59 protein-coding genes (2 of these 59 only partly in view) are annotated in these 55,609 nt (G+C 58.8%); 28 read left to right on the top strand and 31 right to left on the bottom strand.

Features of this window, described 5'->3' with window-relative positions:
• Positions 1 to 1,076, top strand: partial view of a winged helix-turn-helix domain-containing tetratricopeptide repeat protein gene (locus LC334_RS08825; protein ID WP_085800136.1) — the 3' portion only. It extends 484 nt beyond the left edge of the window; the window shows 1,076 of its 1,560 coding nt (coding positions 485-1,560); its start codon lies beyond the left edge, outside the window; it ends in the stop codon at positions 1,074 to 1,076.
• 211 nt (positions 1,077 to 1,287) lie between these two features.
• On the opposite strand, the gene LC334_RS08820 is transcribed toward LC334_RS08825, so the two are convergent.
• Complete coding sequence (locus LC334_RS08820) at positions 1,288 to 2,241, bottom strand: radical SAM protein (protein WP_085800137.1); 954 nt, start codon at positions 2,239 to 2,241, stop codon at positions 1,288 to 1,290.
• Positions 2,242 to 2,422: 181 nt separating this feature from the next.
• Here LC334_RS08820 and zwf point away from each other — a divergent pair, with 181 nt between their 5' ends.
• The 3 genes from zwf to pgi are packed head-to-tail and all read left to right on the top strand — an operon-like array spanning position 2,423 to position 6,158.
• On the top strand, positions 2,423 to 3,877 hold the full coding sequence (gene zwf, locus LC334_RS08815) for a glucose-6-phosphate dehydrogenase (RefSeq protein WP_085800138.1): 1,455 nt from the start codon (positions 2,423 to 2,425) through the stop codon (positions 3,875 to 3,877).
• The gene (pgl, locus tag LC334_RS08810; RefSeq protein WP_085800139.1) at positions 3,874 to 4,545 is read left to right on the top strand and encodes a 6-phosphogluconolactonase; all 672 of its coding nucleotides are present in this window, start codon (positions 3,874 to 3,876) and stop codon (positions 4,543 to 4,545) included. Before zwf ends, pgl begins: the two co-directional genes overlap by 4 nt.
• A gap of 8 nt (positions 4,546 to 4,553) precedes the next feature.
• A complete protein-coding gene (gene pgi / locus LC334_RS08805) occupies positions 4,554 to 6,158 on the top strand; it encodes a glucose-6-phosphate isomerase (protein WP_085800140.1) in 1,605 nt (534 codons plus the stop codon).
• A gap of 139 nt (positions 6,159 to 6,297) precedes the next feature.
• Here the strand turns inward: pgi and LC334_RS08800 are convergent, their stop codons facing one another.
• Together LC334_RS08800 and LC334_RS08795 are read right to left on the bottom strand one after the other, a co-directional pair.
• Positions 6,298 to 6,789, bottom strand: a complete 492-nt coding sequence (locus LC334_RS08800; protein WP_085800235.1) for a fasciclin domain-containing protein — start codon at positions 6,787 to 6,789, stop codon at positions 6,298 to 6,300.
• Between the two features lie 160 nt (positions 6,790 to 6,949).
• On the bottom strand, positions 6,950 to 7,381 hold the full coding sequence (locus LC334_RS08795; RefSeq protein WP_085800141.1) for a cupin domain-containing protein: 432 nt from the start codon (positions 7,379 to 7,381) through the stop codon (positions 6,950 to 6,952).
• A gap of 40 nt (positions 7,382 to 7,421) precedes the next feature.
• On the opposite strand from LC334_RS08795, the gene LC334_RS08790 reads away from it, so the two are divergent.
• Together LC334_RS08790 and LC334_RS08785 are read left to right on the top strand one after the other, a co-directional pair.
• On the top strand, positions 7,422 to 8,504 hold the full coding sequence (locus LC334_RS08790) for an NAD(P)/FAD-dependent oxidoreductase (protein ID WP_176237674.1): 1,083 nt from the start codon (positions 7,422 to 7,424) through the stop codon (positions 8,502 to 8,504).
• A gap of 146 nt (positions 8,505 to 8,650) precedes the next feature.
• The gene (locus tag LC334_RS08785) at positions 8,651 to 8,926 is read left to right on the top strand and encodes a glycine zipper 2TM domain-containing protein (protein WP_085800143.1); all 276 of its coding nucleotides are present in this window, start codon (positions 8,651 to 8,653) and stop codon (positions 8,924 to 8,926) included.
• A 75-nt stretch (positions 8,927 to 9,001) separates the two neighbouring features.
• Here the strand turns inward: LC334_RS08785 and LC334_RS08780 are convergent, their stop codons facing one another.
• The 5 genes from LC334_RS08780 to LC334_RS08760 all read right to left on the bottom strand — a co-directional run bounded on the left by LC334_RS08780 (position 9,002) and on the right by LC334_RS08760 (position 13,338).
• Complete coding sequence (locus LC334_RS08780; RefSeq protein ID WP_176237675.1) at positions 9,002 to 9,163, bottom strand: hypothetical protein; 162 nt, start codon at positions 9,161 to 9,163, stop codon at positions 9,002 to 9,004.
• 114 nt (positions 9,164 to 9,277) lie between these two features.
• Positions 9,278 to 10,552 carry a phosphopyruvate hydratase gene (gene eno / locus LC334_RS08775; RefSeq protein WP_085800144.1) on the bottom strand — a complete coding sequence of 425 codons (1,275 nt, stop codon included), beginning with the start codon at positions 10,550 to 10,552 and terminating at the stop codon, positions 9,278 to 9,280.
• A gap of 95 nt (positions 10,553 to 10,647) precedes the next feature.
• Positions 10,648 to 11,517 (bottom strand): DMT family transporter, encoded by an 870-nt coding sequence (locus LC334_RS08770; protein WP_085800236.1) that lies wholly within the window; start codon positions 11,515 to 11,517, stop codon positions 10,648 to 10,650.
• Positions 11,518 to 11,602: 85 nt separating this feature from the next.
• Positions 11,603 to 12,835, bottom strand: coding sequence for a hypothetical protein (locus LC334_RS08765; protein WP_085800145.1), 1,233 nt, complete (start codon positions 12,833 to 12,835; stop codon positions 11,603 to 11,605).
• Between the two features lie 83 nt (positions 12,836 to 12,918).
• Positions 12,919 to 13,338: a Fur family transcriptional regulator gene (locus LC334_RS08760; protein ID WP_085800146.1), complete on the bottom strand. Its 420-nt coding sequence runs from the start codon at positions 13,336 to 13,338 to the stop codon at positions 12,919 to 12,921.
• Positions 13,339 to 13,716: 378 nt separating this feature from the next.
• Here LC334_RS08760 and LC334_RS08755 point away from each other — a divergent pair, with 378 nt between their 5' ends.
• Complete coding sequence (locus tag LC334_RS08755; protein WP_085800147.1) at positions 13,717 to 15,000, top strand: DEAD/DEAH box helicase; 1,284 nt, start codon at positions 13,717 to 13,719, stop codon at positions 14,998 to 15,000.
• A gap of 58 nt (positions 15,001 to 15,058) precedes the next feature.
• Here LC334_RS08755 and LC334_RS08750 read toward each other — a convergent pair whose 3' ends face one another.
• The 3 genes from LC334_RS08750 to LC334_RS08740 form a co-directional block, all read right to left on the bottom strand.
• Positions 15,059 to 15,907, bottom strand: a complete 849-nt coding sequence (locus LC334_RS08750) for a DUF533 domain-containing protein (protein ID WP_085800148.1) — start codon at positions 15,905 to 15,907, stop codon at positions 15,059 to 15,061.
• Between the two features lie 111 nt (positions 15,908 to 16,018).
• Entirely contained in the window at positions 16,019 to 17,266 is a 1,248-nt protein-coding gene (locus LC334_RS08745) for a cation:proton antiporter (protein ID WP_085800149.1), read from the bottom strand.
• A 39-nt stretch (positions 17,267 to 17,305) separates the two neighbouring features.
• Positions 17,306 to 18,025 (bottom strand): endonuclease/exonuclease/phosphatase family protein, encoded by a 720-nt coding sequence (locus LC334_RS08740; RefSeq protein ID WP_085800150.1) that lies wholly within the window; start codon positions 18,023 to 18,025, stop codon positions 17,306 to 17,308.
• Positions 18,026 to 18,065: 40 nt separating this feature from the next.
• Here LC334_RS08740 and LC334_RS08735 point away from each other — a divergent pair, with 40 nt between their 5' ends.
• Positions 18,066 to 18,701, top strand: a complete 636-nt coding sequence (locus tag LC334_RS08735; protein ID WP_085800151.1) for a hypothetical protein — start codon at positions 18,066 to 18,068, stop codon at positions 18,699 to 18,701.
• An 11-nt stretch (positions 18,702 to 18,712) separates the two neighbouring features.
• Here the strand turns inward: LC334_RS08735 and LC334_RS08730 are convergent, their stop codons facing one another.
• From LC334_RS08730 to LC334_RS08720, 3 genes are read right to left on the bottom strand one after another with little or no spacing between them, the layout of a single operon-like run.
• Positions 18,713 to 20,134 (bottom strand): protein adenylyltransferase SelO, encoded by a 1,422-nt coding sequence (locus tag LC334_RS08730; protein WP_085800152.1) that lies wholly within the window; start codon positions 20,132 to 20,134, stop codon positions 18,713 to 18,715.
• A gap of 7 nt (positions 20,135 to 20,141) precedes the next feature.
• Positions 20,142 to 20,591 carry a GNAT family N-acetyltransferase gene (locus tag LC334_RS08725; protein WP_139836359.1) on the bottom strand — a complete coding sequence of 150 codons (450 nt, stop codon included), beginning with the start codon at positions 20,589 to 20,591 and terminating at the stop codon, positions 20,142 to 20,144.
• Positions 20,585 to 21,526: a nucleoside hydrolase gene (locus LC334_RS08720; protein ID WP_085800238.1), complete on the bottom strand. Its 942-nt coding sequence runs from the start codon at positions 21,524 to 21,526 to the stop codon at positions 20,585 to 20,587. The genes LC334_RS08725 and LC334_RS08720 overlap by 7 nt, the downstream gene beginning before the upstream one ends.
• Before the next feature lie 169 nt (positions 21,527 to 21,695).
• On the opposite strand from LC334_RS08720, the gene LC334_RS08715 reads away from it, so the two are divergent.
• Together LC334_RS08715 and LC334_RS08710 are read left to right on the top strand one after the other, a co-directional pair.
• On the top strand, positions 21,696 to 22,730 hold the full coding sequence (locus LC334_RS08715) for a D-cysteine desulfhydrase family protein (protein ID WP_223412924.1): 1,035 nt from the start codon (positions 21,696 to 21,698) through the stop codon (positions 22,728 to 22,730).
• Between the two features lie 69 nt (positions 22,731 to 22,799).
• Complete coding sequence (locus tag LC334_RS08710; RefSeq protein ID WP_139836360.1) at positions 22,800 to 23,300, top strand: hypothetical protein; 501 nt, start codon at positions 22,800 to 22,802, stop codon at positions 23,298 to 23,300.
• 51 nt (positions 23,301 to 23,351) lie between these two features.
• Here the strand turns inward: LC334_RS08710 and LC334_RS08705 are convergent, their stop codons facing one another.
• Both LC334_RS08705 and LC334_RS08700 read right to left on the bottom strand, forming a co-directional pair.
• Entirely contained in the window at positions 23,352 to 23,615 is a 264-nt protein-coding gene (locus LC334_RS08705; protein ID WP_085800154.1) for a succinate dehydrogenase assembly factor 2, read from the bottom strand.
• Complete coding sequence (locus LC334_RS08700) at positions 23,608 to 24,012, bottom strand: helix-turn-helix domain-containing protein (RefSeq protein WP_085800155.1); 405 nt, start codon at positions 24,010 to 24,012, stop codon at positions 23,608 to 23,610. Before LC334_RS08700 ends, LC334_RS08705 begins: the two co-directional genes overlap by 8 nt.
• An 87-nt stretch (positions 24,013 to 24,099) precedes the next feature.
• Here LC334_RS08700 and LC334_RS08695 point away from each other — a divergent pair, with 87 nt between their 5' ends.
• Positions 24,100 to 25,302, top strand: a complete 1,203-nt coding sequence (locus LC334_RS08695) for a pyridoxal phosphate-dependent aminotransferase (RefSeq protein ID WP_085800156.1) — start codon at positions 24,100 to 24,102, stop codon at positions 25,300 to 25,302.
• Between the two features lie 10 nt (positions 25,303 to 25,312).
• Positions 25,313 to 25,720 carry a hypothetical protein gene (locus LC334_RS08690; protein ID WP_085800157.1) on the top strand — a complete coding sequence of 136 codons (408 nt, stop codon included), beginning with the start codon at positions 25,313 to 25,315 and terminating at the stop codon, positions 25,718 to 25,720.
• A 28-nt stretch (positions 25,721 to 25,748) separates the two neighbouring features.
• Here the strand turns inward: LC334_RS08690 and LC334_RS08685 are convergent, their stop codons facing one another.
• On the bottom strand, positions 25,749 to 26,327 hold the full coding sequence (locus LC334_RS08685; protein WP_085800158.1) for a retropepsin-like aspartic protease family protein: 579 nt from the start codon (positions 26,325 to 26,327) through the stop codon (positions 25,749 to 25,751).
• A gap of 57 nt (positions 26,328 to 26,384) precedes the next feature.
• The gene (locus LC334_RS08680) at positions 26,385 to 27,002 is read right to left on the bottom strand and encodes a MarC family protein (protein ID WP_176237677.1); all 618 of its coding nucleotides are present in this window, start codon (positions 27,000 to 27,002) and stop codon (positions 26,385 to 26,387) included.
• A 138-nt stretch (positions 27,003 to 27,140) separates the two neighbouring features.
• On the opposite strand from LC334_RS08680, the gene LC334_RS08675 reads away from it, so the two are divergent.
• Positions 27,141 to 27,914 (top strand): metallophosphoesterase, encoded by a 774-nt coding sequence (locus LC334_RS08675; RefSeq protein ID WP_085800160.1) that lies wholly within the window; start codon positions 27,141 to 27,143, stop codon positions 27,912 to 27,914.
• A gap of 89 nt (positions 27,915 to 28,003) precedes the next feature.
• Here LC334_RS08675 and LC334_RS08670 read toward each other — a convergent pair whose 3' ends face one another.
• The 3 genes from LC334_RS08670 to LC334_RS08660 form a co-directional block, all read right to left on the bottom strand.
• The gene (locus LC334_RS08670) at positions 28,004 to 28,393 is read right to left on the bottom strand and encodes a cupin domain-containing protein (protein ID WP_223412923.1); all 390 of its coding nucleotides are present in this window, start codon (positions 28,391 to 28,393) and stop codon (positions 28,004 to 28,006) included.
• Positions 28,394 to 28,513: 120 nt separating this feature from the next.
• Positions 28,514 to 29,047, bottom strand: a complete 534-nt coding sequence (locus tag LC334_RS08665) for an OmpH family outer membrane protein (protein WP_085800161.1) — start codon at positions 29,045 to 29,047, stop codon at positions 28,514 to 28,516.
• A gap of 57 nt (positions 29,048 to 29,104) precedes the next feature.
• Positions 29,105 to 30,958, bottom strand: coding sequence for an ABC-F family ATP-binding cassette domain-containing protein (locus LC334_RS08660; RefSeq protein WP_085800162.1), 1,854 nt, complete (start codon positions 30,956 to 30,958; stop codon positions 29,105 to 29,107).
• A gap of 133 nt (positions 30,959 to 31,091) precedes the next feature.
• On the opposite strand from LC334_RS08660, the gene ndk reads away from it, so the two are divergent.
• Positions 31,092 to 31,514, top strand: a complete 423-nt coding sequence (ndk, locus tag LC334_RS08655; RefSeq protein ID WP_085800163.1) for a nucleoside-diphosphate kinase — start codon at positions 31,092 to 31,094, stop codon at positions 31,512 to 31,514.
• 52 nt (positions 31,515 to 31,566) lie between these two features.
• Here the strand turns inward: ndk and LC334_RS08650 are convergent, their stop codons facing one another.
• From LC334_RS08650 to LC334_RS08625, 7 genes are all read right to left on the bottom strand, one after another.
• Positions 31,567 to 31,965 (bottom strand): DUF4112 domain-containing protein, encoded by a 399-nt coding sequence (locus LC334_RS08650; RefSeq protein ID WP_085800164.1) that lies wholly within the window; start codon positions 31,963 to 31,965, stop codon positions 31,567 to 31,569.
• 227 nt (positions 31,966 to 32,192) lie between these two features.
• A complete protein-coding gene (locus LC334_RS23030; protein WP_263286398.1) occupies positions 32,193 to 32,327 on the bottom strand; it encodes a hypothetical protein in 135 nt (44 codons plus the stop codon).
• 225 nt (positions 32,328 to 32,552) lie between these two features.
• A complete protein-coding gene (locus LC334_RS08645; RefSeq protein ID WP_085800165.1) occupies positions 32,553 to 33,548 on the bottom strand; it encodes an arginase family protein in 996 nt (331 codons plus the stop codon).
• A 97-nt stretch (positions 33,549 to 33,645) separates the two neighbouring features.
• On the bottom strand, positions 33,646 to 35,235 hold the full coding sequence (locus tag LC334_RS08640) for an ABC transporter permease (RefSeq protein WP_085800166.1): 1,590 nt from the start codon (positions 35,233 to 35,235) through the stop codon (positions 33,646 to 33,648).
• Complete coding sequence (locus LC334_RS08635; protein WP_085800167.1) at positions 35,228 to 36,265, bottom strand: quaternary amine ABC transporter ATP-binding protein; 1,038 nt, start codon at positions 36,263 to 36,265, stop codon at positions 35,228 to 35,230. Before LC334_RS08635 ends, LC334_RS08640 begins: the two co-directional genes overlap by 8 nt.
• Positions 36,266 to 36,344: 79 nt before the next feature.
• On the bottom strand, positions 36,345 to 37,295 hold the full coding sequence (locus LC334_RS08630; RefSeq protein ID WP_085800168.1) for an ABC transporter substrate-binding protein: 951 nt from the start codon (positions 37,293 to 37,295) through the stop codon (positions 36,345 to 36,347).
• 427 nt (positions 37,296 to 37,722) lie between these two features.
• A complete protein-coding gene (locus LC334_RS08625) occupies positions 37,723 to 38,619 on the bottom strand; it encodes a LysR family transcriptional regulator (RefSeq protein ID WP_085800169.1) in 897 nt (298 codons plus the stop codon).
• Positions 38,620 to 38,745: 126 nt separating this feature from the next.
• On the opposite strand from LC334_RS08625, the gene LC334_RS08620 reads away from it, so the two are divergent.
• The 13 genes from LC334_RS08620 (at position 38,746) to glnT (ending at position 51,293) form a co-directional block, all read left to right on the top strand.
• The gene (locus tag LC334_RS08620; RefSeq protein WP_223412922.1) at positions 38,746 to 39,255 is read left to right on the top strand and encodes a flavin reductase family protein; all 510 of its coding nucleotides are present in this window, start codon (positions 38,746 to 38,748) and stop codon (positions 39,253 to 39,255) included.
• 15 nt (positions 39,256 to 39,270) lie between these two features.
• Positions 39,271 to 40,746: an aldehyde dehydrogenase gene (locus tag LC334_RS08615; RefSeq protein ID WP_085800170.1), complete on the top strand. Its 1,476-nt coding sequence runs from the start codon at positions 39,271 to 39,273 to the stop codon at positions 40,744 to 40,746.
• A gap of 16 nt (positions 40,747 to 40,762) precedes the next feature.
• Positions 40,763 to 41,821, top strand: coding sequence for an LLM class flavin-dependent oxidoreductase (locus tag LC334_RS08610; protein WP_085800242.1), 1,059 nt, complete (start codon positions 40,763 to 40,765; stop codon positions 41,819 to 41,821).
• On the top strand, positions 41,811 to 42,407 hold the full coding sequence (locus LC334_RS08605) for an amino acid synthesis family protein (RefSeq protein ID WP_085800171.1): 597 nt from the start codon (positions 41,811 to 41,813) through the stop codon (positions 42,405 to 42,407). The genes LC334_RS08610 and LC334_RS08605 overlap by 11 nt, the downstream gene beginning before the upstream one ends.
• Positions 42,408 to 43,208, top strand: coding sequence for an alpha/beta fold hydrolase (locus LC334_RS08600; RefSeq protein ID WP_085800172.1), 801 nt, complete (start codon positions 42,408 to 42,410; stop codon positions 43,206 to 43,208).
• Positions 43,209 to 43,262: 54 nt separating this feature from the next.
• Entirely contained in the window at positions 43,263 to 44,951 is a 1,689-nt protein-coding gene (locus LC334_RS08595; protein ID WP_085800173.1) for a thiamine pyrophosphate-binding protein, read from the top strand.
• 4 nt (positions 44,952 to 44,955) lie between these two features.
• Complete coding sequence (locus tag LC334_RS08590) at positions 44,956 to 45,792, top strand: TauD/TfdA family dioxygenase (protein WP_085800174.1); 837 nt, start codon at positions 44,956 to 44,958, stop codon at positions 45,790 to 45,792.
• Positions 45,789 to 46,154: a carboxymuconolactone decarboxylase family protein gene (locus LC334_RS08585; protein ID WP_085800175.1), complete on the top strand. Its 366-nt coding sequence runs from the start codon at positions 45,789 to 45,791 to the stop codon at positions 46,152 to 46,154. The genes LC334_RS08590 and LC334_RS08585 overlap by 4 nt, the downstream gene beginning before the upstream one ends.
• A gap of 81 nt (positions 46,155 to 46,235) precedes the next feature.
• Positions 46,236 to 46,868 carry a helix-turn-helix domain-containing protein gene (locus tag LC334_RS08580; protein ID WP_085800176.1) on the top strand — a complete coding sequence of 211 codons (633 nt, stop codon included), beginning with the start codon at positions 46,236 to 46,238 and terminating at the stop codon, positions 46,866 to 46,868.
• Positions 46,869 to 46,958: 90 nt separating this feature from the next.
• Positions 46,959 to 47,855 (top strand): class II glutamine amidotransferase, encoded by an 897-nt coding sequence (locus LC334_RS08575; protein ID WP_085800177.1) that lies wholly within the window; start codon positions 46,959 to 46,961, stop codon positions 47,853 to 47,855.
• 1 nt (position 47,856) lies between these two features.
• Positions 47,857 to 48,540, top strand: a complete 684-nt coding sequence (locus tag LC334_RS08570; protein ID WP_085800178.1) for a GltB/FmdC/FwdC-like GXGXG domain-containing protein — start codon at positions 47,857 to 47,859, stop codon at positions 48,538 to 48,540.
• 12 nt (positions 48,541 to 48,552) lie between these two features.
• The gene (locus LC334_RS08565) at positions 48,553 to 49,890 is read left to right on the top strand and encodes an FMN-binding glutamate synthase family protein (protein ID WP_085800179.1); all 1,338 of its coding nucleotides are present in this window, start codon (positions 48,553 to 48,555) and stop codon (positions 49,888 to 49,890) included.
• A 65-nt stretch (positions 49,891 to 49,955) separates the two neighbouring features.
• Entirely contained in the window at positions 49,956 to 51,293 is a 1,338-nt protein-coding gene (gene glnT / locus LC334_RS08560; protein WP_085800180.1) for a type III glutamate--ammonia ligase, read from the top strand.
• A gap of 140 nt (positions 51,294 to 51,433) precedes the next feature.
• Here the strand turns inward: glnT and LC334_RS08555 are convergent, their stop codons facing one another.
• Positions 51,434 to 52,372, bottom strand: coding sequence for a DMT family transporter (locus LC334_RS08555; RefSeq protein WP_223412921.1), 939 nt, complete (start codon positions 52,370 to 52,372; stop codon positions 51,434 to 51,436).
• Positions 52,373 to 52,477: 105 nt separating this feature from the next.
• Here LC334_RS08555 and LC334_RS08550 point away from each other — a divergent pair, with 105 nt between their 5' ends.
• Positions 52,478 to 53,368, top strand: coding sequence for a LysR family transcriptional regulator (locus LC334_RS08550; RefSeq protein ID WP_085800181.1), 891 nt, complete (start codon positions 52,478 to 52,480; stop codon positions 53,366 to 53,368).
• Between the two features lie 157 nt (positions 53,369 to 53,525).
• Here LC334_RS08550 and LC334_RS08545 read toward each other — a convergent pair whose 3' ends face one another.
• Together LC334_RS08545 and bmt are read right to left on the bottom strand one after the other, a co-directional pair.
• Positions 53,526 to 55,007, bottom strand: a complete 1,482-nt coding sequence (locus LC334_RS08545) for an ABC transporter substrate-binding protein (protein ID WP_085800182.1) — start codon at positions 55,005 to 55,007, stop codon at positions 53,526 to 53,528.
• A gap of 148 nt (positions 55,008 to 55,155) precedes the next feature.
• On the bottom strand, positions 55,156 to 55,609 hold the 3' portion of the coding sequence (gene bmt / locus LC334_RS08540) for a betaine--homocysteine S-methyltransferase (RefSeq protein ID WP_085800183.1). It continues 557 nt past the right edge of the window; the window shows 454 of its 1,011 coding nt (coding positions 558-1,011); its start codon lies beyond the right edge, outside the window; it ends in the stop codon at positions 55,156 to 55,158.

Raw genomic sequence — 55,609 nt, 5'->3', positions numbered from 1 at the left:
TTCCCGAGCTGTTTATAATCGCCCGCAACTCAAGCTTCAGCTTTCGTGAAACGCCAACCAACGTGAAGACGATTTCGCGGAAACTGGGCGTTCGATATCTGCTCGAAGGAAGTCAGCAAAAAAGCGGCAACCGGATGCGCGTTACGGTCCAGTTGATCGATGCTGTTGAAGGGCATCATCTCTGGTCAGAAGTTTATGATCGTGATCTCAGTGATCTGTTCGTCGTTCAGGATGATATCGTGCGCAAAGTTGTAGCCGCCGTAGCACAAAAAGTTATCAATTTTGAAGTAAAGAAAGCTGTGGAATCAGATAGTTCAAAGTTAACCGCGTTACTGCATGGTCTGAAGGCGCGCTTGCATTTTGTTAAATTGTCCCCCGAGGAAAATGAAAAAGCACGAAAGGCAAGTCTTGCAGCGATAAACGCCGATCCTACCCAACCTTATGGCTACATTGGTTTGGCATTCGCCTACATAAATGGCTACCGCTGGGGTTGGACAGACCTTAGTCGTGCGGACGCCCTGATTGAGGCACAGAAGGCGGCAAAAACGGCGGTTGAAGTAGCGCCCGATTATTACGACAGCCATGCAGCGATGGCTTATGTGCACCTTCAGGAAAATAACCTCGATGGCGCAATAGCACGCGCGCAGCGTGTGCTCGAACTGAACCCGAATGACACAAATGGAATGAGCGACCTGGCCGAATTTTTGGGGTATGCGGGGCGCTTTGATGAAGCGGAGGAATTACTTCTAAGAGCCATGAGGCTGGATCCGCTGCACCCGGATTGGTTCAAGTGGAATCTGGCATGGGTCCAATGGCTAAAAGGGAACTGCAAAGATGCATTGCAGACAATGAATGCCATGTCTGAGATACCGCCCATGGCATATCGGGTGCTGGCCTGCATTCACATATGTCTTGGTCAACAAAACGAAGCTCGGGAAGCTGTGAGGCGATTGCTAGAACTTGATCCCGAATATTCGATCAAAAAAGTGCGTGATAACTATCTTGGAAAATTCAGAAATGACGCTGACCTCGAACGGGTATTGAACAATTTGCGCGAAGCCGGATTACCTGATTAGCCAACCCTACTATTGAGGGAAGGTACTTGTGCTCAGTCCTTCCAATCTTCTCGGAATCACCGCTTCAGGCTTCATCACGAAAAGCAACATTTGCAATTAACGACGTCTTATAACCTGATGATACTAAAATTGAAATACTGTTCAGCTGCGGGGGTATATGCCTGTTTTGTCCGGATGGCAGCCGTTGGCACCATGTCAATCTTGGCTGATATCAGGCCGAGCAGCTGGCACCGCCCAAGACACAGAACTTGGCGCAGTGAGGGTGGTTAAGCGCTACATCACGTTCAGCCTCGGCCAGCGTGGTGCCCAATTCGAATTCCGGGTCATAGGGCAAGAGCGTGCAGGCCAGAACCGCCGGTTTGGCGGCCCCTTTGCGTTTGACCACCATCCGTGAGGATGAGCACATCACGGATGAGGGGGATTTGCCCAGAATATCCCAGCATGCCGTGGTGATTTCAGGCACATCGGCGGTTTCATCCATTTCGGGGAAAAGTACGGTTTCGCCAGGGTTGGCGGCGTCAATCTCAAACCCGTGCGTGGCATAGAAGGCGCGGTAACCTTCGCGGGATTGCGCTTCGGTCTCGCCCCAGACCGTGCGGCCCGCGACGGTCATGCGAATATTGTTGTCGCGCAGCCATTCCATGCCTTCGATGGTGCGCGCGAAGGCGCCTTCGCCGCGCTCTTCGTCATGCAGCCTTTCTGACCAGTGGTCGACCGAGATGCGCAGGGTCAGCTTGTCGCGATACTCTGCCGCCAGATCGAGCAATCCGGCGCGCACGGTTTTGCGCATCATAGGGCGCATGGCATTGGTAAGGATCAGCACCTCGTAGCCGCGTTCAAGCGCTGCGCGGGTCATATCGTTCATCTCGGGGTTCATGTAGGGCTCGCCCCCGGTAAAGGCGATTTCGCGGATGGGCCAGTCGCGCTCCTCGATCTGGTCGAGGTAGTCGGTAACCTCGGCGGTGGTGATATAGACCAGCCGGTCATTGCTGGGTGAGCTTTCGATGTAGCAGTTCAGACATTCGATATTGCACAGCGTGCCGGTATTGAACCAGAGCGTTTCAGGATGGCTGAGCGCGACGGTGGCGCGTTCCTGCCCGTCGACAGTGACCTTGGGGTCCTGAAACTTACGGGCATTCGCCGGTGCGTCAATCGTGTCTTTCATCTTACTACCCGATATTACTTCTCTTTTTCGACTATCGCGTCGATCCTTCCAAGGGAAGGGCTCGAAAGGATAGTGACACCATTGTGAACGGCCATGAGCATGTTAGAGTTGTGTTTGTGCGCCGACTCCGGGACCTTCCGGGGCACTAAAGGCAGGGCATCGCAAGGGCAGGAGACGTCATATGGTTTCGCGCGTTATTCCGGTAGAACCCGCAGATCTGGTGATCATCGGCGGGACGGGCGATCTGGCGCGGCGCAAGATCCTGCCAGCATTGTTCCGGCGTTTCTGCGCCGGACAGTTCGGAACCGAGTCGCGCGTGATCGGCGTATCCCGGACGGAAATGGACGGTAAAGAATACCGCAAGCTGACCGCAGAAGCGATTGCCGAGTTTTCCGAGCATGAAGGCTGTGATATGGGGCGGCTGGATGATTTTCTGGAGATGCTGCATTACGTCACACTGGATGCCAAGGGCACGACCGGATGGAAGGCGCTGGCCAAGCTGGTGAAATCCGAGCGCATCAAGGTGTTTTATTTCTCCGTGGGTCCGGGTCTTTTTGGGGATCTGGCGGAACGGCTTCATAAATATGGTATGGCGGATGAACAATGCCGGATCGTTGTGGAAAAGCCCTTTGGCCGAGATCTGAAATCGGCGAAGGAACTCAACCGCGTGCTGGCGCAGCATTTCGATGAAACGCAGATTTACCGGATCGACCATTACCTGGGTAAGGAAACCGTGCAGAACCTGATGGCGGTGCGCTTCGGCAATATGCTGTTCGAACCGCTCTGGAACAGCCAGTATGTCGATCACATCCAGATTACCGTGGCCGAGGAGGTCGGCGTGGGCACCCGCGGCGGTTATTATGACCGGTCGGGTGCCATGCGTGACATGGTGCAGAACCACATGATGCAGCTCTTATGCCTGATCGCGATGGAGCCACCCGCTAAGTTCGATCCGCATGCGGTGCGCGACGAGAAGCTCAAGGTGATCCGGGCGCTTGATCCGGTCAAGCCCGACAATATCGTGCGCGGTCAATATGAGGGCAACGGCAAGCGCCCGGGCTATCGTAATCAGGTGGAGAACCGCGACAGCACGACCGAAACTTTCGTGGCGATCAAGGCGCATGTCAGTAACTGGCGGTGGGCGGGGACGCCGTTTTATCTGCGCACCGGCAAGCGGTTGAAGGAACGCGCCAGCGAGATTGCGGTCGTGTTCAAGGACGCGCCACATTCAATCTTTGACGAGGATGCCGGTCGGCACCGCAATATCCTGACAATCAAGCTGCAGCCCAATGAAGGTATCGAGCTTGGTGTGACCATCAAGGAACCGGGTCCCGGGGGCATGCGGCTCGTGGATGTGCCGCTGGATATGACTTTCGCCGAGGTGCTGGGGCCGGATGATGCGGATTTTCCGGATGCCTATGAGCGGCTGATCATGGATGTGATCCGGGGCAATCAGACCCTTTTCATGCGCGGCGACGAGGTCGAGGCTGCCTGGGCATGGACCGATCCGGTCATCGAAGTGTGGCGCGATAGCCGGGAGTTGCCGATTGCCTATGCCACCGGCAGTTCGGGGCCGGATGACGCGCTGATGCTAATGCATCGCGACGGGCGCCGCTGGCGGGAGATCAAAGCATGAAAATTGTCGAATATGCCGATCAGGAGATGCTGGCGATTGATCTGGCCAATGTACTGGCCGGAGAGCTGACAGCCACATTGGAGCATGAGGACCGGGCGCTGTTCGTGGTGCCCGGCGGGTCAACGCCGGGGCCGGTTTTTGACGACTTGTGCGATGCGGACCTGGACTGGGCCCGCGTCGACGTAATGCTGAGCGACGAACGCTGGGTGCCCGAAGTGCATGTGCGGTCAAACACGCGGCTGATCCGCGAACGCCTGCTAACGGGGCGGGCTGCCAAGGCGCGCTACCTGCCGCTTTACGCCAAGGCCGAGGCGCCCGAGGAAGTGCTGCCCGAGTTGGAGGCGAACATCACGCCCGACCTGCCGATTTCGGTGCTGCTGCTTGGGATGGGGGCGGATATGCATACGGCGTCGATGTTTCCCGGCGCGGATGGGCTGGAAGAGGCGCTGGCGCGCAACGCGCCGGTGCTGGTCGCAATGCGCGGCGGAGGCGCGCCTGAGCCGCGCGTGACCTTGTCGGCACGGGTGCTGAATGAGGCGATGTCCAAACATCTGATCATCACGGGGCAGCAGAAACGCGCCGCCCTTGAACGGGCGCGAGGCTTGCCGCATCCCGAGGCGCCGATTGCGGCGGTGATGTCGGATCTTATAGTGCATTGGGCGGAATAGGATTTGCCATGTGGGACGAGTTGAAGGCGCAGGCCACGGCGCTACAGGCGGGTAATATCCGGGATCTGTTTGCCGATGCGGGGCGCGCCGCGGATTTCGCGGTCGATTTTGACGGAATGCTGTTCGATTATTCCAAGACATATCTGACAGCCGACGCACGCGCCGCACTGATTGCGCTGGCGGAAGCGCGCGAGGTGCCGGGGCGGCGTGCGGCGATGTTCTCGGGCGAAAAGATCAACGAGACCGAGGGCCGGGCGGTGCTGCATACGGCGCTGCGCAACCTGTCGGGTGAACCTGCGCTGGTCGATGGTGCGGATGTGATGCCCGAGATATTGGCGACGCTGGGCCGGATGAGCACCTTTGCCGACAACGTGCGCGGCGGTCGCTTCACCGGGGCAGGGGGCGCGATCACCGATGTGGTAAATATTGGCATTGGCGGGTCGCATCTTGGGCCCGCGATGGGCACGCTGGCTCTGGCGCCCTACCATGATGGCCCGCGCTGTCATTTCGTATCGAATGTCGACGGTGCGGACATCACCGATACGCTGAAGGGTCTCGATCCGGCGCGGACTCTGGTAATCGTCGCGTCGAAGACATTTACCACCATCGAGACCATCACCAATGCCAAAACCGCCAAGACGTGGATGGCAGAGGTTGTCGACCATCCCGGTGCGCAATTCGTGGCACTTTCGACCGCCGAGGAAGAAACCAGCGCCTTTGGTATCGCACCAGAACGCGTCTTTGGCTTCGAGGACTGGGTTGGCGGGCGCTATTCGATGTGGGGGCCGATCGGGTTGTCGCTGATGCTGGCAATAGGCCCGGCGCGCTTCAGGGAGTTTCTTGCTGGTGCCAAGGCGATGGATCGCCATTTCCGCGATGCGCCGCTGGATCAGAACATGCCTGTCATGCTGGCGTTGGTCGGCATGTGGCATCATCAGGTGTGCGGTCACCCAACTCGCGCGGTGCTGCCCTATGATCAGCGCCTGTCGCGTCTGGCAGCATATTTTCAGCAACTTGAGATGGAGAGTAACGGCAAGCGCGTGACGATGGCGGGCGAACCGGTGGATGGCGCATCAGGCCCGGTGGTCTGGGGCGAGCCGGGAACCAACGGGCAACATGCGTTTTACCAGCTAATCCATCAGGGCACGCAGGTGGTGCCTTGCGAATTCATGGTGGCGGCGCGCGGGCATGAACCTGATCTAGCGCATCATCATACGCTGCTGGTGGCGAATTGTCTGGCGCAATCCGAGGCGCTGATGCGCGGGCGGTCGCTGGATGAGGCGCGACAGTTGATGGCAGCGAAAGGGTTGGAAGGCGAGGAACTCGAACGGCAAGCGCGCCACCGGGTCTTTCCGGGAAACCGTCCGTCGACCACACTAATTTATGATCAGCTGACACCGCGGAGGTTGGGCCAGATCATCGCGCTTTACGAACACCGGGTATTTGTCGAAGGCGTGATTTTGGGCATCAACTCGTTCGACCAGTGGGGCGTCGAACTGGGTAAAGTGCTCGCGACCCAGCTGGAGCCGCTTCTGACAGGGGCTGCGGGCGTTTCGGAAAAGGACGGCTCAACCCGGCAACTGATAAACTTCGTACGTGATACAAAGGGTTGAACCATCCAACCTGCCTGAGGGTCGACAGGGGGGCGGGTGATCCGAAAACTGCAAAAATGAAACTCATCCCCCAGTGGATCGCCCGCCTTGTCCGGAGCCCACGCATATGGAACCCCGGAATAGCGTTTTCAATAGCGGCCTATTTGGGCACGAGTACTGAATTGACGACATGAATGACGCCGTTTGACTGGTCGACATCGGCAATGGTCACCTTCGAGGCGTTGCCGGATTCGTCGTAAATGTAGACATTGCCGCCTTTGACCTGCGCCGAAAGCGCATCGCCTGAGACCGCGTTGAAGTGGTAGAAGCCATCCCTGCTGGCCCGCGCGGCATCAGCGATCTGAGCGGCAGACCAGTCACCGGCCACAACATGGGCGGTCAGAACCTTTTGCAGCATCGCCTTGTTTTCGGGTTTCAGCAGCGTGTCCACCGTACCCTCGGGCAGTGCGGCAAAGGCGTCGTTGACCGGTGCGAAAACCGTGAAGGGGCCATCGGAATTCAGCGTATCGACCAGATCGGCGGCCTTGACGGCGGCAACGAGCGTGGTGTGATCAGCTGAATTGACCGCGTTTTCGACGATGGTTTTACTTTCAAACATCGGTGCGCCGCCGACCTCTGGATTGGCAGCCATCGCTGTGGTGGCAAGCGCGGCAAAGGCAACTGTCAGGGTGAGTTTGTTGATAGGTTTCAAATTTCTTTCCTCCGGTTCAGGGCCCGGTTGTCGGGCGTTAGGTACCTGCAGTCACGCGGCAGCGACGGAGAAAGTTTCAGCGGTTAGTAATTTTTTCTGCTTAGTCAGGTGCGAGGCCAGGAATGTCGAAATCGGGGGCCGCCAGCGTAAAATTTTCAAACTGAAAGCCTGGCGAGACGGTGCAGCCCGCAAGCGTGTAGTCGCCGGTGCATCTGGCTCTTTGCCAGTGATGCGGTGGGATGATTATCTGGGGCGATTGGTTTGCTGTCAGATCCGCGCCCAGAATGTGATCATGGGCAGGGCCTGCATCAGTTTCCGACAGGCTTAGGATCAGCGGTGCGCCGGAATAGAAATGCCAGATCTCGGCCGCATCGACCCTGTGCCAGTGATTGTTTTCTCCACCTTGAAGAAGGAAATAAATGCAGGTGCCAGCGGGACGGCCCGTGCCATCTGCGGCCCAGGTCTCGCGGTAATGGCCGCCTTCGGGATGGGGCATAAGTTCAAGCCGGTCGATGATCTCTTGTGCGGTCATCATGAAAAGCTATCGTGTGGCGGGAATGAGGGGAAGAGGCATGGTCAAGGAAAAGGTCATCATCGTCGGCGCCGGCCTGATCGGCGCGTCCATCGCGTATCGGCTTGCGGCACAGGGGGCGGACGTCACGGTGGTCGAGGCGGCGCAGGCGGCAAGTGGCGCATCAGGGCATTCCTTCGGCTGGATCAATGCCAGCTTTCTCGCCAATGAGGCACATCACCAGTTTCGGGTGCAGGGAATAGAAGCCTATCGGCGTCTTCAGACCGACTTGCCGGAATTATCTGTGACCTGGCCCGGATGTCTTTGGTGGGAAGAGCAGGGTGAGGGTCTGGAGCGCATGCAGGCGCAGCTTGAGGCACTGGGCTATCCTGTCGAGCGGCTTGATGGGCGCGCTTTTGCCGCCCGTGCGCCAGCGATCCCGGCACCGGGTGAGGCGTTGTTTTTCCCATCAGAAGGCGTTGTTGATGCCGCGCATCTCACTCGGCTGCTATTGGAAAGCGCCAGCGCGATGGGGGCACGGTCGATTTTTGGCTGCGCGGCTGAGGGGATTGAGGTCCGCAGCGGGCGTGTTGCCGGGCTGCGCATTGTGCAGGGCGTGCTGCCTGCCGATCACATTGTCATTGCGGCTGGCAATGGCAGCACAGATCTGATGGCCGGTGTCGACGTGGCCTTGCCGATGTTGCGCCGACCCGGTGCGTTGCTGCGCACCCGGGCGGTGCCATCGATTCTGCATCATGTGATGGTCAGCCCCGATCTTGAGGTCCGTCAGGACAGTGCGGGCCGGATCATCGCACCAAGTTCCGCCGCGCATCAGGCAGATAACCGCGAGGACCTGGCCGATACGCCTGACAGGCTGGCAGATGATACGTTGATGCGGTTGCGCACGCTGCTGCCGGGCGTTGATCTGGTGCAGGATCAGATCGCCGTTGCCCTGCGGCCCGTGCCCGGGGACGGCCTGCCTGTCGTGGGCCAGTGCGGGCCGGATGGGCTTTATCTGGCGGTGATGCATAGTGGTGTCACCCTTGGGGCGCTGATCGGCGAACTGGCAGCTGAAGAGATGTTGTCGGGATCGGAAAACAAGTTGTTGACAGGCTACCGGCCGCAGCGATTCTCGGCCTGTTAAGCAATAGCAAAGGCGCGAATCCGCCGCCGCGACCCCGCCCGAACCGCGGGATTTAGCCCAATATCACGATTTTTCCCGCCTGCGCTTACATTTCCCGGCGGCGTCTCCTTTCTGGAGTTCATCAACGTCGTAGAAGGAAGAGTAAAATGAAAAACTGGGTATTGGCGATTGCCGGTAGCGCCGTGATGGTGGTGTCCGGCTGTGATAACATGTCGAATGAAGGGCGCGTGGTGGCCGGTGCCACCGGTGGCGCAGCTGCAGGGTTGATCGCCGCGGAAGCATTTGATGCCGACAGCGACTGGAAGTTGATCTCGGCCCTGGCGGGCGCCGCTGCCGGAACGGCGGTGGCTCAGAATTCAAGACGTAATACCTGCGCCTATGCACGTGGAGATGGCAGTTATTACGAGGCGCCGTGCCGATAATAGATCAATGCACGAAAAAAAGAGGGAGTGCCACATAGGCACTCCCTTTGGTTATGTGATCCGGGATCCGTGCCCTCAGATGTTGGGCATGCAATCTGCCATCGAGGCATCAACGTCCAGAACCGGATCTTCCGCGCCGCATTCTTCGCCGGAAACCGGATAGCGTTGAGGGTTTTCGCAGGCCGCGAGAGCGAAGGCCGCGACGAGAATGATAACAAATTTTGAAACCGAAGACATTCGGGATTACTCCTTTTCGGGAATGGGCGATATGCCCTTGCGAATGGAGTCTACTTATCCGATCTCCGTCATACGTTGATCGGGATCAAACCCCGGGGCTCAAACGGGCCACATTCAGCGCAGAATCGACCGCCCAGCATAAATCGCGGTTTCACCCAGGGCCTCTTCGATCCGAATGAGCTGATTGTACTTTGCCAGCCGGTCCGAGCGGGCGAGGCTGCCGGTTTTGATCTGGCCGCAATTGGTGGCGACGGCGAGGTCGGCAATGGTGGCATCTTCAGTTTCGCCCGAGCGGTGCGACATCACGTTGGTCATGCGGGCCCGGTGCGCCATATCGACTGCTTTCAGCGTTTCGGTCAGGCTGCCGATCTGGTTGACCTTGACCAGCATCGAGTTGGCGGCGCCGCGTTCGATCCCTTCGGCCAGTCGGGTAGGGTTCGTCACGAAGAGGTCGTCACCGACCAGTTGAACCCTGTCGCCAATCTCGGCGGTCAGGGCGGTCCAGCCCTCCCAGTCATCTTCAGACATGCCGTCTTCGATCGAGATGATCGGGTAATCCTCGACCAGCGCCTTGAGATAGGCGACGTTTTCGTCCGATGTCAGGGATTTCCCTTCACCGGAAAAGACATATTTGCCGTCCTTGAAATATTCTGTCGCGGCGCAATCGAGCGCCAGATAGATATCTTCGCCCGCCTTGTAACCCGCCTTGTCGATGGATTGCAGGATGAAATCGAGCGCCTCTCGGGTCGAGGCGATGTTGGGGGCAAAGCCGCCCTCGTCGCCTATGCCGGTGGAAAGACCAGCAGCGGAAAGCTCTTTCTTCAGTGTGTGGAATACCTCGGACCCCATGCGCACGGCATCGCGGATATTATCCGCGCTCACCGGCATGATCATGAATTCCTGAATGTCGATCGGATTATCGGCATGTTCGCCGCCATTGATGATGTTCATCATCGGCACCGGCAGGACCCGCGCCGAGGTGCCGCCAACATAGCGGAAAAGCGGCTGACCGGAATAATCGGCCGCCGCCTTGGCGCAGGCCATGCTGACACCAAGGATGGCATTGGCACCAAGGCGACCCTTGTTCGGGGTACCGTCAAGTTCGATCATCGCCATATCGAGCGCGACTTGTTCGGTCGCGTCCATGCCCAGCAATTCCTCGGCAATTTCACCGTTCACGGCGGCGACAGCCTCCAGCACGCCTTTGCCCATATAACGGGCCTTGTCGCCGTCACGTTTTTCCACCGCTTCATGTGCGCCTGTCGATGCGCCCGAAGGTACGGCCGCGCGACCCATGGTGCCATCTTCGAGGACAACATCCACCTCAACCGTCGGATTGCCCCGGCTGTCGAGAATTTCGCGTGCGTGAATGTCAATGATGGTGCTCATGGTCGGTCCCTCGGATGGTCGTCAGTTTTGCGGCTGTCATAGCAGGTGACACGGGAATGTAAATGCGACCTGATAGCGCTAACAAATTGTGAGATTCAGGCAACCTGGCGCATCAGGCGGCGTTCGCGCAGGATCGAATAAAGCCCGCTGCCAATAATCAGTGCTGCGCCGGTATAGGTCAGCCAGTCGGGCCGCTCGCCAAAGATGGAAATGCCGATGATCAGCGAGAAGAGCAGTCGGGAATAGCGAAATGGCATGATCGAGGAAACGTCGCCAATCCGCATCGCAGCGACAATCGCGTAATACCCCACCACGCTGAACAAAAGCATAAAACCAAGCTGAATCCAGTTCTTCGTGGAAGGTTGCACCGCGCCGCCGTCGATGAAGAGCAGAACCGCGCCGATCAGGATGACCATGGCAAAGGCGTAGCAGGAGATTTGCATGGATGTGACCGTGGCCGGTGTTCCGCGTGTCGACAGATCACGCAGCGCCAGACCTGCAACGCCAATCACCGCAAAAATCGATGCGGGTTGAAATCCTTCAAGTCCGGGCCGGATGATCAAAAGCACGCCGATAAAGCCCACGACAATCGCGCTCCATCTGCGCCAGCCGACCTGTTCGCCCATGAAAAGCGCGGCGCCCAAAGTGACGCAAAGCGGCGTGGCCTGAATGATGGCGGCGACCGAGGAGAGGGGAATGAGCGTGAGCGCGGTGATATAGCCGAAGGCGGCAATCATTTCGCCGAGGTTCCGCAGGAGCACCGGTGTCATGAAGAAGTCGCGGGAAAACAGCCGATCCCCTTTTGCGAGGCTGAACGTGCCGAAGACAAGCGCGCCGCCAATTCCCATCATGAACAGGATCTGACCAACGACCAAATCGGCGGACAGGAATTTGATGAAGGTATCTTCCAGCGCAAACCCGGCCATGGCCAGAACCATCAGGGCGCTGCCGCGTATGTTTTCCATGTCCGTTACGCGCCCCAGCTCTGCGATCCACATCGGCGCAGGGGTCACAGAATTCGCCTCAAAGGTCAATCATCAAGCGGATGGATCAGTGGTCGAGCTGATTTTCGATATCCGGAACCTGCCGTTCCTCAATCTGACCGCATGATTCCTGACACACGATGATGAGTTTGATAACGCCATGCAGGACTCCCAGGCCCGCACCGGCGACCATGACCATGAGGCCTGGATCCATGCTGCCAAAGAGGGCAATCACGCAGCCGATACATTTCAGCAGCGAGGCCAGCAGCGACGCGATCGGCTTGAGGAAATAGGCGATCGGTTTTTCTTCGCGGTATCCGGTGATGATGATGTCGAGCTGTGAGATGATATTGGTAAATTCCGTCGCGGCCATGAAGCCAAGGGATATTTCGCCCAGGATTCCTGACGTATCTTCCAGATCCAAGAGCGCGTATATCCCTGATTCGACGCCGTAGACACCGCTGAAAATGTTGGAAACCCCCATAAGGCCGGTATAGAGGCGCTCGCGGCGGTCGGTGTCGTTTTCGACTTCCATCGTAAGAGAATCGTAAAAGAGCTTCATACCGCTCAGCAAGACGCCGGCACCGCCGATGATCGACAGGGTGGCCCCTTCAGTATCCCCGATCAGCCCGCCGATGCCGCCAACAAAATTTGAAGCGTCCCCAAAGGTCCGCCCGCCAAAGGCCTTGTCCCTGATCCGTTCGCCGGCGCCGCGGCGGTGGGGCTGTTCGATGCCCCCCATATCGATAACGACCTCGTCGCGATCCTCCTCCATTCGCGGCAAATCAAAGCGCGCATCCTCGCGCCTGTCAGCCCGAGGCGGCTGAACAGGAACGTGCTGACCGCCGTGCTGCGGAGGCGCGCCGTGCTGCGCGGGGGCCGGTTGTGGCTGGGCGCGCCGTGGGCGAGGTGCAGGTTTCGGCTTGGGTTTGTTGCCGATTGCCTTACGCCATTCCTTGTCGCGCGTACCCTTGTCATGCCCGCGGCTTTTGCGTGGCGGGCTGGGCTTGTAGCCGCGTCCCCCACGTTGATTACCCTTGCCGAATTGGACCACGGCGGCCTGGAGCTGCAGGATCGTTTCACCCGCCCCGATCTTCGGCGACTGATCGGCGGTGTCTTGCAAGGCCCGCATGCGCCCTACCTGTATGCTGGCATCGGCGGCGCGCTGAAGCGCTTCTAAACCCCGGTCGCCGCCTCGCTCTGCGGCGCGGGCGTTTTCGCCGTCATTGGTCTGGGGACAGCGCGCGGATTGTCGATGCTGTACGGGACGGACGGGATTGACTTGCGTCTCTTTGGACAAGGGCGAGGCGCCTTTTATAATGGTTGTGTGTGAATATCACTAGCAACCCTAGGTGGACATTGCCGCACCTGTCCTGTCAACGCCTATTGTCGTCTGCGGTTCAACGGCACGCCGTAGAGTTCAAGCTTGTGATCCTTCAGCCGATATCCCAGCTTTTCGGCGATCTTTTCTTGCAGCGCCTCAATTTCCGGGTCGACGAATTCGATCACCTCGCCGGTATTCATGTCGATCAGGTGGTCGTGGTGGGCTCGATCGGCATCTTCATAGCGCGCCCGGCCGTCGCCGAATTCGAGTTTTTCGAGAATGCCAGCCTCCTCGAAAAGTTTCACCGTGTGATAAACTTGCGCGACTGTGATCTCGGGGTTGCGGGCGGTGGCGCGCTGGTGCAGTTCCTCGACATCGGGGTGGTCGGTTGAGGCCCCAAGCACCTCGGCTATGATCAGGCGCTGAGGCGTCATCTGCAGCCCCATGTCGCGACAGCGATTGGTAATTTTGTCGGCCATTGGCGCTCTCATATCGGTGTTGAGCGAGCAATAGCGGCATTGGGCAACTGTTTCCAGCCGTTTTGAACAGCGCTGTTGACTTTGCAGTGCAAACCCACCATGTAGCGCGCAACCGACATTTCCTGCCGCGTGAGCAGAGAGGCTGCCCGTAAAGAGGCGGCAACACAATAAAAACCAGAAATGTCGCCGATATGATCCCAAAATCACGCGTGGGGCCAACCGTCTGACCGGCTATAGCGCGATGTTGCGTTTGGCGAGGGCCAGAGCGGAACCACGAACGTGACCCTGAACGCCAAGATGGCGCAGGGTCGTTGAATATTGTCGTGCTGGCATCTGGCCGGTGCGACCGAAAGGAACGAAGTGAATTTATTTGCAGAAATGGGGCTTCCGGCCCCGCTGGTCAAAAAGCTGACCGCTATGGGCATCGAAGAGCCGACCCCGATCCAGACCCATGCGATCCCGTATGCGCTGGATGGCAATGACGTGATGGGGCTGGCGCAGACAGGCACCGGCAAGACGGCAGCCTTTGGCTTGCCGCTGCTGGCGCAACTCATGGAAATGCGCGGCAAGCCCGAGCCAAAGACCGTGCGCAGCCTGATCCTGGCGCCGACGCGTGAGCTGGCAGGCCAGATAAGGGATGCGCTGTTGCCGCTGGTCAAGGATACGCCGATCAAGATTGGTGTTGTTGTGGGCGGTGCCTCGATCAACGCGCAGATAAAGCGGTTGGAACGTGGCACAGACGTTTTGGTGGCGACGCCGGGGCGTTTGCTGGACCTGTTGGATCGTCGCGCGCTGCGGTTGGATTCGACGCGGTTTCTGGTGCTGGACGAGGCCGATCAGATGCTTGATCTGGGCTTTATTCATGCGCTGCGCAAGATTGCGGGCCTGTTGCCTGCGGAACGCCAGACCATGCTGTTTTCGGCCACCATGCCCAAGCAGATGGAAGAGATTGCCGCAAGCTATCTGACCCATCCAAAGCGTGTGCAGGTCAGCCTACCGGGCAAAGCTGTTGATAAGATCGAGCAGTCGATCCACTTTATCTCCAAGGCCGAGAAGCCAAATCTGTTGATTGAGCTTCTGGACAAGCACCGTGAAGAGTTAGCACTGGTCTTTGGCCGTACCAAACATGGTTCAGACAAGCTGGCCAAAAAACTGCAAGAGGCTGGGTATTCTGTCGCCACTATCCACGGTAACAAAAGCCAGGGACAGCGGGAACGAGCGTTGAAAGCCTTTCGTGACGGGCAGGTCAAGGTGCTGGTGGCCACGGATGTCGCAGCACGAGGGTTGGATATTCCCGACGTGAAACATGTCTACAATTTCGATCTGCCGAACGTGCCTGAAAACTATGTCCATCGCATTGGCCGCACAGCGCGCGCCGGGCGGGACGGCATGGCCGTGGCCTTTTGTGCACCCGACGAGATGGGGGAGCTGAAGGATATCCAGAAGGTGATGGGCATATCGATCCCCGTGGCCTCGGGCCGTCCGTGGGAACGCATCGAAGAACCTGCCAAGCCGAAGGGGCGTGGCGGTCCACGTCGTCGTGGCGGTAAACCTGGCCATACCGCTGGCAATGCGGGCAGCCCCGGCAATGCCAACCACAAACCCGGTGGTGGCCGTCCGAACCGGCGCCGTCGCAATAAGGGACCGCGCCAGGCCGCCTGAAGAAAAAAGCCGCGACAGAGAATACTCTGTCGCGGCCTCAGTTTAGTGCTGGTGGTGATTACGAATAAATCCGCTGAGCGCCCAGTTGATCGTGGATGCTGTTGGCAGCCTCTGGTGAAACACCCATAGCCGTCGCGAGCTGGTGTAGGTATTTTGCCTCGTTCTGATTATCCAGATCGATGCCCATGATCGACATGGCATAGACCTGCTGCTCCAGACCACGCGGCACGTCGCGGGCCAGATCGTTCACGTCGATGCGGCGTTGCATCTCGCTCTGAACAAAATCGCGTTCCTCGGGTGAGACATCACCCAGCCTGTCCATCAGCCTGGCCTGTTCGGCCTGATCAATTTCACCATCCGATTTCATCGCCTGGATCATCGCGCGCAGCATCAGTGCGGCGGCGGCTTCCTGATCTTGCGAGGGCTGTACCTCAGGCTCGTCCTGCCGGGTGATGGCCTGATTGAGAAGATCACCAAAGCCTCCATTCGCACCTGATTTCGCCGCACCTGCCCCCATCAGGCCGCCCAGCAGGCCACCCAGGCCGCCTGATCCGCCGCCGGAAGAGGCCGCACCGGCAAGGCCGCCCAGAAGGTCATTCAACCCGCCGCTGGCACCGCCACGACCGCTTTGCCCGCCGCCCAGCTGTTCAAGCAGGCCGCCCAAGCCGCCAGCAGCAACGCCACCGCTGGTGCCGCCCCACTGGCCACCAAGGATCGAGCCCAGCATATCTTCAAGCCCGCCGCCGGATTGTGCCTGTGCTTGCCGGCCCGGGGAATGTGCTCCACCAAAGAGACCCCCATCGCCGCTGCTACCTCGTGCGCTGCCGCCTTTCTTCATCATGCTGCTGGCGCCCTTGGCCAACGCTACACCAATGGCCACCATGGCCAGTGTCTTCATCATACTCATGGATGTCCTCCCCAGTGTTCCGGGGAGCAGCGTCGCACATTTTGTCCCGCGTGGGTGAGGGGAATAGTGAAAATTTCACGTCATCGGTGAAAAGAGGCCGAAAACAGGCCCTCAAACCAGATCAGGTTCACGACCTAACCGGTTGGCCAGGCGGCTCACGGTCAGACCCTGCACAACGATCGAAAAGATAACGATCACATAAGTGGCGGTCAGAATTAACGGCTTCCATTCCCCATCGGGCAACGACAGGGCCAGCGCGACCGAGATGCCCCCCTTGAGCCCGCCCCATGTCATGATTGGAATGACGCCGGGTGAAAAGCTGCGGAAGGGCCTCAGCAGCAGTACCGGGATTGCCACGGCAGCAAGACGCCCCAGCAGCGCCAGACCAAGCGACAGGATGGCCGTGATCAGGAAGTCGAACTCGAACGCGATGGCAAAGACTTCGAATCCGATCATCAGGAAGAGAACAGCATTCAAGATTTCGTCGATCAGTTGCCAGAATCCGTCGACATATTGGCGGGTCTCCTCGCTCATCCCGTATTTGGCACCAACATCGCCGATCAGCAGCCCGGCGCAGACGGCCATGATCGGGGCCGAGACATGCAGGTAGACCGCCAGTTCATACCCCCCGAAGGCAAGGCCGAGGGTGAGCAGAACTTCGAGGGAATAATCATCTATCCGGCGCATAACCCGGAAGGTGAGCCAGCCCAGCACTAGACCCAAAGCTGCACCGCCAAGAGCCTCTTGCGCGAAAAGTTTGGCCGCATCCATCAGCCCGCTGCCGTGACCATCGCCGGACGGGAAGGCCATGCCCACGAGCACCAGAAAGACCACATAACCGACACCGTCGTTAAACAGGCTTTCGCCTGCGATTTTGGTTTCCAGGGTTTTCGGTAGATTGGCCTCGCGCAGCACACCCAGCACCGCGACCGGATCAGTGGGCGAGATCAGCGCGCCAAAGACCAGTGCCACCAGAAGCGGCATGCCCGTAATCCAGCTGAAACCAAAGCCCACGACCGCGGTTGAAAGGCCCACCCCAATGGTGGCCATCAGAAACACCAGCCGCCATTGCGCGCGCAGGTCGGAAATCTTCACATGCAACGCCCCGGCAAAAAGCAGGAGGCCCAGCATCCCCTCCAAAAGCGCGTCAGAAAAATCAATGCCGGTGACCGCGTTGCGGACCTGATCGGCGACGCCAAGAGCCGGTATCACCAGATCGAGGATCATCACCCCGAACGAAGCGAGCAAGGCCACCACGAGGATGCCGATAGACGAGGGCAGTTTAAGAAACAGGTAATTGATTGCGCCAAATACGCCTGCCAGCACGATCAGGAGCGAGGCAATCTGGAGAATATTCATGAATATAGGTCCTGCGGTGTGCTGTTCACGCGCGGCCTATCATGCCGCCTGTCGCGAGGCCAGCCTTGGCGCAACCTCGACCCAAACGGGCAGATGGTCCGAGGCGATACGGGCGGGACGGGTGGCATGCACACCCGACGCAAGTGCCGTCAGGTCGGGGCTGATGGCGAAACGATCCAGCGTGACGACTGGCCTTGGCGCCGGAAAGCTTGGGGCGGTCGGCACGAAATGAACCCCCCGCGCGGTGGCGTCCAGGGCTGCACCGCGCCCCCAATCGTTGAAATCGCCCGCCAGCACCGTCGGGCTGGAATGCTGACGTCTGAGCGCCCGCATGATCGCGGCCACCTGCATCAGGCGGTAGCGGCGGATCAGGCCAAGATGCAGACCGACCAGCCGCAGTGGGCCGATGGCGGTTTCGATATCCGCGCAGATGGCACCGCGAGGTTCCAGCCCCGGCAGAGAGAGATGTGAGGTTGCGCCAACGGCGACCTCGGGGCGTACCAGCATCGCATTGCCGTGCCAGCCCAGTGATCCGCCCGGTGCCCCAAAGGGCAGAATACGCCAACCTTCCTGTTCGACCATGTCATGGGGCAGGGCGGACGGGCGGGGTGGTAATCGTTTGTCGACTTCTTGCAGGACCACGATATCGGCTTGAAGATCATTGATCACCCGCAGGCTGCGGTCCGGGCGCCGTCTAAGGTCAAGCCCCACGCATTTCTGCAGGTTGTAGGTTGCAATTCTGATCGTGGATGTCCTCATATCATCAGAATACCAGTTGGATCGGGGAAGGAAACAGAGCGTGTTTTCAGAGCAGACATTACTTGCGCGTGTGATCTGGAGCGTTCTGGCCATCACGGCCCTCGTCGCGATGATCCAGACACGCTGGTCGCTTGCCTTTGTCGCCTTGGCGACGCTCGGCCTGTCGCTTGTCCCGGTGCTGGCTGCCCGCTGGGCCGAAGTCAAGGTGCCGCCCGGTTTCATCACCGCCGTGGTGGTGTTTGTGGGTGCAACCTTGTTTCTGGGGGAAGTCTTTGACTTTTACGAGCGTTTCTGGTGGTGGGATATTGCCATGCATGGCGGGTCGGCCGTCGGTTTCGGCCTGATCGGTTTCGTGCTTGTTTTCATGATGTTTCAGGGCGACAGGTTTGCGGCACCACATTTCGCCATCACCTTCTTTGCGTTCTGCTTTGCCGTTATGATCGGTGTGATCTGGGAGGTGTTCGAGTTTTCGATGGATCAGCTCTTTGGGTTGAACATGCAGAAATCCGGGCTTGTGGATACGATGGGCGATCTGATCGTGGACATGATCGGCGCGGGGCTGGGCGCGGCATCGGGGTATGCCTATCTGAAGGGTCTGCAATATGGCGGTCTGACCGGGATTATCGATGAATTCGTGCGCCGAAACCCCCGATTTTTCCGCAAGAAACGCAAATAGATAGCGGCTTTTCAGGTACCACAGAAGGTTTGCTGGACTATTTCCGACGGCTCTGGCGGGCGCATCAGATCGGCTGCGTCGGGTTGGTCGTCATAGGGTCGCGTCAGAACGTCGAGCAGCCGCTCAAACGGTGCGAAGTCGCTGTCGACAGCTGCCGCAATCATCTGCTCGATCCGGTGATTGCGGGGGATGAAGGCTGGGTTCGCGCTACGCATCACGGCATCGGCATCATTTTCTGCGCCAATACGCTCGCGCCAGCCGGTTTCCCAGGCGTCAAAGCTGGCCGGATTGGTGAACTGATCGCGGGCGTTTCCCTCGATTAGCGCGCGGAACGTATTGGTGAAATCGGCGCGCTCATTGGCCATGCAGGTCAGGAGGTCGGTGATCAACATTTCGTCTTCGGGCGTAGCGTTTTCAAGCCCGATCTTGCGCCCAAAACAGGCCAGCCAATGGGTGTGGATGGCCGCGGGCATCGCATGAACGGCTTCGGTAAATTCTTCGATGGCTTTTTCAGTATCGGGCATCAGCGGCACCAGCGCCGTGGCAAGCTGGGCCATGTTCCAGACGATGATATTCGCCTGGTTCTCATAGGAATAGCGGCCATGAGCATCGATGGAACTGAAGACTTTTTGAGGATCAAACTCGTCTATGAAGGCGCAGGGGCCATAGTCGATCGTTTCACCGGAAATCGTCGTGTTGTCGGTGTTCATCACGCCGTGGATAAAGCCAACCGACATCCATTGCGCGACAAGTTTGGCTTGACGGGCAATAACTTCCTGCAGCAACTCGGTCGGTGTCTTAACCTGAGGAAAATGCCGGTCGATCACATGCCGGTAAAGCGCTTCCAGCGCCTCGGTGTCGCGGCGGGCGGCGAAGTACTGAAACGTGCCGACGCGAACGTGGCTGGCCGCGATGCGGGTCAGTACCGCACCGGGCAGGGCGCCGCTTTCGCGGTAGACCGGCTCGCCCGTGGCGACGGCAGCCAGCGCCCGGCTGGTCGGGATTCCAAGCGCATGCATGGCCTCTGACACGACATATTCGCGCAGCACCGGCCCCATCCAGGCACGACCGTCGCCCATTCGAGACCAAGGCGTCGGCCCCGAGCCCTTGAGTTGGATGTCGCGGCGGATGCCATCCCTGCCGATAATTTCGCCCAGTAAATTGGCGCGTCCGTCGCCAAGCTGTGGGGAAAAGCCGCCGAACTGGTGCCCGGCATAGGCCTGCGCCAGCGGTTCGGCGCCTTGCGGCACGGCATTGCCTGCGAAGGTCTGCGCCTGTTCCTCGGGGGTGCCCGGAGTGATGCCCAGCTCTGCGGCAAGCTCTGTATTGAACCGGATCAGCTGCGGTGATTTGGCAGGCGTAGGATTCAAACGCGCAAAAAACTTGCCCGGAAGGCGTGCGTAGCTGTTATCAAAGGGGATATTCAGCGACATGGTTTCCCTAGAGTTTGCGGGACATTAGCATGTATTTCTCACGCGGTTCAAATCGCTGACGGGAATAGAGTTTCTGGAGGTGGTCGTTGTTCCGGTCGACCTCTAGATGCAGCGCTTTCATACCCGCCGCAGCCAGTGCCTTGGGCAATTGCCTGAGCACTTCAGAGCCGATGCCGCGTCCGCGCACACCGGGGCGGATAAAGAACTCGTCCACGAATCCGTCCATCCCGGCAAATTCGATCGACCAGCCGAAACAGACCACGATATAGCCGATGGGCGCGCGACCGGGTCCGATCAGGTAGACGGCCCCATGTGGCGAGCCATTGAGCAACGGCATCAAGGCATCGCGCCGCGTCTCTGCATCCATTTCGATATCTGTTTCGGCATGAAACGCGGCCGCAAGCGGGGCGAGACGTTCGAAATCCTCAGGCTTGGCGAGGTTGAGCGCGGTCACAATCGGGCCAGCCTTTTGGTCAGAAGGTCGAAAAAGCCATCAGCATCAACGCTGCCCATGAAAAGCGCGTTGGGCGCACGATCGGTCACGCCCCACCAGTCGGCGACGGTCATGCCCATGGTCAGTTCCGACGTGGTTTCGATCTCGACATTGATGTGCCGCCCCGAAAACAGGTCAGGCCGGATCAGATACGCGATCACGCAAGGATCATGCAGGGGCGCACCTTCCGAGCCGTATTTTTCGCGATCATAGCGTTCAAAGAAATCAGTCATCTGCGCGACGGCCACGCCCACCGGCGTCGCGAGGTCGCGAATAGCGGTGTTGCGCGGCTTCGTCACCAGAACCTGATGGGTCACATCGAGCGGCATGACCGTGATCGGCACGCCCGAGCGAAAGACGATTTCAGCTGCCTGCGGGTCCACATAGATGTTGAATTCCGCGGTTGGTGTGACATTGCCAACCTCGAAATAGGCGCCACCCATCAACACGATTTCCTGCACCTTCTTGACGATATCGGGGGCCATGTCGAAGGCCGTGGCGATATTGGTCAGAGGTCCAATGGGGCAGAGCGTTACGGTGCCTGTCTCATGCGTGCGCAGCGTTTCAATGATGAAATCAACGGCATGGCCGTCGCTCAGCGCCATTTGCGGATCGGGCAGGTCGGGACCGTCAAGTCCGGTGCGGCCGTGCACTTCTTCGGCAGTAACAAGTTCGCGACCCAACGGGCGGTCGCATCCGGCATAGACGGGAACATGAGTTTCCCCCGCCAACTCGCAGATAATGCGCGCATTTTTAGATGTCAGATCAAGTGGAACATTGCCTGCAACACAGGTGATGCCCAGCAGGTCGATTTCATCCGGACTGGCAAGCGCCAGCAGGATCGCGACGGCGTCATCCTGGCCGGGGTCCGTGTCGATGATGATTTTGCGTGGGATCATATCAGGTGCTCGGGTTGTTTGCGCGGACCATGACGGGACGGGCTTGAAATGTCCACCGGTTGAAAGCCCGGCGGCTGGTTTTTGCGATACGTCGGCGAACAGCATTCGGGCACGGGATTCGTGATGATACGAGTGCGCTGATAGTGTAGACTGCTTTGACCGGTTTTGAATGGCGGAAGGGTTTGAGACGATGAACCAGATATTCGACAAGATGGCCGCCTTTCCTCGGTCAGGATTGATGGGCGGACCGACACCGCTGGAGCCGTTGCAACGGCTCTCGGAACATCTGGGCATTGAGTTCTGGATCAAACGCGACGACCTGACCGGGCTGGGCGGTGGCGGCAACAAGATCCGCCAACTGGAGTATTACCTCGGTGCCGCACAGGTGGAAGGTGCCGATACCATTCTGATCACCGGGGCGGTGCAGTCGAACTATGTTCGTTCGGCAGCGGCAGCAGCAGCGAAATGCGGTATGAAAGCGGTGTTGCAGCTTGAAGACCGGGTGCCGGGAAAAGGTGTGATCTATCGCAGCTCAGGCAACGTGTTGCTGGGTAGACTTTTGGGGGCCGACTACATGCAATACCCCGAAGGCGAGGACGAGGCCGGGGCCGATCAGGCCCTGCGTGAGCGTGCCGCTGAACTGCAGGCGCAGGGCAGGGCGCCCTATGTGATCCCTTTGGGACTCAGGAACAAACCGCTGGGCACGCTTGGATATATGAACGCGGCGCAAGAAGTGCTGGCCCAGCGGGATGATTTTGATGCGGTCGCAATCCCCTCGGGCAGCGGTGCGACGCATATGGGGTTTCTGGCGGGGTTGCGGGCGCTCGGGTCGACGACACCGGTGCATGGGATTTGTGTGCGCCGCGATGCGGCTGCACAGGCTGATCGGCTGCAAGAGGTGGCAACCCGGTTGGCAGCACTTCTGGAGGTGGAAAGTTGGGTCACACAGGGTGACATCCAGACCAGCGATACCGCACTGGCGCCGGGCTATGGCCGTGTCGGGCCTAAAACGCGCGACGCGATCAGGCTGATGGCCGAAACCGAGGGATTGTTTCTTGATCCGGTTTATTCTGGTAAGTGTTTTGCTGGGCTGATCGACCTTGTGGAAAGCGGCAAAATCACTGCCGGGTCACGGGTTCTTTTTGTACATACAGGCGGGTTTCCGGCGCTTTTTGCCTATCAGGACGATGTGTTGCCGCTTTAATGCGCGCTAAAGTAGTCGGCGTATGCTGCCCTTCGAAAGACCGGATCGATACCACGCATCGGAGCCCTTATGTCGGCAAAACACGCGATACTGATTGATGGCACAATCGGTGTCGGAAAATCAACTATGGCACATGAGCTGTCGCGGCGCTTCGACGGCGCATTTCTGGATGGAGATGACTTCAAGGCCGAGGGGGTACCTTGGTATTGTTCCAGTCTTTCCACATGTTGTCGTATTCGAGACGCCGGGATTAGCGCGCTGAGCGAGAAAGCAATACTCTTCATTGCTCGCCCGGTACGGTGTCTCGACTGGATATATTTTAAACGCCATTTTCAACGCCAAAATATTAGAGTTTTCTCAATTGGTCTCCAGGCGGGTCTTGCGAATATTACGCATGAAGGTCGGGGGCGGTCGTTTTCGGCCAATGAGCTTGACCGCATGGCTGTGATGATCCGGGAAGGATACGGCGCACGGCCATATAGCGATATTCACCTTCGTACGGATCAGCATGATATCAAAGATACCGCCGCGCTTGCGTCCAGGAAACTTCGTCAACTTCTTGCGGGATGAATACGCAAGAGGCGTGGCCAGCGGTCCGCCCTGAAATGCGCGGAGGGTGGGCTACTTGGAGGCCAATGCCATGCCGGAAATATCGGCGATCAACGCCGAAAAAGAGCTTGGGGGGGGCACCTGGCCCGTTACCCACTGATAAAGGTCCTGATCGTTTTCGGACAAAAGCGCGTCGTAGGTATCCAGCTGCGCGGCATCAAGCTCTGTCAGCCGGATATCTGCGTACCGGCTGAGGATGATATCCATTTCCTTGATGCCGCGGCGCATGGAGCGCATGCGCAGGCGCTTCAGACGTGTAGACCGGTCTTCAGTCAACCGGTTCAGCCTTGAGCGCACCGCGCAGGTTTTCTTCAAGTCGGGCCAGACGGCGCGATGAAGTGGCCAACTGCACGCGCACGTCTTGTAGTTCGGCAAGCATGCCCACGGCATCTTGCGACAGCCAGCCGCCGTCGCCCGGCGCTGCAGGGCCGTCGCCTTCGCCGGTCAGAAGCCATGACAACGACACGTTGAGAAGCCCCGCCATCATCGACAATTTATTGGCCCGTGGCTCGGACAGGTCGTCTTCCCACGACTTCAGGGTCTTGACTTTGACACCCAGTCGCTTCGACAAATCGGCCTGGGTCATTCCGGCCTGTTCGCGGGCCCCTGCCACGCGGTCGCCAAAGGTCGTGGCTTGTGGGTCAAACCAGTGTTCCTTACTCTCGGCGTTCATAAATTCTTCCTTTCCTGTGATCCTGCTTGATCCGTCTTCGCGCGCAACCTAAGAGGTGCATACACTCTTTACAAACCGGAGGCCCCGATGAACATGCTTTCCGCGACATTATCCCGCGTCAAACCGTCGCCCACCATCGCCGTTTCGAGCAAAGCGGCCGAGATGAAGGCCGCCGGCGAGGATGTAATCGGCCTGGGCGCTGGTGAGCCGGATTTCGACACGCCTGACAATATCAAGGCCGCAGGTATCCGCGCCATCGAAGAGGGTAAGACCAAATACACCGCGCCGGATGGCATTCCTGAGTTGAAACAAGCGATTTGCACCAAGTTCAAACGTGAAAACGGGCTGGATTATGTGCCAGCACAGGTCAGTGTGGGCACAGGTGGTAAACAAATCCTTTACAACGCCCTGATGGCGACGCTGAACCCCGGCGACGAGGTGGTCATTCCGGCGCCGTACTGGGTCAGCTATCCCGATATGGTGCTGCTGGCTGGCGGTGAGCCAGTTATTGCCGAAGCCTCGATGCAGACCGGCTATAAGCTGACACCCGACCAGCTTGAGGCCGCAATCACACCCAAGACCAAGTGGTTCATCTTCAACTCGCCATCGAATCCCACCGGTGCGGGTTATAGCTGGGATGAGTTGAAGGCGCTGACCGACGTGTTGTTGCGGCATCCGCATGTGATGATCATGACCGACGACATGTATGAGCATCTGGTATTTGACGATTTCGAATTCTGTACCCCCGCGCAGGTCGAGCCGGCGCTTTATGACCGCACGTTGACCTGCAACGGCGTTTCCAAGGCCTATGCGATGACCGGTTGGCGGATCGGCTATGCTGCGGGGCCCGAGAAACTGATTGCGGCCATGCGCAAGATACAGTCGCAAAGCACCTCGAACCCGTCTTCCATCAGCCAATGGGCAGCGGTTGAGGCGTTGAATGGCCCGCAGGATTTTCTGGCGTCGAATAACGCGACATTCGTCCGTCGCCGTGATCTGGTGGTGAAGATGCTGAACGAGGCTGAAGGCATCACCTGTCCGACGCCGGAAGGCGCCTTTTATGTCTACCCGTCGATTGCCGAAATCATTGGTAAGACCAGCCCGCGCGGCACGGTGATCGAAAATGACGAAGGCTTCGCTACAGCGCTGCTGGAAGAAACCGGCGTTGCGGTTGTTTTCGGCGCAGCCTTCGGGCTTTCCCCGAACTTCCGGGTCAGCTACGCTACGTCTGACGAGGCTCTGAAAGAAGCCTGCACGCGCATTCAGAAGTTCTGTGCGTCACTGACATAAGGGGGGTCTGATGGCCGGGGATCTGCCGGAATATTATTTCAGGGTGCGCGAAAACGGTGCCTTTGTGTTCCGCGTCGATACCGAAAATCGCCAGCGTCGGATCGACATGGACCAGATCGCCGTGGTCAACATCCGCAAGGGTGAGATTAAACCGCATGGCGAGCGTGAGCTGAGCGCCCACGATCTGGAAGTAATCGAGGAATGGATGGCCGAGCGGCTGGAGCTGGTGGAATATCGCGACATTGACGATATCCACCGGGCGGTCGACTATTTGAATACCACCACACATTGGGCACAGTCCAAGGCGACAGACGAGCAGTTGGAAGAGGTCAGCGATGCGTTGCTGCTGGCGATGCACGATTTGCGCACCGTGCTGGTCCGCAAAAAAGCAGACCGCTTGCTGACCGGGGATAGCTAGGGGCGCGACCGGAATACGCGACGTGGCGCTATCGTGTGAGGATCAGTTTGCCGCCGGAAATCTCGACGCTGGAATAGCGTTGCAGATAGCTCATCCCCAGCAGCGACTGACCAAGTTCGCCGCCGTTCACAACGGCGGTGACCCGAGTGTCGCGGATCGGACCTATTGCGATGCTGTCCAGACGCACCGGGGCAGTGCGCACCTCACCATTGGCGGTAAAGGCGCGGCCCGTATAGGCCAGATCCTCGGGGTTAAGCCCGGCGATGCGAGCGTCCTCCTGGCTCAGCACGATATCGGTGGCGCCGGTATCAACAACAAAGATAATCGCCTCGCCGTTCACCTCTGCGCTCAGATAGTAATGCCCGTCCGCCTGACGCGGCAACTCGACCCGGTTGTCCCCGGACACGCTCTGACGAGGTGAAACCGTGCTGCGGATGTCATCCCAAAGGCCGATGGCGGCGATCACGCCGATGAAAATAAGCCCCCAGATCAGGGCTTGCTGCGCAACGGTGCCAAGCTTTTCACGGTTTGTCGCGACAAACCACGAAACAACGGCAAGGCCCAGCATGATCAGATAAATCAGATGTGCGGTGTCGAAATCGTCCATTCACGCCTCGGTTAAACTGTGGATCAGATATAGGGGCAGGGGACGGGGTGCAAAAGATCAGCCGCCAAAACCAAATCCCTTGATGCCGTCCAACACGAACTGCACCGCTAGCGCGGCGAGCAGCATGCCCAGCACGCGTGTTAGCACAAGAAGGCCGGTTTTTCCCAGCAGACGCTCAAAAAACGACGCGGTGAGAAAGCACAGATAGACCATCAGAACCATGCTCAGCATGACGCCGATGACGATACCCAGGCCTGCCCAGCCCGGTTGCTGCCCGGCCAGAAGAATGACCGAGGTGATGGCACCGGGGCCGGAAATCAACGGGATTGCCAGCGGAAAGATCGACGGGTCCGCATGATCATCCTCTTCGGCGCGGTCCTCGCGGCGTTTGGTGCGGCGTTCGAACAGCATCTCGAGCGCGGTCAGAAACAGAAGCAAGCCACCAGCGACGCGGAAGGCTGGCATTGAAATGCCGATAAAACCGAGGATTTGTTCGCCCAGCACGGCAAAGGCAATCAACATGATGCCGCCGGTCAGACAGGCCCGTAGCGCAATTGCCCGACGGCGGGCATCGCTCATGCCCTGCGTCAGCGCCAAAAACATCGGCGTCAGGCCCGGCGGATCAATGATCACGAAAAGCGTGACAAAAGCGGTTATGAGAAAGGCGGTGTCCATCACGTCCGTTTTATATGGTTATCCTCTTTCAACACGGATGAGGTGCTTTGCCAAGCGTTGATCTGGTTAAGCAAGCTGTCGGCTTGTAGGTCGAAAGCGGATCGCTAGAGTGCGCGTGAACAGCGTCGGGAGACCGCAATGACAAAACTGCTTTGGCTATCTGACCTGCATTTCGTAGCCGAGGGGCTGGTACAGGATCATGATCCGCGGCAGCGGTTGGCATCGGCGGTCGAGCACATCAATGCGCACCATCGGGACGCCGAGTTTTGCGTTGTTTCCGGTGATCTGGTGGATCGCGGTACGGTTGAAGATTACTATGGGGTAGTAGCGGGGCTGAACCGGCTGGCGATGCCCTGGCTGCCGATGGTGGGCAATCACGATGATCGGGCGTTGGTCAGACAACACTGCCCCGTGCCGACGGGTGGAATGGCGCAGTTCATCCAATACGCCGTGCCCGCAGATGCCGCGCGAGCGGTTTGCCTTGATACGCTGACGCCCGGCAATAACCACGGCACCTTCTGCGCCGCACGATTGGATTGGCTGGGCAACGTGCTGGCGAAAGACCCGGATACACCGACGCTGATCTTCATGCATCATCCGCCGATGGACCTTGGCCTGCCGATGCGGGATCGAGACCGATTACAGGAGGCCGAGCCGCTGCTGGACCTGCTGACCCGGCATAAGCAAGTCAGGCAGCTTTGCATCGGTCATGTGCACCGGCCCATTGCAGGATCGCTGCGCGGTCTGCCCTTTGCCACGATGCGCGCGGTACTCTATCAGGCGCCGCCGCCTGTACCTGCCTGGGATTGGGAGAGCTTCAGACCCGCGCGTGAGGCGCCAGCCCTGGGTGTGATCACGCTGCGGGGTGGCGACGTACAAATACACTACGAACAGTTTTGCGCCGCCGATTAGGCAACTCGCATATCTGAGGCTGCCGGCGTTATCTGGCCCGATCTTGTCTGCGTTAGCGCATCTGTTCTCGTCTGCTTCGAAGCCGTCCGTCAGCCTTTCAGCGCGTAACGATCCGCTTCTTCAAAGGCGTCGATCACCCTTGTGCCGGCCTTGATGAGCGCCCCGTGTTCGACGCCGGCCGGGATCGAATAGCTGTCACCAGCCTTGTAGATTTTCGTCTCTCCGCCGATGGTGAGTTCGATTTCCCCCTCGACAACCGTCCCCCATTGCGCCCCATGCGCGTGGGTAGGCAGTTCCATATCCTTGGGGAAGGTGAAGAACGCGACCAACCCGTGTTCAGATTTAACCACAGCGGTCTGCACAACATCGTCCGGAAAGGGTACATCGATGCTGGGAAATGCCGTAATGAAATCCGGATAGGGCATGGTGGCATCCTTTTTCGCGTGATTGCCCAAGCGGGGCCGAGTATAGATCTGCACGATGTCAGTGCTCCCACGCGAATGCAATCAGACTGTTAACTCCGCGGTCCAACTGACCGCAGCGCACCAAAAAACCGATTGCAGGCCAGGATGATGCTGGCCTCCGGCATTCGGGCGAGATTATTGCAGACGGTCAATCACCATCTGGGTGATGTCGACACGCTCACCCACCAGAAGCACGACGCCGGTTTGCTTGTTCAGGATCAGGTCATAGTTGAACTCTTCCTGAATCGCCGTGAACACCGGATCGAACTGTTTCTGGATTTCCTGCATCCCTTCCGCCCGGATTTTCTGCGCCTCGCGTTGCTTGTCGTCGCTGAAGCGTCGCAGCTGTACGGTGGCGTCTTCGAACTGCTTTCTCAGGTTGACCAGTTGCGCCTGATCTTCGCTGTTCACGCCATCCGAGATTTTCTGCCGCAGATCTTGAATGTATTTCTGCTGCTCGGCGACCTGCCCCTGGGCCTCTTCCTGAAAGGCATTCAGCTTTTCGCCAAGCGCTGCCCCGGCGGCGGATTGGGCGATTACCTGATCGATATTGACGACGGCGATTTTAACCGGCGCCTCCTGCTCTTGCGCGACGGTCGTTTGCGGCGCTGTCGCGCCCAGCAACGAGACGGCAAACGCACTGGCAAGGACGAGGGATCGGTAAGTCATGGATAGCTCCAATTATGAATGACGCGCCCGAGCGCGAGTTGCGGTCAACCTAGCGAGTTAATTGGCGGATTCAACCTGCTCAAGCTTTTCCAGCGCTTTGATCCACAATGCTTCGGCGCGATCCAGCCCATCCATCACTTCGCTGTATTTTTTTTGCCACCTCGTGGCCTCGACCACGTTTTCCTCGTCGTAAATGCGCGGATTGGCGAGCTTGTCAGCGATCTTGTCGCGCATCTCATTCAGCTTTTCGACACGTTCTTCGCATTTGCGGACTTCCTGACGCCGGGCCATGATAGCCTCGCGCGTGGGGCGTTTGACCGGTTTGGTCTTGGCGTTGGCTTTTGCGGGTTTGTCACTGCTCAGCAGAAGCTGTCGATAGGTTTCAAGATCACCGTCATAAGGGTTGACCGCGCCATCTTTGACCAGCCAGAGGCGATCCGCGACGAGACCCAACAGATGCATGTCGTGGCTGACCAGAATGACCGCGCCGGAATAGGCGGTCAGCGCCTCGACCAGCGCCTCGCGGCTTTCGATATCAAGGTGGTTGGTCGGCTCGTCGAGAATGAGCATATGCGGAGCATCGATGGTGGCGATCATCAGGCTCAGGCGCGCTTTCTGCCCGCCCGAAAGCTTGCCGACCAGCGTTTCCGCCTGTTCTGCGCCGATACCAAATCCGCCAAGGCGCGCGCGCAGTTTCGCGGGCGCTTCATCGGGGCGCAGGCGGCGGATGTGGTCAATGGGGGTTTCATCGACATGCAATTCATCCACCTGGTGTTGGGCGAAATAACCCACCCGCAGTTTTGAGGCTTGCGTCTTGCGACCCTGCATCAACGGCAAGCGGTCCGAGAGCAGTTTGGAAAGCGTCGATTTGCCTTCACCATTACGGCCCAGCAGGGCGATGCGATCATCCTGATCGATGCGCAGGTCAAGCCGCGATAGCACGGGTTTGTCATCATACCCGACGATGCCGTTTTCAATCCGGATGATCGGCGGCGACAGTTCCTCGGGTTCGGGGAAGGTGAAACGCTTCAGCGCCGCTTCGCGCGGCGAGGTGATCGGCTTGAGCTTGGCGATCATCTTGAGGCGGGATTGCGCCTGTACCGCTTTGCTGGCCTTGGCGCGGAACCGGTCGACAAAACTTTGCAGATGGGCGCGACGGGCTTCTTGCTTCTTTGCCTCGGATTCGGCGGCCAGAAGTCGCGCTGCGCGGGTTTCGGCAAAGGTGTCGTAATTGCCTTGATAGAGCGTCAGTTTACGATCTTCGAGATGCAGGATTGCCCCTACTGCGCGATTGAGCAGTCCGCGATCATGGCTGACGATCAGCACGGTATGCGGGTAGCGCGCGAGGTAATTTTCCAGCCAGAGCGCACCTTCGAGATCGAGATAGTTGGTTGGCTCATCGAGCAGCAGCAGATCGGGCTGCGAGAACAGGACCGCCGCCAAAGCCACGCGCATCCGCCAGCCGCCGGAAAAGGCCGAACACGGCATGCGTTGTTCATCGCTGGTAAAGCCCAGGCCGCGAAGGATCGACGAGGCGCGTCCCTCAGCCGACCAGGCGTCGATATCCGCCAGCCGGGTCTGGATATCGGCGATACGCGCCGCGTCCTGCGCGGTCTCGGATTCTTCCAGCAGCGCGGCGCGTTCGGTGTCGGCGGCCAGCACCGTGTCGATCAATGAGACCTCGTTGCCCGGTACTTCCTGCGCAACGCCGCCGATGCGCGCGCGCGCGGGCAGGGTGACCTCGCCGGTTTCCAGCGCCAATTCGCCCCGGATCAGGCGAAAAAGCGTAGTTTTACCTGTGCCGTTCCGCCCGACAATGCCGACCTTATGGCCTTCGGGGATCGAGGTACTGGCATGCTCGATCAGCGGGCGACCCGCGACGGCATAGGATATGTCATTGATGCGCAACATGGGCGCGGTGTGCCGTATTGCAGAGGCGCCGTCAATCGCGGCTTTTCAACTGGGTTTTGCCATGTTAGTGGGGCCGCAATCCTGAAGGGGCGGGCATTGGGCCCGGCCAGAATTTAACTGAGAAGAGGCTGACATGGCTGTCGAACGCACGCTGAGCATCATCAAACCCGACGCAACCAAACGCAACCTGACCGGCAAGATCAATGCCAAGTTCGAAGACGCGGGTCTGCGGATCGTAGCGCAGAAGCGCATCCACCTGACCCCGGCTCAGGCGGGTGTGTTCTATGCCGTGCATGCCGAGCGTCCGTTTTATGGCGAGCTGTGCGAGTTCATGGCTTCGGAACCGGTCGTGGTGCAGGTGCTGGAAGGCGAAGGCGCGATTGCCAAGAACCGCGAAGTCATGGGCGCCACCAATCCCGCGGACGCGGCCCCCGGCACCATCCGCGCCGAATTTGCTGAATCCGTCGGCGAAAATTCGGTCCACGGATCGGACGCGCCCGAGACGGCAGCGGTCGAGATCGCTTATTTCTTCTCAGGTCTTGAACTGGTCGGCTAAACTGGTTCAGAGATTTGTTTATGGGCGGCGCATGCAGATGCAGCCGCCCTATTCATGCCGGTATCTCGGGTCGCGTCACCACCTGTGCCCGGGTCGAGCGTTTGGCGAGGTTTGCTTCAAGCAGGCGGACGTTGCGGATATTGGCGTTGTAGGCGATGTCAAAGAGATCACCGATCAGTGGGACTGAGCCGATGATCATGTCAATCGCAAGGTTTCCCAGCATGACGATTTGCGCGCCTGTGGTGGCACCCAACTGCCGTGCCCGCCAGACCAGCCAGAGGGCGGGGGCCAGGGCCGCGGCGTCGCCGATCACCGGCAGAAAACCCAAAAGGTTGTCTATGCCGACGGTCAGTCTGGTGCCCGGGATACGAAACAGGGCATCCATCCGGCGCGCAAACAGGTGAAGCTTTTCCAGTTCGGCGTCCATATCTTGCTGAATCGTATCTCTCATACTGTATACATAAGTATGCAGTTGTGGAATTTGTAGGTTAAATCGCTGAAAACTGTTCGTTTTCCAAGCGATTGTCTGCCGCGATTGTACGAGATAAGAGGGAAAAATAAGCTGATATAACAGTCTATTAGATGTGTTATCTAATGTCGCCCTACCGAATTCTCCGGTATGGTCGGCGTCAATACCAAAACGCCCTTTACTCGTCCAAAAACAACAGAATCCAGCGATTAAATGCTGGCGAAATCGGTAAATACCATCGGTGTCGGTTTTGGTGTTCGTGTGCCCGGATGGGATTGAACACTCGCATTCGCGGGTTTGTTCTCGTCCTTGGTGGGTGGGTTCGGAGGTGCGGCTGTTGCCATTGGTCTGCTCCTTTTTCCTGGGGGCAGCCATCCAGCCTGATGTGGGCTGAACGAGCCCGGTTACAATGTACACTTGCAGACAGTGACCCAATTCTGGGCCGAAATTAGGGCCGAAACCAGACAAGTTTTGTTGCATCACTGCAATGTGAGGTACATTTGAGACAGAGTTTAGGCAGAAGCAAATGAGGGAGGCGTTAACGCCCTGCACGTTGCATCAGTGCGAAACTAACTTGCGTTAGAGACAGTATTCGCGCAATTTTCAGCAATCATCGAGATCATCTCGAACATCACCGCCGCAGCGGTCAAGGCAGTGATATTGTTAGGAGAATCCTTTGTTGGCATCATGCAAACCACGTCTCCACCGATGATATTCAGGCCACGAGCAGCGCGCAGGATGCCGACGGCCTCGTCGATGTCGAACCCCTTTTCCCCGGGTTCGAGATTTGACACGGCAGGGGCGATTGTGGGGTCGAGACAGTCGAGATCAAATGTGATGTAAACAGGTCTGTCACCAAGTACTTCTTTTGTTTGCGCTACCACGTTCGCAAGGCCGCGTTCGCGAAATTCCCCCATAGTTACAATGTTGTAGCCGTAATCGTAGGATGGTTGCAGCCAGTCAAGGCTACGGGGGTGACCGCGCAATCCGATCTGCATGGAGCGACTCGGGTCGACCTTGCCCTGATCTGCCAGATAGGCGCCCCAATGCGCCGCGGATTTCTTGGCACCTAGGAAATGGTCGACCTTGGTGAAGACATCCGTATGGGCGTCGAGATGCAGAAAGCTAACCGGCTGGCCTTGCGCGATGGCGCCGCAGCCCAAGGCCTGTACGATACCACCGGTGATCGAGTGATCGCCGCCTACGGATACGGGCCGTGTGCCTGCTTTGTCGATCTGAGCGTAGAAATCGGTGATCCGCTGAATGCAATCCTCATTGTCATTGGCCCGAGGGAAGGGCACGTCGCCCACATCCGCGATGTTGCAGCTGTTCCAGGGGTCTATGCCGAACAGGGAATGCACGCGGCGTTGCACCGCCGAGACATGTCGCAGGGCGCGGGGACCAAGGTGCTGGTCGCGTTCGGTGGTGCCGTTACCAGTGGAATGCGGCACGCCGACAAGGGCGATATCCTTGCCTTCGGGGCCTTCGTTGGGGCACCGGAACATGGTGGGGATGCCCCACCAATAAAGGTTGTCCATCATGGATTTCTGGTAGGCATCGGTCATCTTAGGTAATCTTCTTGGTTGCAGCCGGGAAATGGTTGTTTCCCGGAATGATGAAAGGGCAGGCCCGGCGCTGAAAGGCGGGCCTGCATCAGCTTTATCAGTCTTTCTGGTCTTCGCGGCGGAAGGCACCTTGAACGATACGGTCCATCACCATCGCGAGGAAGAGGATGGCGAAACCGGCAAGCAGGCCCTGGCCTTTAGCCGCATATTGCAGCGCCTCAAGCACGTCCTTTCCCAGCCCGCCACCACCGATAAGTGAGATGATCACCACCATGCTGAGACACATCAGGATGGTCTGGTTGACGCCGGTCATGATCGAAGGCAGCGCCAACGGAATCTCGACATCCTTCAGAAGTTGCCACTTGGAGGCACCAAAGGCCACAGCAGCTTCCTTGATGCTTTCCGGTACACCGCGCATACCCAGTGCGGTCAGTCGAATGACCGGCGGCATGCCAAAGATGATCGTGGCCAGAATACCAGGCGGGTTGCCGGTGCCAAAGAAGGCAATCACCGGGATCAGGTAGACGAAGGCGGGCAGGGTCTGCATCAGATCCAGTACCGGCTCGGCGGCGCGGTAGGCGCGGCGCGACTTGCCAAACCAGATACCCAGCGGAATGCCGATCACCACGCAGAGGATTACCGATGCGCCAACAAGCGCCACGGTTTCCATCGCGGTGGCCCAATAACCCAGCACAGCGACATAGGCCATCGATGCCACGGTGAAGATCGCCACGCGCGGCCCTGCGGCTCGCCAGGCGGTCACCGCAATGACCAGCATAACCACGGGCCAGGGTGAGCCATTCAGCGCCAGCGTAAGCGCATCGAGCACGGTGCGGACACCGGCTACGATCCCGTCGAACACATCCCCGCCCGCGATGGCGGCCGCGTCAATCCGCGCCTCCATCCATTTGGCGAGGGTTGCATAAAGCGTGCCGTTCCCCTCGCCCAGAATCACCTTTGATACGGGCTCTTCGGGGAATTCATCAAGCAGCACCATCGACGTGCTTACCGTAAATTTGTAGACGATGAGTGGTCCAATGGCAGCGGTCAGCAACGCCCCCATGATGGCGTTGCGCGGCGCGCGACCGCTTTCAGTATTTTCCGGATCGATCCGCCAGTTGGAATACTGTTTTTCATAGACCTGGTTTGCATAAAAACCCTGAATCAGCTTGAAGATCAGTAGGAGCAGAAAACCCGTCACCATGATGCTAAACGCCTCGGCCTGGGAGGCGTCTGCCTGGACCATGCTTTTGTCAGCTGCGGCCTGGATATTCTCGGCCAGTTTGCTGAATCGATCGATATCGGTTTGTTCTGTCGCAGCATTGGCCTTGTCCATCAATTCCTGCGCGCGGGCGCTTTGGCGGGCTGCGCGGTCGGCCATATCGGCGCCGGGATTACCCCACCAGCCACGGCCGATCTGAACCCAGGCGATCACCTCAAGGATAAGGAAGGCCCAGAAAACCCCCCAGATCGCACGTGACGCGGCCCAAAGCGGACCGAGCACTGCCGCCCAGAGATTGAACGTATTGGGCAGGATGCCGGTGGCATCGTGGATCTTGTGGAAAGAGTTCACATAGTAGTCGCCACTGACCTCGGCAAACTCATGGATCGAGGCATCAAGCGCGTCGCGGTCAACCTCGATATCCGAGGCGGCGGTGACTTTCATTTCGGTGGTTGCATCAGTCATTTTTGCCCCCCTGGATGCCACGCAGCAGGCGTGGTTTGGTGACGATGCCGACATCGGCGCCGCTATCGGTGATGACGACTGGCTGATCGGTTTCGACCGCCAGATCAATCAACTGGTCCAGATCGGCGCCGTGATCGGCGCGCGGGGCGCCGTTGAGATCGCCCTTATAGCTGTCGAGAGGCTCCATGATCGAATGGGCCTTGACCAGTTTGAGCTTGGAGATGCCCTGCACGAACTCGCGGACATATTCATCGGCCGGGTTCATCACGATATCCTCGGGCGTGCCAATCTGGACGATCACCCCGTCTTTCATGATGGCGATGCGGTGGCCGATGCGAATTGCCTCATCAAGGTCATGTGTGATGAAAAGCGTGGTTTTCTTGAGTTGTGCCACCAGTGCCTTGAACTGGTCCTGAAGTTGCAGCCGGATAAGTGGATCGAGCGCCGAGAACGGCTCGTCCATCAGCAGGATTTCGGGGTCGGAGGCCAGCGCGCGGGCGATGCCAACGCGTTGCTGCATGCCGCCTGAAAGTTCCTTGGGCAATCGATCCTCATAACCAGTCAGATCCACGAGGCCAAGGGCATGATCCGAGATCGCCCAGCGTTTCGATTTGGGAACCTTACGGATTTCAAGGGGATAGGCGACGTTGTCGCGTACCGATCGGTGCGGCATCAGCGCCATGTGCTGGAACACCATACCGATCTGCTGGGCGCGAATGCGGCGCAACTCGGTCTCGGAGATGGCGGACACATCCTGTCCCATGATCTCGATCTTGCCCGCGGTGGGCTCGATCAGTCGGTTGACGTGACGCACGAGGGTGGATTTACCCGATCCGGAAAGGCCCATGATGCAGAAAATTTCGCCGCGCGGGACATCGAATGTGGCGCCCTGAACCCCGACAACACATTGGAAACGCTCTAACACTTCGGGCTTGCCGATCCCTTCGGCCTTGACGGCGGCCATGGCTTCGTCGGCGCGGGTGCCGAAGATCTTCCAGACATCCGTCAGCTTGACGACTGTATCGTTCATTTATTTCCCCCTGATGAGCAACAGGCCGCCGGGGGACTGCCCGGCGGCCTGCCGTTACCTTACTGGTTGATGGTGCCGATCACTCGGACATCCAGCCCAGTACGGCATCTTCATTCTCGGCTACCCAGGCTTCGGCGTAGGCAAGCGGTTCCTGCTTGTCGATCACCAGCGCGTAGGTCATCGCCGAAACCGTGTCAGTGTCGAATTTCACGTTCGACAGCATCTTGGCAACGTCCGGGTGCGAGTCTTCCAACGACTTGGCGTAGTGGACGTGCAGATAAGCCAGGTCCCAGGCAACGCCTGCATCGGAAATTTCCAGCCAGTTCGGGTCGTCGGTGGGCTGCGTTACGTTCCACTTGGCAGCGTCATAGGCAGGCTCCTCGAGGATCTGCATGTCATGCAGCGCGAAAACATAGTGCGGCGTGTAGCAGAAGCCGGCCCAGGGATCGCCCGCCTTGATCGCGTTGTCGAGATTGGCGTAAGCCACGGTCTCGTCGATCTCGGTCAGTTCCATCGTCTCGGAGTAGCCGTAGGATTTGGCGCGAATTTTCTCGACATTGGTCGAGGCCCAGCCGGGTGCACCGATCCAAAGCTCGCCCTGACCATCGCCATTGCTGTCAAAGAGGGCAGCAATATCAGGGTTGGTCAGATCTTCGATCGAGGTGATGCCATGCTTGTCGGCGGTACCCTGATCCACGCACATTCCCTGGAACGCTTCGACGCCGTTAGGGTTCATAGAGACCGAGGCTTTGTCCTTCACATAGGTGTCGTGCAGGTTCTGCTGGTTCGGCATCCAGACCTCGGGATGCACATGCATGGCGCCGCTATCCATCGCCTCAAAAACGATGGGGTTGGTACCGTTTTGCAGTTCGACCTCAAGACCCATGTTCTGTTCGATGGCAACTTTAAGGATGTGCGCCGTGGCGTTGACTGACGGCCAGTTTGGAACGCCGATGACGATATCGGCGGCCATCGCCGGCGCGGCCATTGCCATCATGGTTGATCCCATCAGGGCTGTAAGTTTTTTCATAAAGTATCTCCTCTTACGTTGGTTGTTAGCATCTCGCGAACGCTATTTGCTCCGCTTTTGCGCGGATTCCTTTTGGTGTTTTCAGGTGTATTTTTTTGTCTTTTCTCCCTAGTGCCGCATTGCGGCGAGCAGATATGGTCCTGCCTGGCGAGATAGGATCACAAGGCAGCCCGGTGTGACAAGTGTTTCAGATAATCTTTCTTCGTGAAAGTTAAAGTTTGTGAACGTTAACTTCGGTAAACCCGAATATAGATAGGTCCAGTTTTCTGAATATGATATAGCCAGCATATGATATTCAGCTACGATACAGTGACCCAACTGTGCGTCATATGGCACGATTGACGGCGCGGCTAACAAGGTTGCGCTTTGCTGTTTCAGTCCTGACAGGCCCGCATGGGATGATCATGGGCTGATCAGGATACGAGAATCATATCGGGCCGTTTTGCGCCGTGGCGTCATCTGTTTTATCCGCCGGATGCGCCGCCGCCGGCTCTGACAACCGTTCGATCAGTGCGGGCAGCCAGTGCCAGTTCTGGGCAACCAGGTCATTCACGATAAGATTTTTCTTGCGGGTGAAGACCGGCCCGTCCTTCAGCACGTGAATGTCGCCACGGGCGGCAAAAGGGTCGGCAAGTGCGCGCGGCAGATAGGCCGAACCGCCGCGATCGAGCATGCATTGCAACGCCCACCAGGAACTGTCGAAGCTGATCCGGTCCACACCCGCATTATGATAGGTCTCGTCATGCAGCTTGCGGTAGTCAGGGCCATGATCGACAAAGATGTAGCGCGGGTCGGCGTCGATCGGCGTGTCGGGGTGATTTGAGTAAAGAACCAGTTCCTCGGGCGGCAGCGGATGGATCGTCTGATTGCTGCGTGCACCGGATTCGTAAGTCAAAACCACATCGACCATCCCTTCGGCCAACCAGGATTCGAGATCGCGACCGCTACCCTGATGTACCGAAACTGCCATTTCCGGTTGACCTGACATCAGCCCGTTAAAAAAACCGCGACCGGGTCCGTGCCACAACTCGCGGTCACAGCCGAACGTGCAGATCGAATCAAACCCCGAGGGTAGGGCGGTAGCATGTTTCGCCTGCCGCCAGATGCCGGCCATGGCCCTGGCATATCGCAGAAATTTCGTACCCGCCGGGGTCAGCGTGGTGCCGGATTTCTGCCGGTTCAGAAGTTGGGTGCCCAGGTGATCCTCAAGCGTGTTTAGCCGCGCGGTAACGGTGGATTGGGTCACGTTCATCTGTTCCGAGGCGCGCACAAGGCTACCGGTTTCGACGATGGCCAGAAAGGTCTGCAGCGAAGTAATGTTCATATCATCGTCTCTTAGTTCGAATATCGTGAACTTATGTCGCAAAATAATTCAATTTCAAGAATTATATTTTTGTGGCAGGGTCTGAAACATCCTCTCTGAGGCGCGAACAACGGAGGAAGTTCGACAATGTTCCGAGACGTAGGCGGGCTGGTTCCGCGAGAAAAGTTCATCTCCGCCATGCGCGGTGTGGCCTCGTCGGTCACTGTGGTGACCACGGACGGTGAGGCCGGGCGTTTTGGCGCTACGGTCAGCGCGTTTTCTTCGGTTTCAGCCGATCCGCCTACGGTGCTGGTTTGCCTTTTCGCCGAAAGCCGGATTGCGAAGGCTGTCACCGCTAATGGGCGGTTCTGTGTCAATGTGCTGCCCGAGAATGAACCATGGATCGCCGATCGGTTTGCCGGGCGGCATGATGAACGGGTGGTCGACAGGTTCGATGGGGTGGCCTGCGACGGCGATGCGCCGGTTATTGTCGGTGCGACTGGGTTTGCCTGCGATCTGCAACAAAGCATCCGCTCGGGGAGCCACCTGATCCTGATCGGGCATGTGAGAGATGTTGTCGATACCGAGGCACCACCGCTGACGTACCGCGCCGGCAGCTATCATCGGGTAGTGCCGCAGGTCATTGCGGCGGAATAAGAAAGTAAGAACCACATGAAGACCTATCAGATGTTGATCGGCGGCGCTTGGGTGGATGCCAGCGATGGCGGCACCTTTGCCACCTCAAACCCATCCACGGGCGAGGAATGGGCGCGAGTGCCTGAAGCCACCGCCGAGGATATCGACAGGGCAGTGCGTGCCGCACATACCGCCTGCTACGAAGGACCCTGGGCGCAGATGACGGCCACGGAACGCGGTCATTGCCTGCGGCGTCTGGCGGATCTGTTGGCGGAAAATTCGGAGTTTTTCGGCGAGGTCGAGACCCGCGATACCGGCAAGATGCTTAAGGAAACCCGCTGGCAGTCAAAATACATTGCCGAATTTCTTCATTTCTACGCGGGCGCCGCTGACAAAGTGCATGGCGAGACCCTGCCGATCGACAAGCCCGACATGTTTGTATTCACCCAGCGGGAGCCGTTGGGTGTGATAGCCGCCGTGGTGCCGTGGAATTCTCAGATGTTCCTGACCGCGGTCAAAATCGGCCCGGCGCTGGCGGCGGGCAACACAGTGGTCCTGAAAACCTCGGAATTCGCCCCGGCGGTCATTCTGGAATTCGGCCAGCTTTTCGCCAAGGCGGGCATCCCCGATGGCGTCATCAACATCGTGACCGGTCATGCTGACCCCTGCGGCAAGGTGCTGACCTCGCACCCGCTGGTGTCGCGGATTTCCTTTACCGGTGGGCCGGTGGCGGCAAAGCATATTTTGCGCAACTCGACCAATAATTTCGCCGAGGTCTCACTGGAACTGGGCGGCAAGTCGCCCTTCATCGTCTTTGATGACGCGGATATTGAAAGCGCGGTCAACGGCTCGGTCTCAGGTATTTTTGCCGCGTCGGGACAGTCCTGCGTCGCCGGGTCACGTCTGATCGTACATGAAGATATTGCTGACGCATTCCTTGCCCGGATGGTCAAGATCGCCAACGAGGCCAAGATCGGTGATCCGATGCTGGACGAGACCGAGATGGGACCGCTCTGCACCTATGGTCAGCTTGAGAATATCGAGCAGCAGGTGGCCAAGGCGGTCGAACAGGGCGGCAAGGTGCTCTGTGGCGGCAAACGGGCCGAGGGGCAGGGCAGCGACATGTTCTATGAGCCCACGATCATCGACTGCCCCGGCCCGCATCTGGAGATCGTCGATACCGAGCTTTTCGGCCCGGTGCTGAGCGTGCTGCGCTTCAGAACCGAGGCAGAGGCGCTGGCTTTGGCGAACGATACCGAGCACGGGCTGGCGGCGGGAATCTTTACCCGAGACATCGCCCGGGCGCTCAGGATGAGCCGTTCGGTGCGCGCCGGGATCGTGTGGGTGAATACCTACCGTGCGGTGTCACCCATTGCCGAATTCGGCGGCATGAAAAACTCGGGCTATGGCCGCGAAAGCGGGTTCCAGGCGATTTACGACTATACGCGCCCCAAGACGGTGTGGATGAATACCTCGTCCGAGCCACTGGGCAGCCAGTTTGTGGCGCGCTAAGCAAGGGAGAAGAATGATGAAATTCCAACTGGCGATCAATCTGGAGCGGATGGACGACAGCACGGATATGAAGGCTGTGCGCGATCATACGCTGGAAATGGTCAAGATGGCTGATGCGGCGGGGTTTGAAATCGCCTGGGCCGCCGAGCATCACGCGATGGAGATGACCATTGCTCCCAACCCGTTCCAGATCCTGACCTGGTGGGGCGAGCACGCGAAAAATATTCGCCTCGGTGTCGGTGTCGTCAATGCCGCCTACTGGCACCCGATCAACCTGGCGGGCGAGGCGGCTTTCCTTGACCTTGTCAGTGACGGCCGCCTGGAATTTGGTATCGGCTCTGGTGCCTATCAACGCGAATTCGACCGGATGAAACCGGGTCTCGATCAGAAAGACAGTTGGCGCTACATGCAGGAAATGCTTCCCGTGGTGAAGGAACTGTGGAAGGGCGACTACACGCATAATGGCGAGTTCTGGCATTTCCCCACCGCCACCTCCTGCCCCAAACCGGTGCAAAAGGATGTGCCTATCTGGGTCGCAGCGCGCGCGCCGATCACTTTCGACTACGCGGTAGAGCACAATTGCAACATCCTGAGCTGGCCGCTGACGATGCCGTTTTCCGAGGCCGAGACCTATCGCGCGCGACTGGACGATGCGATTGCCAAACACGACGGCGAGTACACCGGCAACTGGGCGGTGATGCGCCACACGGCGGTTTATGACAACGAAGCGGATCGCAAAGCGGCGATGGATGCCATTCGGGTTCAACTCAGCCAATTTGGCAATCTGATGATGAAGTCTGGCGATGTGGTCAACGGCTTTCCGGACCGGGTGCCGCTCGATAGCCTTGAGGGCAATGCAAGGGTTGATCCCGAACTGCTGGAAGAGAACCTGATGTTCGGCTCGCCTGAGCAGGTGATCACCAAACTGAAGAAATACGAAGAAATCGGTGTTGACGGCTTCCTCTATTATGCCTCGATGGGCATGGACATGGATCAGCAGAAACGGTCGCTTAAATTGTTCATTGATCAGGTGATGCCTGAGTTTACCGAAAAGGAGCTGGCCCATGCCGGTTGAAATACGTCGTACTCTGACCCTCGTTCAGACCACCTATAAAGAGGGCTGGAAAGAGGTCGCCGAACCTACGAAACTGGTGACTGCTGCGGCGATCATCCGCAACCCGTGGTTCGGACGTGGCCATGTCGAAGACCTGAGCCCCGAAATCAAAGAACACGGACCGGTACTGGGTAAGATGCTGACGGATATGATCCTCAAGGAAACCGGCGGTACGGTTGAGGGGTATGGCAAAGCCTCGGTTGTGGGTATGGGCGGAGAGGTCGAACACGCGCAGGCGCTGACCCATACGCTTTGGTTCGGCAATCAGTACCGTGATGCGGTGAATGCCAAATCCTATCTGGTATTCAGCAACACGCGCGGGGCTGCGGGTACGTCGCTGATGATCCCGCTAATGGACAAGGATGATGGCGGGCGGCGCTCGCATTATCAAACCATCCATACCAGCATTCCCGACGCCCCCGCCGAGGATGAGATGGTCGTGGCCCTTGGCGCGTCACTGGGCGGGCATCCCAACCACCGGATCGGTGATCGCTATGCGGACCTCAAAGAGATGGGGCGCGACGTTGATAATCCGGCGGGGGTCTAGATGCCGGTAAGTAGGGCGGGCACAGCCTATGATCTGACCGGGCCCGAGGGCGCGCCTGTCGTGGCGATGATCCACGGGCTCGGGTTGACGCGGGCCGCGACGTACCGTGAGATGATTCCACTTCTCGCGACACATTTCCGCGTACTCAGCTACGATTTGTGTGGACATGGTGAGACCGCCCTGCCCACGGAGACGCCCAGCCTGACCGTGCTCAGTGAACAGTTGATTGCGCTGATGGACGAGCTTGGGATTGAACAGGCGGCACTGGTCGGGTTCTCACTGGGTGGGATGATCAATCGTCGGGTAGCGATGGATCATCCGGATCGGGTATCGGCACTGTGCATTCTGAACTCGCCGCATGAACGCGGCGAGGACCAGCAGAAACTGGTTGAGGAACGCGCCCGCGATACCTCGGCTGGTGGGCCCGGGGCCACGATTGATGCGACGCTGGAACGGTGGTTCACCGAAGATTTCCGCCGCGAGCACCCCGAGGTGCTGCAGGAAGTACGCGAGGTGGTGATGGCCAATCACCACGAGAATTACGCGCTGCACCGTTTCGTGCTGGCCGCAGGCGTGGTCGAACTGATCCGGCCTCAGCCGCCTATCACCCATCCGACGCTGGTCATGACCTGCGAGAAAGATAGCGGCCAGCCCCCGGCGATGAGCCACGCCATCGGCTCGGAAATCGCAGACTCTGGCGTCATCATCCTGCCGGGGCTGCAACACATGGGGCTGGTTGAACGCCCCGATCTTTTTGCCGGGCCGGTGAAGGAGTTTTTGAGCCGGGTTTTACCGGGCTGACGGATTGCGCCCGGTTTTGATGTGCGGGCTTACACAAGTAACAGGAAACGCGACATGAAAAAGATGACAGGTGGTCAGGCGGCGGTCGAGGCGATCCGCGCCGAGGGAACCAGCCATGTGTTCGGGCTGATCGGATCGGCCACGATGGAGATGTTCGACGCACTTTATGACGCGGATGACATCAAGTTCATCGGTGTACATGACGAGCGTACCGGCACACATATGGCCGACGGTTTCGCCCGGATGAGCGGGCAGGCTGGGGTGATCTTAGCGGGGCAGAACGGCCCCGGTGCCACCAACCTTGTGACTGGTCTGGCGCAGGCCAAGGCGGCCTATTCGCCGGTGGTCAGTATCGCGGGTGCATTGGCCAGCGGGCACCGCTACCGTGATGCCTTTCAGGAGGTCGATCAGGACGCGCTGTTCAAGCCGATCACCAAGAAGACCTGGACGGCGACTTCAGCGGATCGCGTGCCCGAGATGTTGCGCGAAGCCTACCGCGAGGCGATGGCGCCCCGGCGCGGCCCGGTGCAACTCAATCTGCCGCGCGACGTGTTGTCGGCGCAGGCCGAGTTCGAGGAATTCCAAACGCCTGCGCAATATCGCCCGTTTGCCGCTCCGGGTGGTGCACCCGAGGCCATTGAGGCTGCCGCGAAATTGCTGGCAGGCGCCAATCAGCCGGTGATCATCGCGGGGGGCGGGATCAAGAACACCGACGGCGCAGAAGATTGCCTACGCCTGGCTGAGGCGTTGAATTGTCCCGTGGTCACCTCACCCGGTCACGGCGATGCGATACCGTTTGGCCACCCGCTGAATGCGGGCCAGATGGGACCACGCGGCAATGTGGTGGCCTCCCGGTTGGTGAAAGAGGCCGACGTGATCCTCGGCCTCGGCACACGGATCGGCTTTAACGCCACCTTCTACAGCTATGATAATATTAATAAAGACGCTAAGATCATCCATGTGGAGCTGGAACCCACGGCCATCGGGCGCTACTTTCCCGCCGAGATTGGGATCATGGGCGATGCACCGACCGTGGCGCGGCAATTGCGCGATACGCTGAGCCGGATCAACACCCGCGGCGCGGCGGATGCCTGGGCGATAGGTTTTCAGGCCGAGCGTGAGGCCTATCTGGCTAAACGTGATGCCGAGGCGCAGGTCGATGCAATGCCGATCCACCCGTCGGGGCTGTTCAAGACGCTACGCGATGTGATGCCGAAAGATGCGGCGGTGACGATGGATGCGGGTACGCTCTGCCTGCAGGCCACCGATGCATTGAATTACTGGCACCCCAAATCGCTCTTCACCCCGCTTGATTTCGGGCTGGTCGGTTTTTCATTTGCCTGTGGGCTGGGGTTGAAGCTGGCGGCACCGGAACGGCCCATCATTTCGCTCATGGGTGATGGCGGGTTCGGCATGACCGTCTCCGAGCTTTCGACGGCCGTCGATTATGGCATCAACACCGTCACCGTGGTGATGAACAACCGCTGCTGGGGGGCAGAGAAAGCCTATCAGCGCGATTTCTTCGGCGAGCGTTATATCGGCGCCGATATCTCAAGCCCGCCCTTCGACAAGCTGGCGGAGCTTTATGGCGCCAAAGGCTACAAGGCCGAAACGCTGGACGAAATGGCGCAGGCGATAGAGGCGGCGCTTGACTGCGGCAAGCCGGCGGTTGTTGATGTCAGTGTCGATCCGGCGGCTCTCTATTCTTTCCGGAGGGACAGCTTCAAACACCGGGGAGGGTAACGCCATGCGCGCAGCAAAGATCACACCGGCCATTGGCGCTGAGATTTCCGGCATTGATGTGAATGCTCTGACCGAAGCTATCACAGACGGCCTCTATAAGGCATTGCTGGAGCATCAGGTGATCTTTTTGCGCGGCACGGATATTTCGCCAGAGGCGCATATGGCACTGGCCGAAAGCTTTGGGGAACTGGACGCGCCGCATCCGCTTTATCCGCATGTCGACAGGTTCGAACGGATCGTGAAGCTGGAAAATGACAGCGGCGCACCACCCGACACCAATAGCTGGCACACAGATCTGACATTCAAGGTGCAACAGCCCTTTGCGTCGATCCTTGTCGCCCGCGTGGTGCCCGAGGTGGGTGGCGATACCATGTGGTCGTCTAACTATGCCGCCTATGATCGATTGCCCGCTGGCATGAAAGCCGATCTTGAGGGGTTAGAGGCGGTGCATGACATGGGGGATTTTCGTAATTCCTTTGGCGCAAGCCCGGATAAGCTGAACGAGGGTATGGCGCGGTTCGGGCATAGTATCCGCCCGTTGATTGCCACCCATCCGGTGACGGGCCGCAAGTTCCTGAATTTCAACGAGGCATTCGTGACCCACATCCTTGGTCTACCGACGAATGAGGCCAATGCGCTGAAAACCTGGCTGGCCAATCACATGAACAAACCCGAGGATCAGATCCGCTGGCGTTGGCGCGCCGGTGATCTGGCGATGTGGGACAACCGCTGCACCATGCATTACGCAGTGGCCGATTACCTGCCAGCCTATCGCTGCATGAACCGCATCACCGTGGTGAAGGACCGACGCGAAACACCCGAGATGAAAGAGGCATCATGACCGAAAAGACCTATCCCTCGACCGAGGCGCAGCGCCAGACCGACGACTGGAACCCGATGTGGGACATGCTGGCTGAAATGGACCCGGATTACCTTGAGGCATTTCTGGCCTTCCGCGCGGTGCCGCAGAAGAACGGCCCGCTGCCGCAGAAGACCAAGGAATTGATATTCATCGCCATCAACGCGGCCACCACCCACCTTTGGGCGCCGGGCGTGCGGCGGCACATGCAGAATGCCCTGCGTGAAGGCGCGACCAAGGAAGAGATTTTGGAAGTGCTGCAACTGACTTCGATCATGGGGGTGCACTCCATGGCACTGGGGGCGCCCATTCTGAATGAGGAATGGGAAAAAATGAACGGCTGACCAGCGCTGTTTTACATCGCTCTCGCAAGGGTTTAGTCTTGGACAACAGCCGGCAAAACGTCGGTCCAAGAGGAAGACGATATGGCCAGCGGCAAGCTTAACCAGGACCCACATAAGGTTCGGGATACCCGCGAAAAGAACCTTGAGGTGGCGATTGGCCGCGAGGTACGCGATTTCCGGCGGCAGCGCAGTATGACCGTTGCCGATCTGGCTGAGGTGACCGGTCTGTCGGTGGGCATGCTCTCCAAGATCGAGAACGGCATTACTTCGGCCTCGCTGACCACGTTGCAGGCGCTGTCGGCGGCGCTGAGCGTGCCGGTGACCTCGTTCTTTCGCCGCTTCGAGGAGCGCCGGGAGGCGGTGCATGTCAAGGCAGGTGACGCGATCGAAACCGAGCGCGCGGGCACTCGGGCAGGACATCAGTACAACCTGCTGGGGCATCTGGGGGCGAATGGCAGTGGCGTTGTGGTCGAGCCCTACATGATTACGCTGACGGAAGAATCCGACACCTTCCCGACCTTTCAGCATGAAGGGATCGAGCTTCTCTACATGCTGGAGGGCGAGGTGGGCTATCGCCACGGCGAGAAACGCTTTCATCTATGCCCGGGGGACAGTCTGTTTTTCGATGCCGATGCGCCGCATGGACCTGATCAGCTGATCAAGCTGCCAGCACGCTATCTCTCGGTGATTTCCTATCCCCAATCCAGCCATTGAAATTATTCCTGACAGGAAACATTAATTCTTATGGTTGAAAAAGCTTAAGAGAATCTGTACCCTGTTTCAGAATGATTCATGGAGACGCCAATGTGTGGGATTGTCGGACTATTTCTGAAAGATAAATCACTGGAGCCCAAACTGGGCGAAATGCTGACCGAGATGCTGATCACTATGACCGATCGCGGACCGGATAGTGCTGGTATCGCGGTCTATGGGGACACGCGGGAAGGGCATGCCAAGCTGACCGTTCAGTCGGCGGACCCGGAGACCGATTTTGCCGATCTGGGCAGGGATCTGATTGCCGAGATCGGCGGCGATCTTTCGGTCCGTGTAATTGACACCCACGCTGTGATCGATCTGCCCGAAAACAAGCTGGCCGAGGCCCGCGCCGCGCTGAAAGACCTGCGCCCCGATGCAAGGGTGATGAGCGCCGGAGAAGTCATTGAGATCTATAAGGAGGTTGGCCTGCCCGAAGACGTGGCACGCCGCTTTGACATTCCCAAGCTGACCGGCACGCACGGGATCGGACACACTCGGATGGCCACGGAATCGGCGGTGACGACCCTGGGCGCGCATCCGTTTTCCACTGGGGCCGATCAATGCTTGGTGCATAACGGCTCGCTTTCCAATCACAACTCATTACGCCGCAAACTGGCGCGCGAAGGTGTCACCGTTGAGACGCTTAACGATACAGAGGTGGCGGCGGCCTATCTGACCTGGAAAATGCAGAATGGCAGCACCCTGGGCGAGGCGCTGGAGGCCGGGTTGGATGACCTTGACGGGTTCTACACCTTTGTGGTGGGCACCAAGGACGGGTTCGGCGTCGTGCGGGATCCGATTGCCTGCAAACCTGCGGTCATGGCCGAGACCGATCAATATGTGGCGTTCGGCAGCGAATACCGCGCACTGGTCAGCCTGCCGGGCATCGAGGACGCCCGCGTTTGGGAGCCCGAACCCGCAACCGTTTATTTCTGGAACCACTGAGATGCAGACATTCGATTTGGCCGAACAGGGCTTGCGCGCCCTGAACGAGACCCTGCAGGGTCAGACCCAAAACACCAACGAGACCGCGTGGGAGGTGGTGAATGCCAAGGGCAGTCATGCCATCGCCGTGGGGCTCGATGCACCTATCGAGGTCACCGTGCGCGGCTCCACCGGCTATTATTGCGGCGGCATGAACAAGCAGGCGACCATTACCGTCGACGGCTCGGCAGGTCCAGGCACCGGTGAGAACATGATGTCGGGCAAGATCGTGATTGAAGGCGATGCCAGCCAGTATCTGGGGGCAACCGCTCATGGCGGGCTGATCGTGGTTAGGGGCAATGCCGCCTCGCGCTGCGGGATTTCGATGAAAGGCGTCGATATAGTGGTCGAGGGCAATATCGGCCACATGTCCGGCTTCATGGCGCAGTCGGGCAATGTCGTGGTCTGCGGCGATGCGGGCGACGCGTTGGGTGATAGCTGCTACGAGGCGCGGTTTTTCGTGCGCGGCAGCGTAAAGAGCCTCGGTGCCGATTGCGAGAAAAAGGAAATGCGACCGGAACATATAGAGTTTCTCAAAGAAATCCTGACCGAGGCCGGGGTGGACGCGAAACCTGAGGAGTTCACGCGCTACGGCTCGGCCCGCAATCTCTATAATTTCGATGTTGATAACGCTGGCGACTATTAAGGGGTTGAAACCATGACAGAACACAAGATCCCGCACACCACGCCGCGACAGTCGGCGACCTTCACGCAGGACGTGAACAGCGACATCCGCCGTGCGGCGGCGACCGGCATCTACGACATTCGCGGTGGCGGCGCCAAGCGCCGGGTGCCTAATTTCGACGACCTGTTGTTTCTGGGCGCGTCGATCTCTCGCTACCCGCTCGAAGGCTATCGCGAGAAATGCGAGACCTCCGTGACCATCGGCGGTCTGCACGCGGAAAACCCGATCGAGCTGGACATTCCGATCACTATCGCTGGTATGAGTTTCGGCGCGCTCTCCGGCCCGGCGAAAGAGGCTCTGGGCCGCGGCGCCTCGGCGGCGGGCACGTCCACGACCACCGGCGACGGCGGCATGACGCCCGAAGAACGCGGCCACTCCACCAAGCTCGTGTATCAGTATCTGCCCTCGCGCTACGGCATGAACCCGGATGACCTGCGCAAGGCTGATGCCATCGAGATCGTCGTGGGGCAGGGGGCCAAGCCTGGCGGTGGCGGCATGCTCTTGGGTCAGAAGATTTCCGACCGGGTGGCCGAGATGCGCAACCTGCCCAAGGGGATCGACCAGCGGTCGGCCTGCCGTCACCCGGACTGGACCGGGCCAGATGATCTTGAGATCAAGATCCTCGAGTTACGCGAGATCACCGGCTGGAAAGTCCCGATCTATGTGAAAGTCGCCGGCGCGCGGCCCTATTACGACACCACTCTGGCGATCAAGGCGGGCGCGGATGCGGTCGTGCTTGATGGCATGCAGGGCGGCACGGCGGCGACGCAGGACGTGTTCATTGAGCATGTCGGTCAGCCGACGCTGGCGATCATCCGTCCGGCGGTTCAAGCGCTGCAGGATCTGGGGATGCACCGCAAGGTGCAGTTGATCCTGTCGGGCGGCATCCGCTCGGGTGCGGATGTGGCCAAGGCGATGGCATTGGGCGCGGACGCCGTCAGCATCGGCACCGCGGCGATGATCGCCATCGGTGACAACGACCCGAAATGGGAGGCCGAATATCAGAAACTCGGCACCACCGCGGGCGCCTATGATGACTGGCACGAGGGGCTGGACCCTGCCGGCATCACCACCCAGGATCCCGAGCTTGCCGCGCGGTTCGATCCGGTCGAGGGCGGGCGGCGTCTGCGCAATTACCTCAAGGTGATGACGCTTGAGGCGCAGACCATCGCGCGCGCCTGCGGCAAGAACCATCTGCACAATCTGGAGCCTGAAGATCTGGTGGCCCTGACGATGGAGGCCGCCGCCATGGCGCAGGTGCCTTTGTCGGGCACCGACTGGTGGCCGGGCAAGCCGGGCACAGGGTTCTGAAAAAAGTTGACAAGGGGCGGCCAAACCGCCCCTTTTCTATGCCAACAGGGAAAGGAAAAAACTCCATGACAACAGATCTGGCCGCCTACGCTGCGGAAAACGGCGTAAAATACTTCATGATTTCATTCACCGATCTGTTCGGGGCACAGCGGGCCAAGCTGGTGCCGGCACAGGCGATTGCCGATATGCAAGAGGAAGGCGCCGGGTTCGCCGGCTTTGCCACCTATCTGGATCTGACACCCGCGCATCCGGACATGCTGGCGGTACCGGACCCCAGTTCCGTGATCCAGCTGCCGTGGAAACCTGAAGTCGCCTGGGTGGCGGGCAATTGCGTGATGGATGGCGAAGACGTGGCGCAGGCTCCGCGCAACGTGCTGCGCAAGCTGATCGCCGAGGCGGCGGACGAGGGCATGCATGTCAAGACCGGGATCGAGGCCGAATATTTTCTGCTGACGCCCGACGGATCAGCTCTCAGCGACGAATACGATACCGCCGACAAGCCCTGCTATGACCAGCAGGCTGTGATGCGGCGCTATGACGTGGTGCGCGAGATCTGCGACTACATGCTTGATCTGGGCTGGGGTCCGTATCAGAACGACCACGAGGACGCCAATGGCCAGTTCGAGATGAACTGGGAATTCGACGACGCGCTCCGCACCGCCGACAAGCACAGTTTCTTCAAATTCATGACCCGGTCCGTGGCCGAAAAGCACGGCTTCCGAGCGACCTTCATGCCCAAGCCCGTTGAGGGCCTGACCGGCAATGGCTGCCATGCGCATATTTCCGTGTGGGATGCGCCCGGCGACAAGGCCAAGACCAATGTTTTCGCCATCGAGGCGGGCACAGGCACGGGCCAGACCGGAGAACTGGGCCTCAGCGAAAAGGGCGCGCATTTCCTGGGCGGCATCATGAAACATGCCAGCGCCTTGGCCGCGATCACCAATCCGACGGTGAACAGCTACAAGCGGATCAACGCGCCGCGCACCACCTCGGGCGCGACATGGGCACCCAATACCGTGACCTGGACCGGCAACAACCGTACCCACATGGTGCGCGTGCCAGGTCCCGGCCGGTTCGAACTGCGCCTGCCCGATGGCGCGGTCAACCCATATCTTTTGCAGGCGGTGATCATCGCCGCGGGACTCAGCGGGATCCGCCACAAGGCCGATCCGGGCAAGCGTCATGACATTGACATGTATGCCGAAGGTCACAAGGTACGCGGCGCGCCGAAACTGCCGCTCAACATGCTGGATGCGATCCGGACCTACGATAAGGACAAGGAGTTGAAGGCGATGCTGGGCGAGGAATTCTCGGCCGCCTATATCAAGATGAAAATGCAGGAATGGAATTCCTTCACCGCGCATTTCAGCCAGTGGGAAAAAGACAACACTCTGGATATCTGACCAGCTCCGGCACCCCCGGCAGGCGGTGACAAGGCGCGGGGCCGCTCGAATGCCGTCATCTGACGGGGTAAGTCAGATGACGGCGTTGTGCCCACCATGACCGATGCTTCTGCGCGATCGAATGGTCGCGTTTTTGCATTTCAGGCCGTATTTGAACGTTGATCAGTCTTCGCTTCAGGGCTGTCAGTGTTCAGGATCATTAACCCGGCCAGGGCAATCAGGGCTATCCCTCCAATCGTGAATTTGTCTGGAAGTTCGCCAAAGAACACAAAGCCCCAAAAAGCTGCAAAGATAAGATAAGCATAGTCGAAAATCGCAATCACCTGCGGGCGCGGAGACTGGTAGGCTCGCGCAACGCCAAGCGTGACCCCGATGATCAGCGCTGCCATGATGGCCAGAACTCCCAGAGTGGCTGCATTAAGTGGCGACCACGTCCCCAAGAGGAACAGATAGCGATCTGCATCTGTCACCGGAAACAGCCAGAGACCAAGAGACACGAGTGCGCCACAGATCACCAGCGCCATGTTGAGGCTGATGGCGAGCGTCACCGGGGCCTCGGCCACGCATTTGGCCCGCGTGAGCACCGCCGCAGACGCGTAGAGGAAGGCAGCAATCACCGGGATCAGCGACAGTGAGGTAAAGTCTTCTCCACGGGGCTGTACGACAACCAATACGCCGACAAACCCGATACCAACGGCACACCAATGCGCCAGCCTGATCTGCTCTTTCAGGAAAAGTGCAGAGAGCAGAACGATGAACAAAGGGGCAGTGTAGAGCGTCGCGGCAATGACCGACAGATCAAGGACCGGGATCGCAGCATAGATGGCGAGGTACATCGCAACCAGCATCAGGCTTCGCAAGCTGACCCATCCAATTGCCATCGGGCGGATGCGACCTTTTGCAAGCAGCACCAAAACAGGCAATGCAAGGCAGGAGCGGCACACGTAGATCTGCCATAAGGTCATGTCCGAACTGGCGTATTTCACGAAGGCATCCGTTAGCGCCATCGCAAACACCGTGAGGATAATCGTGATGATGCCAGACGTCATCGTGCGCTCTGAGGGCAATGTCGGCATCATGGATACTCGCTTTGTGGAAACTTGCTTTCGCGTGTCAGCGTAGACGGTTTCCCATTGTTCGATAACAGAGTATATTCTATACAATATCATTAGCTGAGGAACATAATGGACCGGGTACGTCTTCTGGGGCTACGAACATTTCATGCCATCGCGGAGCAAGGAACGCTTCGTGCCGCAGCGGGCGTGCTGGGCGTGCAGGCTTCTGCGGTGTCTCAGCAGCTCAAACAGTTCGAAGATCATCTTGGCACGGCATTGTTTGTGCGCAACACGCGCTCAGTCGTCCTAACGGATGCGGGCAGAAAGCTACTCGCGCAAACCCGTCATGTGCTGTCTGAAGCAAACGCGGCAATCGAAGCTGTCCGATCTGAGGCTGGGGCAGTGTCCGGGGTGCTGCGCATCACCCTGCCGTTTCGCGCCTGGGAGGCCGTGGTCGCTCCCCGCCTGGCTGACTTCCAAACTCTGTTCCCCGAAATAGAGCTTGACCTGTCCATTGACGAGGGGCTGGTTGATATTACCACGAAGGGCTTTCATGCTGGGATCAGGTTGGGCGATTTACTCGAAGACCAGATGATCGCCAAAGCGCTTAGCAAACCGATGCAGGGGGCTTACGTGGCATCACCTGCCTATCTGGGGCAATTTGGCGTACCAAAGGTGCCGATTGATCTGTTGGAGCATAAATGCATTCGCCATCGCCGGGTCAACTCAGGGAGAATAACACCTTGGGAGTTTTTGGTTGATAGGGAGCCACAGGTGATCGAAGGAAAAGGGTCCATTATATTCAATGACCTTCGTACTGTGGTTGACGCAGCCCGCCGTGATGTTGGCATCGGGTGGTCGCTCAGAGCTGGTGTAGAAGAAGATCTGCGACAGGGTCATCTGGTGCAAATATTGACCGAGTTTACACCAGACCGACCTCGCTTCTTCATATACTTCGCTCGGGAGCTTCGTGAGTTGCCACGTTTGCGGGTATTCATCAACCACTTCGTCTACACCTGACAGCAGCCAATCCCGTAAGCTGCCGTTCGCACAATTGCAGCTAAAGCTCATTTTGTCCGCAATACGGTTACTCGTCTTCGTGGCCCGAATGTCAGCTTTCGTTTAGCCGACGTTGTTCGAAAATCCGACCACGCGTGCTGAACGGGGCCGGTTGATCCTACTCCGTGACCCGTACCAGATGCCAGCGGACGGCGTCGTTCTTGACCTCGTCCAGATCGTGCACCCGTGTGGACAATCCGACCAACTGGGTGATGTGATAGGGGATCAGGGTTCCCGAGTGTTCGAAAAGGTATTTCTGTGCGCCCACATAGAGGTCGCGGCGTTCATTGAAATTCAGCTCCTGACTGGCGATGTCCAGCATTGCATCGAAAGTCAGATCCTTGAAAAAGCTTTCATTCCATTGCGCCGTCGACCGGAAGATTTCGTTCAGTGCCTGATCGGCAGGGCGTTCGCCCCAGCGGGTACCGACTGCGTCCTTTTGCATCCAGACCTGCGACCAGTAGCCATCAGTTGCCGCCTTGACGACCTTCACGCGAATACCTGCTGCCGCCAGTTGTTCCTGCAGGGCCACGGCCATCGACGGCCACGAAGGCTCCAGCGTCGAGATATGGATCTCGATATCCAGCCCGTCGGGATAGCCCGCTTCGGCCAGCAACGCTCGGGCTTTGTCAATGTCCTGAGGGCAGTCTAGATCGGCACGATACTGGTCGTTGGGTCCCACGGGTGTATCGCAACTGATGATGCCGCCGCCGCCGAGCGCCAGCTTCAGCAGGTCTTCCCGATCGACTGCCAGCCGGATCGCCCGACGTACCCGCACATCATCGTAGGGTGGGACATCGGTGCGAAACACCATTCCGATCCAGTTGCCGGTCGGAATGTCCTGCACATTGTATCTGTCCGAGTTCTGCAGCACCCGGCGCAGCGACGGGTCGATGCCTCGCTCCATGTCGAGCTGTCCGCTCAGAAATGCCGTAAGCCGGGCTTGGGCGTCCGGTATCCCGATCACCTCGATCATCGCCAGTTTCGGCGGACCCTCCCAATAGTCGGTATTCGCCACAAGATAGCTGACCCCGTCGGCATCGAATTTCGTGACCTTGAACGGTCCGGTGCCAATACCGGTCTGACCGATCGTATCACCAGACCCGTCGGGAATAATCCGCATACGCGCATCCATCAGCTGAAGCGGCAGATCGGCATAGCCATGTTTCAGGTTCAGCCGCACGGTCAGAGGGTCAACAGCTTCGATTTCTTTCACCATGCTGATGACGGACCGCACCGGGCTGTCCATCTCGGGGTCGAGAATGCGATTAATCGTATAGACGACGTCATCGGCGTCAAAAGCGCTGCCATCGTGGAACCGGACGTCATCACGCAGGGTGAATGTCCAGGTCATCCCGTCGGGCGTTACGCTCCATCCGGTGGCAAGATCGGGTCGAGGTTTGCCATCCAGGCCGGGACGGGCCAGGCGGTTCATGATTTTCTCGGTGATCTGAAGCACGCGACCTTTCGAGATTGGATCAAGGCTGGAATGCGCTCCGAAACCTAATTCGTGAGCATGGCGAAACGTGCCGGACGGCTCACCTAAGGCGGCTCCGGTCATCAACAGGACCGAAGCAATACCAATCAAAACCTTGCGCATCGCATTCTCCGTCAGGGCAGGACATTAGTTGCGCAAATTGCCCGTTAACGCAATCGTGCTGTCTATGGCCCTGAGTGCTTTGCTGGTCAGGTTGTCGTGAACGCCGGTGCAATAAGGGTGTTAGCCCGGTGTACCGCGCAAACGCAGGTCAGCCCCGTCTGCGGCGGCGACGGCGGGGGGCGGGTTCGTCATCGCCTGTGCCGTCCGCGGCAGAGGAAAACGATCCCAGTGCCGCTGTGATCTGATCCAATGTCGGGCGTTCGTTTTGCGGCCGCGTTTCCAAAGCTTCGCGCATCTTGGAGATATGCTCGGGCATGGTGCCGCAACAGCCGCCGATGATCGTCGCGCCCGCATCGCGCGCGAGCGCCGCATAATCAGCCATCAGGTCTGGGGTGCCGTCATAGTGGATATGGCCATCAACATATTTCGGTATACCGGCATTCCCCTTGGCCACGACCGGCCGTTCCGTACCTTGTGCCACGAAACCAAGCACGGTGCGCAGCAGATCCGAAGCCCCAACACCACAATTCGCCCCGAATGCCAGTGGCGGATTGTCGAGCTTTTCGACCATCCCCGCCATATCAGCCGAGGTCATGCCCATC

The sequence above is a fragment of the Roseovarius aestuarii genome (genome assembly GCF_019966515.1).
GTDB classification, from domain to species: Bacteria; Pseudomonadota; Alphaproteobacteria; order Rhodobacterales; family Rhodobacteraceae; genus Roseovarius; species Roseovarius aestuarii.
The sequence above is the reverse complement of the archived record's forward strand: the minus strand, read 5'-3'. Positions and strand labels throughout refer to the sequence as shown.

Excerpts from the sequence above, each read along its gene's own strand:
- LC334_RS08820 (WP_085800137.1), bottom strand. The coding sequence starts at position 2,241 with ATGAAAGACACGATTGACGCACCGGCGAATGCCCGTAAGTTTCAGGAC.
- zwf (WP_085800138.1), top strand. The coding sequence starts at position 2,423 with ATGGTTTCGCGCGTTATTCCGGTAGAACCCGCAGATCTGGTGATCATC.
- pgl (WP_085800139.1), top strand. The coding sequence starts at position 3,874 with ATGAAAATTGTCGAATATGCCGATCAGGAGATGCTGGCGATTGATCTG.
- pgi (WP_085800140.1), top strand. The coding sequence starts at position 4,554 with ATGTGGGACGAGTTGAAGGCGCAGGCCACGGCGCTACAGGCGGGTAAT.
- LC334_RS08800 (WP_085800235.1), bottom strand. The coding sequence starts at position 6,789 with ATGGCTGCCAATCCAGAGGTCGGCGGCGCACCGATGTTTGAAAGTAAA.
- LC334_RS08795 (WP_085800141.1), bottom strand. The coding sequence starts at position 7,381 with ATGACCGCACAAGAGATCATCGACCGGCTTGAACTTATGCCCCATCCC.
- LC334_RS08790 (WP_176237674.1), top strand. The coding sequence starts at position 7,422 with ATGGTCAAGGAAAAGGTCATCATCGTCGGCGCCGGCCTGATCGGCGCG.
- LC334_RS08785 (WP_085800143.1), top strand. The coding sequence starts at position 8,651 with ATGAAAAACTGGGTATTGGCGATTGCCGGTAGCGCCGTGATGGTGGTG.
- LC334_RS08780 (WP_176237675.1), bottom strand. The coding sequence starts at position 9,163 with ATGTCTTCGGTTTCAAAATTTGTTATCATTCTCGTCGCGGCCTTCGCT.
- eno (WP_085800144.1), bottom strand. The coding sequence starts at position 10,552 with ATGAGCACCATCATTGACATTCACGCACGCGAAATTCTCGACAGCCGG.
- LC334_RS08770 (WP_085800236.1), bottom strand. The coding sequence starts at position 11,517 with ATGGAAAACATACGCGGCAGCGCCCTGATGGTTCTGGCCATGGCCGGG.
- LC334_RS08760 (WP_085800146.1), bottom strand. The coding sequence starts at position 13,338 with ATGGCCGACAAAATTACCAATCGCTGTCGCGACATGGGGCTGCAGATG.
- LC334_RS08755 (WP_085800147.1), top strand. The coding sequence starts at position 13,717 with ATGGGGCTTCCGGCCCCGCTGGTCAAAAAGCTGACCGCTATGGGCATC.
- LC334_RS08750 (WP_085800148.1), bottom strand. The coding sequence starts at position 15,907 with ATGAGTATGATGAAGACACTGGCCATGGTGGCCATTGGTGTAGCGTTG.
- LC334_RS08745 (WP_085800149.1), bottom strand. The coding sequence starts at position 17,266 with ATGAATATTCTCCAGATTGCCTCGCTCCTGATCGTGCTGGCAGGCGTA.
- LC334_RS08740 (WP_085800150.1), bottom strand. The coding sequence starts at position 18,025 with ATGAGGACATCCACGATCAGAATTGCAACCTACAACCTGCAGAAATGC.
- LC334_RS08730 (WP_085800152.1), bottom strand. The coding sequence starts at position 20,134 with ATGTCGCTGAATATCCCCTTTGATAACAGCTACGCACGCCTTCCGGGC.
- LC334_RS08720 (WP_085800238.1), bottom strand. The coding sequence starts at position 21,526 with ATGATCCCACGCAAAATCATCATCGACACGGACCCCGGCCAGGATGAC.
- LC334_RS08715 (WP_223412924.1), top strand. The coding sequence starts at position 21,696 with ATGGCGGAAGGGTTTGAGACGATGAACCAGATATTCGACAAGATGGCC.
- LC334_RS08710 (WP_139836360.1), top strand. The coding sequence starts at position 22,800 with ATGTCGGCAAAACACGCGATACTGATTGATGGCACAATCGGTGTCGGA.
- LC334_RS08700 (WP_085800155.1), bottom strand. The coding sequence starts at position 24,012 with ATGAACGCCGAGAGTAAGGAACACTGGTTTGACCCACAAGCCACGACC.
- LC334_RS08695 (WP_085800156.1), top strand. The coding sequence starts at position 24,100 with ATGAACATGCTTTCCGCGACATTATCCCGCGTCAAACCGTCGCCCACC.
- LC334_RS08690 (WP_085800157.1), top strand. The coding sequence starts at position 25,313 with ATGGCCGGGGATCTGCCGGAATATTATTTCAGGGTGCGCGAAAACGGT.
- LC334_RS08685 (WP_085800158.1), bottom strand. The coding sequence starts at position 26,327 with ATGGACGATTTCGACACCGCACATCTGATTTATCTGATCATGCTGGGC.
- LC334_RS08680 (WP_176237677.1), bottom strand. The coding sequence starts at position 27,002 with ATGGACACCGCCTTTCTCATAACCGCTTTTGTCACGCTTTTCGTGATC.
- LC334_RS08675 (WP_085800160.1), top strand. The coding sequence starts at position 27,141 with ATGACAAAACTGCTTTGGCTATCTGACCTGCATTTCGTAGCCGAGGGG.
- LC334_RS08665 (WP_085800161.1), bottom strand. The coding sequence starts at position 29,047 with ATGACTTACCGATCCCTCGTCCTTGCCAGTGCGTTTGCCGTCTCGTTG.
- LC334_RS08660 (WP_085800162.1), bottom strand. The coding sequence starts at position 30,958 with ATGTTGCGCATCAATGACATATCCTATGCCGTCGCGGGTCGCCCGCTG.
- ndk (WP_085800163.1), top strand. The coding sequence starts at position 31,092 with ATGGCTGTCGAACGCACGCTGAGCATCATCAAACCCGACGCAACCAAA.
- LC334_RS08650 (WP_085800164.1), bottom strand. The coding sequence starts at position 31,965 with ATGAGAGATACGATTCAGCAAGATATGGACGCCGAACTGGAAAAGCTT.
- LC334_RS23030 (WP_263286398.1), bottom strand. The coding sequence starts at position 32,327 with ATGGCAACAGCCGCACCTCCGAACCCACCCACCAAGGACGAGAACAAA.
- LC334_RS08645 (WP_085800165.1), bottom strand. The coding sequence starts at position 33,548 with ATGACCGATGCCTACCAGAAATCCATGATGGACAACCTTTATTGGTGG.
- LC334_RS08640 (WP_085800166.1), bottom strand. The coding sequence starts at position 35,235 with ATGACTGATGCAACCACCGAAATGAAAGTCACCGCCGCCTCGGATATC.
- LC334_RS08635 (WP_085800167.1), bottom strand. The coding sequence starts at position 36,265 with ATGAACGATACAGTCGTCAAGCTGACGGATGTCTGGAAGATCTTCGGC.
- LC334_RS08630 (WP_085800168.1), bottom strand. The coding sequence starts at position 37,295 with ATGAAAAAACTTACAGCCCTGATGGGATCAACCATGATGGCAATGGCC.
- LC334_RS08625 (WP_085800169.1), bottom strand. The coding sequence starts at position 38,619 with ATGAACATTACTTCGCTGCAGACCTTTCTGGCCATCGTCGAAACCGGT.
- LC334_RS08620 (WP_223412922.1), top strand. The coding sequence starts at position 38,746 with ATGTTCCGAGACGTAGGCGGGCTGGTTCCGCGAGAAAAGTTCATCTCC.
- LC334_RS08615 (WP_085800170.1), top strand. The coding sequence starts at position 39,271 with ATGAAGACCTATCAGATGTTGATCGGCGGCGCTTGGGTGGATGCCAGC.
- LC334_RS08610 (WP_085800242.1), top strand. The coding sequence starts at position 40,763 with ATGAAATTCCAACTGGCGATCAATCTGGAGCGGATGGACGACAGCACG.
- LC334_RS08605 (WP_085800171.1), top strand. The coding sequence starts at position 41,811 with ATGCCGGTTGAAATACGTCGTACTCTGACCCTCGTTCAGACCACCTAT.
- LC334_RS08600 (WP_085800172.1), top strand. The coding sequence starts at position 42,408 with ATGCCGGTAAGTAGGGCGGGCACAGCCTATGATCTGACCGGGCCCGAG.
- LC334_RS08595 (WP_085800173.1), top strand. The coding sequence starts at position 43,263 with ATGAAAAAGATGACAGGTGGTCAGGCGGCGGTCGAGGCGATCCGCGCC.
- LC334_RS08590 (WP_085800174.1), top strand. The coding sequence starts at position 44,956 with ATGCGCGCAGCAAAGATCACACCGGCCATTGGCGCTGAGATTTCCGGC.
- LC334_RS08585 (WP_085800175.1), top strand. The coding sequence starts at position 45,789 with ATGACCGAAAAGACCTATCCCTCGACCGAGGCGCAGCGCCAGACCGAC.
- LC334_RS08580 (WP_085800176.1), top strand. The coding sequence starts at position 46,236 with ATGGCCAGCGGCAAGCTTAACCAGGACCCACATAAGGTTCGGGATACC.
- LC334_RS08575 (WP_085800177.1), top strand. The coding sequence starts at position 46,959 with ATGTGTGGGATTGTCGGACTATTTCTGAAAGATAAATCACTGGAGCCC.
- LC334_RS08570 (WP_085800178.1), top strand. The coding sequence starts at position 47,857 with ATGCAGACATTCGATTTGGCCGAACAGGGCTTGCGCGCCCTGAACGAG.
- LC334_RS08565 (WP_085800179.1), top strand. The coding sequence starts at position 48,553 with ATGACAGAACACAAGATCCCGCACACCACGCCGCGACAGTCGGCGACC.
- glnT (WP_085800180.1), top strand. The coding sequence starts at position 49,956 with ATGACAACAGATCTGGCCGCCTACGCTGCGGAAAACGGCGTAAAATAC.
- LC334_RS08555 (WP_223412921.1), bottom strand. The coding sequence starts at position 52,372 with ATGATGCCGACATTGCCCTCAGAGCGCACGATGACGTCTGGCATCATC.
- LC334_RS08550 (WP_085800181.1), top strand. The coding sequence starts at position 52,478 with ATGGACCGGGTACGTCTTCTGGGGCTACGAACATTTCATGCCATCGCG.
- LC334_RS08545 (WP_085800182.1), bottom strand. The coding sequence starts at position 55,007 with ATGCGCAAGGTTTTGATTGGTATTGCTTCGGTCCTGTTGATGACCGGA.